Below are 57,671 nucleotides of genomic sequence, written 5' to 3' on the forward strand. Positions count from 1 at the left end.
TGAGGCTGACCGCGAGTGCGGTACGCGAGGTAACCCCGTATTTGCGCATCGCGGAGTTCAGTTGCGCGGCGATGGTCTTCGGGGAACGGGAAAGTGCCCGTGCGATGGCCGGGTTGGTCAGACCGGTGAGCATCAGCCGGACCACTTCCAGCTCGCGCGGGGACAGTTGGTCGCCGTAGCCGCGCCGCCCGCCGCGCCACACCTCACGTACCGGCGCCCCGGCCGCATGGCGCGCGCCGTGCACCCGGGCGGCGTCCGTCCGGGCTCCCAGAGCCGTGAACCCGGCCTGCGCGCGGGCGAGTTCGGCCAGTCCGGTGTCCCTGTCCCCCGCTGCCAGCAGGCAGCCGGCCCGGCGTTCGGCCGCGCGCAGTGCCTCGTACGGCCGGGGCAGGCGCCTCCAGGCGGTAGCGGCCCGGCCGAACGCGGCGGCTGCCTCGACGCTGCGGCCCTCTCCCTCTGCCAGGACTCCGCGACACGTCTCCAGGGCCGCGTCCGCCGCCGGCAGGTTCCTGCCACTGAGCCCTTCGGCCAGGTCCGCGACGAACTGCCGTGCCCGGTCCGGCCGTTCGACCGCGAGCAGCGCGCCGGTCCGCACGGGTGCGAACTCGGTGGCCCACAACCAGATGTTCTTGCGGGCCACGACATCGGCCGGTCCGTCCGTCAGCTCCACCGCCTCGGCGGCCGACCCCTCGGCGAGCCGGATCCGCGCCAGGGCCGCCGCGGGCTCCAGCGGCAGATCCACGATGCCCCGCCGCAACCCCGCGTCGAGCACCTGGCGCAGCCGCTCCTCGACGGTCCCGAGCCCACCCTCGTCCACCGCCACCGCCACGGGGCCGGGATCCGCTCCCCCGCCGCCGGTCGCCCGGTCCAGCAGGGCCGTGATCAGCAGGGCGTCCAGCTGGACGACTGGTTCCTCTTCCACCCCTGCCAGGGCGGCGGCTCGCTCGGCCAGTCCGTCCCAGGCGCCGGTGAACCAGTCCAGGTGCACCAGCGTCACCCGGATCATGTCCTGGAGCCGCTGGTACCGGTGTTCTTCGGCCCTGGCCAGCCCGGTCGTCAGCAGCGCCCTGGCCTCGTCGTAGCGGCCCCAACGCAGCGCCGAGTTGCCGATGTTGAGTCCGCCGCGGGCCAGCTGCATCATTCCTTCCGGGGTCGTCGCGGTGTCGGGCAGTTCCGCGGCCACGGCCCAGCCGGTCTCATCTCCCATGTCCAGTAAGGAAGTTGCCCGGTCCCCCACCAGAGCCAGCCGCTGGTCCGCCGTCATCGGCAGCCGGGCCGCGTCGGCCGCCCGGTTCAGCCAACGGCGGTGCTCCTCGGCGGACATCATGGTGCTCGGCGGGCTGCCGAGCGTGTTCATCGCCCAGGCGGCCTGGAACGGATCGCCGGCCAGATCCGGCAGCGCCTTCTCCAACTCCACTGTTGCGGCGGCGTACTCGGCCACCTGCAGCAGCATCCTCCCCAGTTGGATACGGACGGCCGCGCGGTCGTGCGGGGCGAGCGCCTCCCCGTCCAGCACCCTGCGCAGCGCGCGGATCAGGTCGCCGCGGGCGACGAGCCCGGCGAAGGCCAGGACCGGCATCTTCTGTGCCCACCGGGCCACCGAGGCGGCGGGCGGATCGTTCCCGGTGAGCAACTCGTACAGCAGTCCGACGGCGGTGCGATGGTCCCCGGAGGCCAGCGCGAGGTCGGCGGTCAGTTCCGCGTACTCGCGCCACTGCCCGGTGTCCCCGGCCTCCCGGTAGTGGTGGGCGAGCCGGGCCACCGGCTGCGGCGTCATGGCCCGCAGTGAGCTGCCCGCTCCCCGGTGCAGGGCCCGTCGGTCGGGCGCGGGCGTCATGTCGTAGACGGCACGGGCCGCCAGCGCGTGCCGGAAACTGACCCGGCCGGCCCGGTCTTCGCCCAGCAGTCCACTGCGTACGGCGGCGTCCACGGCCCCTCCGGCAACGTTGTCCGGGAGCCCGCTCACCGTCGCGAGGACGGCAGGGCCGACCGGTTCGGCCAGTACGGAGGCGGCCCGCAGCACGCGTTGCGCATCCGGGGTGAGGCGCGAGGCGCGCTCGGCGACGGCGTCCCGGATGGTGGGCGGCACCGCGATGTCGGCCAGCGTCCTGCGTACCCACTCGCCGTCGCGCCGGACCAGATCGGCCCGGTCGCGCAGCAGCCGGACGGACTCCTCGATCGCCAGCGGCACCCCGTCGGTCCGTTCCTGGAGGAACGACGCGAAGGTCTCGGAGACGTGTTCGCCGTCCAGCATCGACGACATCAACTCGGCGGTCTGTGGCACGTCCAGCGCGCCGAGGCAGATCCGTACGTATCCGGTGCCGGCCGGGGGCCGGGAGGTCAGCCGCATCAGCGCGGACTCCGGCGCCACGTCCTCGGGACGGTAGGTCAGCACCAGGCTCATCCGGCGGGTACGACGGGAGGTGAGGAACAGCAGGAAGTCCAGGGTGGCTTCGTCGGCCCAGTGGACGTCCTCCAGGACCAGCACGCCGACGCCCATGGCGTCCAGCAGTTCGGCCAGTGCGCGGAAGAGCCGGTGCCGGGCGGCGCCCGCGTCCGACAGCGCCTCGGGGGCCGGCGGCAGGTCCTGCGCCCACTCCGGGAACAGCGGGCGCAGCACCCCGGCGAGGGGTGTGAGGGCCAACTCGGCCACATCGGGTTGGGCATCGCGGGCTGCGTCGACGACCGGGCTGAGGGTGAGGGCCTCCCGGAACGGGGGGCACATGGCGGCCAGCGGCCGTAGGGCGGCGACACCGGGCTCGTCCAGCGCCTCCTGAACGAGCCGGCTCTTGCCGATTCCGGCCTCGCCCTCGACGAGAACGGTGGCCGGCGGCCGGGCCAGGGCATCCGTCAGCCGGTGCAGTTCGGCCGCCCGTCCGACAAAACGGGGAGCACTGAGACCGGGCAGCACACGCGGGAGGCCGCCCTCCGCAGAGCGCTCCATCCGACCCGCCTTCCCCACCCCGCCCAGGGCCTGTGCGACCCCAACTCCGATCGCCCGTGCGGGCCTCGACATCGCAGCATGCCACGATCGCCGCACCGACCGCTCCCGGGTAGGGCAACTGCTGCCGCTACAAGTGATTCTGAGGGGCATCACTTATTGACGGATCGTCAAACACGTGTCGTCGCCGTTGCAATGCCCCGGTCGCAGTGCCGCACCACCGACGGCGAAGCGGGTGCTTCGCACGGGGCCTGGTGACTCATGGCTGTCGTCGACGCCGGCGTCAGTGCCGGTGCCGGTGCCGGTGCACGGAACTCGCCCACTCTCTACGGGTGTTGCGCACGGCGCCACGTCCGGAGCCGACTCAACCACGGACGAGGTGCCCGATCGCCCGCCCGATACTCTCCCCGCCCGACGCTCCTTCGGAACAGCCCGGTCCACGGATCTCGCGCACTCGGTCGTCAGTCACGTACGGATCCGCCGTGATGTTTCCGGACGGAGGCGCTGGGTTCGGGGTGGGCGCCGGTGAGCTCGGGCTCCAGGCCCTCGCTCAACCCGGCGGGTCCACGACCTACGTCGGTGCGCCAGGCCTCGAAGGCCCAGGTCGTGAGGGCCACGACCGCGAGGCCCAGGAGCCAGCCGCCCACGACATCGCTGAACCAGTGGACGCCGAGTGCGATCCGGGTGAAGCCGACGCCGAGGACGGACACCACCGCGGCGGTCCAGCACAGTGCCCGCAGAGCGCGCGGCACCATGGGCAGCAGCACCAACAGCAGGATGGCGAACGAGGTGGTCGCGGTCATCGCGTGTCCCGAGGGGAAGGAGAATCCCGGCGCGTGCGCGACCGGGTCCTCCAGGGACGGTCGGGCCCGCTCGACCACCGTTTTGACCAGCAGCCCGATCAATCCGCCGGCTGTGGCCGTCACGGCGGACCAGGCAGCGAGTCGCCAGGCCCGGCGGTACAGCAGCCACGCGGTCAGCAGCGCGACGATCGTCCGCAGGGTGACCGGGTCCCATACCCGGTCGGACAGGAAGCGCAGGATGTCCGTCCATGCCGGGTGATCGAGAGCGGTCTCGTTCAACCGCCGTGCCGTGCCCGCGTCGAGACGCCGCAGCGGCTGCCACCGCCCCTCGACCAGAACGAGCAGCAGACCGAACGGAACAGCGGCTACGGCGGCGACAGCGACCGAACCGAGGAGGTGGAGGCCGAATCTCCGGTCGGCCGCCCGACGGCGACGGAGGTCACTCAGTCGCTGGGCCGTGGTGCGCACCACCATTCAGACTCCCGGGTCGGCTGTGATCGGGCCGGGCCTAAGCGCCCGCGCGGCCTCCAGCTGCGCGGCGAAGGACAGGCCCAGAAAGAGGGCTATGGAGGTCAGGTAGGCCCAGAGCAGCAGGGACATGAAGGCGCTGAGCGGGCCGTAGACCGTGTCGAAGGACCCGCTGATGTCCAGGTACAGGCTCAGCAGCCAGGTCAGGGCCGTCCACAGGACGAGATACACGGCGGCGCCGAAGGCCAGCCAGGTGTAGCCGGGCTGACGGCGGCGGGGGGAACGGCGGAAGATCGCGCTGGCCGAGAGGAGGGCGAGCAGCAGGCCGAAGGGCCAGCGCAGGATCTCGCAGGCGGTCCTGGCATCACCGTCGAGGTGGTACACCGTCGCCGCCGCGGCGGCCAGGTCGCCGCCGGCCACCATCATGACGAACCCGAGTCCGAGCGGGATCCCTGCGCTGAGGGACATCACGAGCCCGCGCAGGTACTTCTGGTGGAAGGGGCGGTCGCGTTCGTTGCCGTAGATCCGGTTGGCACCGCGTTCGATCTGGCACATCGCGGTGGTGACGTTGACCAGGGAGAAGAGCAGGCCGAACCAGAGGGCGATCTCGTCACCGTCGCCCGCGCTGTGGCGGCTTCGGTCCAGTGCGTCGTCGACGATGTCGGAGCTGGGTCCCTGCGCGATCCGGTGGATGGTCAGTTCGGCGAGTCTCCCGATGTTCTCCGTGTGCAGCGCGGTGGAGAGCCCGACGAAGGCGATGGCCAGCGGGATCACCGCCAGCACCGTCTGCAGGGCGAGCGCGCGGGAATGGCTGAAGCCGTCGGCGTAGCGGAACCGGACGAAGGAGTCGCGCAGCAGCGGCCAGCGGCCGTAGCGGCGGAGCGAGGCCAGGGCCTCGTCGGCCGAGAGTTCGTCGCCGGTCATGTCGCGGGTCTCGGGGACCTTGGTGGCGGTGCCCATTCACTTCTCCCGGGTGGGCAGCAGCACGGTCAGCGCGCCGGGGCTGACCTCGGCGGTGAGACGCCGGCCGTGGGACACCGGGTCCCCGTCGAGTTCACGCGACTGCGGTACGGCGAAGGTGAGTTCGGCCCGCCGGAACGTGCGGAACTCCACTGGTACTCCCTCCGTGCCGGTGCCTTCGGGGACGAGCGTCTTCACGGTCGTGGGTCGCGTGTTCCGCCCGCGTCCGCGTATCAGGATGCCCAGGGCGCGCATCCAGCCGCCGGGGCCGCGCGGGTCCAGGATCAGCAGATCGAGCAGCCCGTCGTCGGGCCGGGCGGCCGGGAGGAGGGTCAGACCGCCTTGTACGGTGCCGACGTTGGCGAGGAGCACCATGCGGGCCGTGCGGTGCAGGACGGGCGCGTCGTCGAGCCGGACCGTCAGCCGCATCCGAGGTGTGCGCAGGGTGCCGACGGTGGCGAGTACGTAGGCGAGCCAGCCGACGGCGGACTTGGCGCGCTCGTCGGTGTGTTCCAGCATCGCGGCGTCGAGTCCGGCCCCGGACATCGCGGTGAAGTGGGTGGGGGCGAGGCCGTCGCCCTCGATGCGGCCGAGGTCGATGCGGTGCGGGGTGCCGGACAGGGCGGCGTCGAGCGCGGTGGCGGGGGTGAGCGGCAGGCCGAGGTTGCGGGCCAGCAGGTTGCCGGTGCCGCAGGGCACCACGACGAGCGGTACGTCGGTGCCGGCCAGGGCGTCGGCGGCCGCGCGGACGGTTCCGTCGCCGCCGCAGACCACGACCAGTTCCGCTCCGCCACGGACCGCGCCGGCCGCCTGGCCGGTGCCGGGGTCGTCGGCGGTGGTCTCGATGAACTTCGGTGCGCGGTGGCCGTGTTGTTCCAGGATCCGCCGCAGTTTCTCGCGGGCCGCCGCGTCGGTCACCGTGGGGTTGAAGATCACGGCGGTGCTGCCGGGCTCGCGCTCCTCGGCCTGCTCGGTCGTGTCGGCGTGCCCGGTCCGCTGCGCGGGAACGGCGACCACGGAGCCGTCGGTGAACAGGGCGCGGCCGACGATCAGCAGGGACAGGGTGCCGTTGGCCAATCCGCCGATCACGTCCGTGGGGTGGTGCATGCCCCGGTAGAGGCGGGAGACGCCGACAACCAGTGGCACGAGGAACAGCAGCCCGGCCAGCGGCCACCGCCACGGCCTGCGCACCCGGGACAGCACGAGCACCGCGAGTCCGGCGTAGAGCGCGGTGGCCGCGCCGGTGTGTCCGGAAGTGTAACTGGACGTGGGCGGGGAGGCGTCGAGGCGGTCCACGTGCGGGCGGGTCCGGTCCACCGACTCGGTGACGGCCAGGAACACCAGTGCCTGGAGCGAGACGACGACAGCGAGGAAGACCGCCTGACGCCACATCGGCAGCCGGGGTACGAGCACCAGCGCCACACAGGTCAACAGGGTGACCGCGATCACCGTGAGGGTGTTGCCCGCCTCCGAGCCGAGGTACGACAGGGTGGTGAGCGGGCCCGTACGGATCCGCTCGAACCCCTCGTTGGCATGGTCCTCGACCGTCAGCGGCCATACGTTCCGGGCCGGGCCCGTGATCAGGAGCCCGAAGCCGACGATCAAGGCGGCCTGACAGACGGTCAGTACGCCGATGCGCGCTGCGGTCCTGCCGGTACCGCGGGGCAGCACAGGCGACCAGCCCCGCCGGACCGCCTCGGATTCCTCCCCTGTCGCTCCTGCTGCTCTTCCCGGCACGGCGGTCGGCATCGGGGCTCCCACGGGTCGGCGCCTCGCGGCGGTCCACGGCCGGGTGGCGTTCGCACCCGATCCATCGCCGTCTGCCCCCGAAGCGGGGGCGCAGACACCCCCTCACGTGGGAATCCACGAGCCCGTGCCCCGGGGCCAGGTCGGCGAATCATCCACCTGGTGATCACCAGAGGATTTGCCCGAGAGCGTCATCATGGTCGTGGCCATCGTCGACGCGGGCACGGGCGTCCTCGCCGAGACCCCCGACTTCCTGGCCCGCGGCTTCGCCCACGACGCCACTTTCGAGCCGGTCGTCCTTGTCATCGAAAAACGCTGGCCAACGCCGCCCAGGAGGGCGTCGGCGACACCCACCAGCTCGAACAACTCGTCGCACACGCCGTGGCCAAGTGGGCCTTCCGCGCCCACCGGCGCAGGCCCCTGATCATCCCTGTCATCATCGACGCCTGACCGGGCTGTCACCTCAGCAGCGCCCGGCTCCCGCGCCGGGGCAGAGTGTGTTTCGATTCGCAACAGCACCGTGCCTCCACGCACGTCAGAAAGGTGAACGGATGGGCCTGCGCTTCGAAGAGATCGACTGGCAACCGACGCCCATCGGCGAGATCAGTCTGCGTCGGCGCCGCCACCCGGTCTCGGGGGATGACGTGTACGAGGTAAAGCTCGGCGACGAGTTCCTGATGTCCAGCCTCTTCACCACCGGCGAGATCGCGCTCACGGAACTCGCCCTGGCCGAACTGCCGGACATCGAGCTGGACGTGGCCGTCGGCGGACTCGGACTCGGCTACACCGCCCAGGCCGTCCTGGACGATCCGCGGGTGCGGACACTGACGGTGATCGACGCGCTCGCCGAAGTCATCGACTGGCACCAGCGGGGCTTGGTGCCCCTCGGAGCCCGGCTGTCCTCGGACGCCCGCTGCCGCCTGCTGCACGGAGACTTCTTCGCACTGGCCGCCGGTCCGTGCGGTCTCGACCCCAAGGAGCCGGGCCGCCGCTTCCACGCCATCCTGCTGGACGTCGACCACTCGCCGCGCCATGTGCTCCACCCACGCCACGCGGCGCTCTACCAGCCCGCCGGGCTCCGCACGCTCGCCGGTCACCTCCACCCCGGCGGGGTGTTCGCCTTGTGGTCGAACGACCCGCCCGACGCGCAGTTCACCTCCGCGCTCTCCGAGGTCTTCGCACAAACAGCGGCCCATGTCGTCGCCTTCGACAACCCGCTGCAGGGCGGTACCTCGACCAACACCGTCTACCTGGCCGGCAAAGCACCGGACAGGCCCTGAAGATCGGCTGTCCGCGCTGCGGGGCGTCGATCGACACAGAGTGGGGGCCGACCTGCGCGAAGCCCACAGCGACTTCAGTTGTTGACAGCGCACGCGCGCCGGACGGACCTGGACTCCAGGGCCGTCCGGCGGCTGAGGCCGGTGCGGTCAGTGCGCCGCCCGGTGGTGGCCGATGGTGATGCCGCAGGCGAGTGCCGCGGTGGGGCCGGCGTAGACGGTGGTGCCGGTGGACTTCTTCCACACGTTGATGAGGAAGGTGTCCGGGGAGTCGGTGGCGGTGATGCTGACGCCGTAGCCCTTGACGCCGTTGAGGGTGCCTGAGCCCTGGTAGCGGGCGCGGGAACCGGTGACCACCAGCCAGTCGGACGCCGTGGAACGGAACTTGAGACCCACTGCCTTGAAGTCGAAGGCGACTCTGCCGGTGGGGGTGGTGGCGTTCCTGCCGTAGGAGAGGTCGAAGGAGAAGGCTGCCTTTCCGGTCAGCCGGGGGGAGGCGGGGTAGGCGCCGGCCGGTGAGACGAAGGTGCCGGTACCCGCGGCCGGGCCGGCCGCGCGGTCGTAGACGACCAGGTCGGTGAGGGTCCTGGAGGTTGCGGCGCCGTCGTCGTCGGTGACGGTGACGGTCGGGTGGTAGATGCCGGCCTTGGGGTATGTGTGGCCCACGCGGCATGAGGTGGGGGCTGTGCCGTCGGCCCAGTCGACGGAGCAGCTGAGCGTGTCGCTGCGGCCCGGGTCGGTGTAGTGGACGGTGAGGGTGGTCTTCGCGCCCACCGACACCGGCTTGGCGGGCCCGGTGGCGTCGCGGATCACCGGGGGTGCGTTGGTGACGGTGACGGAGACGGTGTCGCTGCTGCGGCCGGCGGTGAGGGTGACCTCGTAGGTGCCGTTGTCGGTGCAGGTGACGGCAGGAGTGAGGGTCTTGGCGTGGGCGATGGCGCACGGGGCGCCGGATTCGGCACGCCACTTCGGGGTGACGTCCGCGCCGGAGAGGGTGCCGGTGAGGGCGATGGCGCTGCCCTCCGGCCCGGAGGCGTCGGGACCGGCGTGCGCGACGGTCACCGGGGCGATGCTGGTGAGGGTGGGGACCACCGGCTTGATCAGGCCGTCGGCGTCGAACTCCAGCTTGTCGATGGTGGTTTCGCGGTGGGTGCCGTCCCCGCCCGGGATGGCGAACCGGTGGTAGGCGATGTACCAGTCGTCGGTGCCGGGGACCCGGACCACCGAGTGGTGGCCGGTGCCCTTGATGCCGAGTGCCACGTCCTTCGACAGGATCACGCCGCGCTTGGTCCAGGGGCCCAGCGGCGAGCTGCCGGTGGCGTACGCGACCTGGTAGTTCTCGTCGCCGGTGTCGTTCTCCGACCACATGAAGTAGTAGACGCCGTGCCGCTTGATCGTGAACGCGCCCTCCCGGAATCCGTCCGGGGTGATCGTGGTGACCTTGGAGGTGTCCAGGGAGATCATGTCGTCGTTCAGCGGGACGACGTACGCGCCGCCGTTGCCGAAGTAGAGGTACGACGTCCCGTCGTCGTCGGTGAAGACCGCCGGGTCGATCATCTGGCCGCTGAACTTGCCTGCCGCGAGGAGGGGTTTGCCGAGCGCGTCCTTGAAGGGGCCGGCCGGGGAGTCCGAGACGGCGACGCCGATGTTGGCGTCCGCGCAGAAGTAGAAGTAGTACGTCCCGTTCTTCTCGGTGATCGTCGGCGCCCAGGCCCGGCTGTCGGCCCAGGAGACGTCCGGGCCCAGGTCGAGGATGACGCCGTGGTCCGTCCAGTGCACCAGGTCGGTGGAGGAGTACGCCTTGAACTGGGTGCCGCTCCACCCGGGGAAGCCGTCGGTGGTCGGATAGATGTAGAAAGTGTCGCCGAAAACCACGATGTCCGGGTCGGCGTTCAGGCCGGGCAGTACGGGACTTCTCATCTGCATCGCCTGTACGGTCCAGACGCGGGTCGCGCCGTCCGAGCCGGTGACGGTGTACTTGACCGGCTTGGTGAAGTTTCGGACCGTGCCGGAGGCGGGGCTGATGGTCGCGCCGTTGGCCAGGGTGAACTCCGGTGCCAGAGCGGTGAGTTCGGTGCCTTCCTTGACCGGCAGCACGATCCGGCTCTGGGTGTCGGTGACGATCGCGTCGGTCTTCAGCTCGGGGAGCGTGGCAGTGGCGATACCGGTGGTGTTGCCGCTCAGCTCCAGCACCTCGGCCGCCGACAGCGCGCGGTCGTAGATCCGGAAGTCGTCCACCTGGCCGGCGAAGTAGGGGTCGGCGGCGTACAGCGACTTGCCGATGTAGCCGCTGTAGCCCTTCGAGGCGTCATAGAGATCCGACGGCTTGATCGTCACCCCGGTGGTCCGGGCCACCTGCACCCCGTTGAGGTAGAGGACCGCGACACCGGTGGCGCCGTTGAGTGTGACAGTGATGTGTTTCCACTCACCGGCGGCGAGCTTCGAGCCCGCCGACAGCTTCGACTCGGCGCCCCAACTCCCGGTGGTGACAGCCGAGTAGAGACTCCCGCCGCCGTTCGACGGGGTCGCGAAGAGGTACTTGTCGCTGTTCGGGCCGAGGCCGAAGAGCCACTGGTTGACCGCCGTCGACGTCGGATCCCACTTGGCGTAGGTGGAGACGGTGACGCTGTCGGAATCCTTCAGCACGCCGTTCGGGATCTTGACGTACGGCGAGGTGGTGGAGGAACTGGATCCGCCGCTCATCACGAACGAGCCGCCGTGCACACCCGTCCCGAAGGCCGGAGTGTTGACATAGGTGCCGTGGTTGCCGTGGCCGCTGGAGTCCCTGACGACATTGCCCGACGTCTCGTCGAAGTCGTACCGCAGGACCAGGCCCGCAGGGATGTCGGTGCCGCCGTCCTTGGACACCGTGACATGGGCCTGGACGCGGAGCGTGGCGCCGTCCGGGAGGGTGCCGTTCACGGTGAACGTCCCGGCCGATTCGTATGCCGACGCCGGGACGTCCTCCCAGGTCACGGAGACCGGTCGGGTGACGCCGTCGGCGTACTGGGCGATGACGGTCGCGGGCAGCACCGGCGCGCTGCCGACGGCGGTGGAGACGGTGACGTCCTCGGCGCTCTCCACCAACTGGTCGGGCTGGTAGGCGCGCAGCAGCCGGTCGTACTCGGCCTCGGTGACCGGCAGCACGGTGCCGTGGCGTGGCGTGGATGGCAGCGAGTAGTCGGCGGACGGGGTCCAGACGCCTGAGTCGAGGTCGGTCGTCTCGAACGGTATGTAGCCGCGGCCCCCGAACTCGTCGAGGAAGAGGTACCACTTCTCCTCGGTGTTGGACTTGAAGACCAGCGGTCCCTCGGCGGCGCTCATCGTGCCCTTGCCGATGCCCTCGGCGACGGAGTCGTAGTCGGCGTCGAGGATCGAGCCGGCCTTCTCCTCGAAGATGAACTTGCTGTTCGGGGAGGAGGAGGTGTTGTTCCGCTCGTCCTTGGAGAAGCGGTAGTACTGGCCGTCGTGCTCGATCATCGTGGAGTCGATCACCGAGTAGCCGCGGTCGATCCACACCTTGGGCTTGCTGAAGGTACGGAAGTCACGGGTGGTGGCGTACATCATGCGGTTGTAGGTGTCGCCGGTGTGCGCGTCGTTGTCGTAGATCTTCGACGCCCAGAAGACGACGTATGAGCCGAGGGATTTGTCGTAATACGCTTCCAGGGCCCAGGTGTTGCCGGCCTCCTTCGGCGAGACGGTCACCAGCCGCTGGTCGGTCCAGTGCACCAGGTCGGTCGACTCCCACACCATGATCGCCCGGCTGCCGGTGCGCTGCGCGGCGTCCCAATCACCGTTGCCGTAGATCCGCAGGTCGGTGGCGATCTGGTAGAACTTGTCGCCTTCGGGAGAGCGGATGATGAACGGGTCGCGCAGCCCCTTCTCGCCCAGCGTCGAGGACAGCACCGGGTTGCCGCTGTTGATCTCCCGCCAGTTCAGCGGGTCGTTGCCCTTGCTCAGACCGAAGCGGACCTGCTCGCCGTCGGAGGTGCCCTCACCGGTGAAGTAACTGAAGAGGTAGCCGGACTTGACTTCCGGCACCGGCAGTTCGGGCACCTTGGCGGTGAACGTGCGGGTCGCGGATGCGTCGTCGCGGGTGACGGTCGCGGTCAGTTCGACGGTGGCCGAACCGTCGCCCGCGGCCGGGCGGTCGACCACCCCGTCGGCGGAGACCACGGACGGGTCGGCGGACGACCAGTCGACCGTGGTGGAGTAGTCGCCGGTGGCGGGCAGCGTCAGGTTGCCGCGTACGTCGTCGATGTTCGGGACGGTCAGCGAGGCTGCGGCCTGGTCCACGGCGTGCTGGTCGTCGAAGTCCGCCAGCACGGTGATGTCGAAGGACTTGGTGTCGCTCACCGCGCCCTTCTTCAGCGTCGCGGTGAGCGTCGCGTGACCGTCGGGCTCACCGCTCGCAGGGCGGGTGACGGCGCCGGTCGCCGACACCACGGACGGCGCGTCGCTGGACCAGCTGATCGAACTGCCGCCCGCCGTACCCGCGGTGGGCAGCGTCAGGTCCGACACGACGGCGTCGGTGCCGTCGCCGAGGCTCAGCGCGGCCTTGTCCCGCGCGACCCCGTCGGTGGCGATCGGCAGCGCCAACTGCTCGACCTCGGAGGCGTCCAGCGCCCGGTCGTATACCCGGAAGTCCTTGATCTTCCCCTTGAAGTACTTGTCGCCGGAGTAGAGCGACCGGCCGATGTAGTTGGCAGTGGTGGTGCCGCCGCCGATCGAACCCGGCGTGATGCTGACGGCGGTGTTGCGGGCGACCTCCACACCATCGTCGTAGAGCACGCCGGTGCCGCTTGCCGTCTGCGTGTAGGAGAGGTGCTTCCACACGGTGCGCGGCAGGTTGTACGAGGCGGCGGGCGCGGTGGTCTGCTCGGTCGACCAGTTGCCGGAGGCGATGGAGGTGCGGAAGGTGTTGCCGGTGGTGAAGAGATAGCCGTTGCCGTTGGAGCCGCTGGAGTTGCCGAATCCGTAGATGAAGTACGGACTGGCCTGCGCGGAGTCGATCTGCACGTCCAGCGACACGGTGATCGCGCTCATGCCGCTCAAGATGTTGTCCGGCACTTTGACGTAGGTGTCGGACCCGTTGAGGGTGAGGCCGTCGCCGGCGTTCCAGCCGGCGGTGCCGTTCACGGTGCCGTCCCGGCCGTGGCCCGAGGAGTCGGCGGCCAGTTGACCGGAGGCCGCGTCGAATTTGTACCAGAGGGCGAGGCCGTCGGTGATCTCCGAGGAGCCCGCGGTGGCTGCCGCGTTCGTGGCGTGTGCGGTGGTCGGCAGCAGCGTCACGGACATCGCGGCGAGGGCAACCACTGCGAGCCTGCGGCGCCGGGACCGGCTCCGGGGCGCGTTCCAGTTTGCTCTAGACATGACAAATCGATGCAGCATCGGCGGGTTTTCCTCCACGGTCGATCGGGGGCAGAGAAAGGCCGACGGTGCGGCATTTCGGCAATGTGATGTTGTGGTTTCGAGAGTGTCAAACGGTGCGTGGTGCAGCGTCAAGAGGCGAGAGCGCATGTGCGGCCGGTCGGACGATCCAACGTGACGTGGAAGAGATTCCGGGGAGCGGTAAGTGGACCTTCTGGCATGTCGTATCCGGCCCGTCCCCCCTGGAAATCCGCAGTTCAAGAGTGAGCGTGCGGAGCTGATTCGGCGGGTGGGATGACCGGATCAGCGGCCTGCCGACCGGGCCCGGATCATCCTGGCGTCCGCCGACGGTGGGTCGAGCGGGGGCGTCGCGCGGCCCGTTGGCGTGGTGGTGAAGACGGTGAGGAGGTGGCGTGGGATTCCTCGCTACGGGGCGGCGTACGGCCGTCTTGGGGCACCGGCCACATCGGTGGGCCGAAGGCCCACCCGGTCCCGAGAGGGCGGTATGTGACGTTATGTAACATCTGTCGCCACTGGAACGAATGGCATCGCGGCATCTCCGCTGCTCGGGAGGCTCGGGAGGCTCGGGAGCGCTGGCGTGTCACCGTGAGCGACCGCCAGTCCTACAAGAGCGACTTACCCGACGAGCGCTGGGCCCTGATCGAGCCCGTGGTGACCTCGTGGAAGGCCCGGCACCCCTCAGTCAGCGGCCACCAGGGCAACTACGCCATGCCGGAGATCATCAACGTCATGCTCTACCAGTCCCCCACCGGTTGCCAGTGGGACTACCTCCCTCACGACCTGCTGCGCTGGCAGGTCCGGGAGAAGAGGGGCCGATCAGCCGACCCCAGCCTGGTGGTGCTCGACACCCAGAGCCTGCACGCCGCTGCGGGAGTCCCGGCTCCGAGCCCGATCGCGCACGACCGCACGTCGGCTGCCGCATCAATAACATCGACCATGGCGCACGAACGAACCTGACGCTCGATCAGTCGCACGTCAGCGTGGGTGTCCCCCAGTCACCGTGGTCGTTGCCATTGCCGTCACCCGCGTCATCGACCTTGAGGTCGATCACCTGGGCACCGCTGACGTCGACGTCGATCGGCACCGCGGCCTGATTGCCGCGGATCGTCGGCGTGGTGACCAGGGTCTTGCCGTCGGCGATCACGGAGAACGTCACCGTGCCCGCACCACCCGTCTCGTCGTCGACGCCGACGTCCGCCGTCAACCGCGAGCACCGTCCGGTGAGGTAGAGCTCGACGTCGCTCACGGAGTTGGTGCCCAGACCCTTGGCGTAACCGACCCCGGCGATGGTGATCGGACGACCGTCACCGGCCGCCTGCTCACCGACGCTGGTGTCCCGTTCCACCGGGCCCCACCCGTTGGTGGACGAGAGGAACGGCAGGTCGCTCACCTCGCTCTTCCCGGTCGGCGGAGCCGGCGGGATCCCGCGGACAATGCGTTCGTCTCCGCCGACCGCCTGCCGTCCGTTCTGCCGGTAGTGCACCGTGGCGGTGAGTGCCGAGGCGGACGGCAGCGTTCCGGTCGGCGGCTGGACCTGCCAGGTGAACGTGGCCGATGTGCCGGGTGGCAGGCCCTTGACCGACGTGGGGCTGGTGGCACTCACGCTCCAGCCGTCGGGCGCGGAGAGCGACGCCGTCAGTCCGGAAGCGGACGGTCGGTCCTTCGGCACCCGTACCGTCGCCCGCGCGGTGAAGGGCTGTCCCGGCTGGGCGGTGTCCGGCACGCCCAGGGTGACGTCCACTCCCGGGCGCTTCGGCATGGCGTAACTACGGGGGTCGTAGGACGGGCTGTTGTTCTGCGCGACGCGCAGGGAGGAGGCGTAGCTCCCGTAGTTGGTCAGTGAGACCTTGCCGAGGCCGCCGGTGCTGCCGTCGAGGTTCCAGACGGCGATGGCGATGCTGTTGTGGCCGTTCGGGTTCAGGATGCCGTTGGGGACCGGGAAGGTGTGCTGGGGACCGAGGTAGTTGACGTAGTTGCCGACCTGCCAGCCGTTCACGAAGATCGCGGCCCGGTACTTGCGTGACGGGTCGTCGGTGAACGTCAGCCCGAGCGAGGTGTCCTGGCCGTGCGGCAGGTCCAGGTTGGCGTCGGTGCGGTACCAGGAGACCCCGGGAGTGGTGTCGGTCGTCGGGAGGGACACACGGCTCCAGTCGCCGTCCGGGTAGCCCGGCAGGGACCAGCCGGCCCGCTCGCCGTAGAGGCCGCCCGTCGACAGCGGGCCGCGGACCGTGTCCTGGAGGTCCTCGCCGCCCCGTACGCCCTGGAGGCGCCAGGTGACGGAGGTCAGTGGCGCGCCGACGAGGGAGGCGCTGGTCAGACCGCGCGCGGTCTTGTTGCCGTTGGTGGAGTTGTAGTCCTCCTCGTGCCCCATGTTGACGGTGAGTACGGAGAGGACGTTGTCACCCGTGGACTTCACGGAACCCGCCGGGAAGGTGAAGTCACCGCTGCCGGTGGTGGAGCTGCCCAGGAAGGTGCCGTTCAGCCAGGCGGAGAACGCCTGGGCGTTTCCGCCGGAGTCCGAGACCAGGTGGATGCCGGTCTCCTTGCCGGTGGCGTGGAAGCGGCCTCGATACCACGTGTTGCCGGTGTGGAAGCCGTAGTCGTCCGCGTAGAGCACCGGCAGCGAGTTGATGCCGGAGACGCTGTTGGTGGTCGCCTTGTCGGCCACCTGCCAGCTCGTGTCGTCGAAACCGGGGGCCGCTTCGGGGGATTCCTCGGCGTGCTTCCAGTTGGTCAGCGTCGGCAGGTGGATCGGGGCGGCCACCGGGATCTTCCCGGTGAGGCTTCCCGCGTCGGTGGCGTGGGCGTTCAATGCCCTGCCGTTCCAGGTGACTTGGGAGGCGGCAGTGAACACCTCGATGTTCTTGTCGTCGGCGTTGTCGCCGGTGAGCGCCACGGTCCGGCCGCCGTGCAGACTGGTAGCCGTCCGCAGCAGGTGGGTGCCGCGCACGAGCACCGGGCCACTCGACGTGTCCTGCCGCCAGAAGGTCTTCGCCGTGGCCTTGTCGCCGACGAGCAGGAGCAGCGGGCGCTTTCCGCCGCCGCTGATGCTGATACGGATCAGGCCCTGGTGCGTGTAGTTCAGGCGGAGGTCGCCGGTGGCCGGGTCCCAGGTGGTCGTGACGGTGCCGCCGGTGGCGGTCACGGTGGGCTCGGAGGGGTAGCGCAGGACGGTTTCGCCGTCGCTGGCCCCGTCGCCGTAGAGGACGGCGACGTCCCGGTCCCCGATGGTCGCGCTGGTCATGATCTCGGAGGTCGAGTACTGCAACTGGGCTTCGCCGAGGCGGTAGTTGGCCACGATCACATGGGAGTCGCGTCCGTCGAGCGTGATCGCGGTGCCGGACTGCTGCGGCACGACCGGGTAGGTCGGCTCCGCGGTGGCGGCCGTCGGCACGTCGATGGCGTCGATGGCCACGTAGTTGTCCGTGGATCCCGAGCTGTGGTTCCCGGCGACGACGATCTTCAGGGTGTGCGTGCCGGGTGTCAGGCCGGTCTTCTGGAAGAGCACCGCCTGGCTCTCGCTGCCGGAGTCGTCGACCGTCGCCGTCTTGATGCCGTCGAGGTAGACGTCGGCGTTGCCGTGGTTGTTGGTCTTCGAGCCGATCCAGCGGATCGCGCTGCCGTCGAAGGGGACGGTGAGCGAGTCACCGGCAGTCTTCGAGAACGACTCCGTGTGCTGGTAATCGCCGCCGGTGTAGCTCGTGTTGGCCACGTGCGACCACGAACCGGTGTACTGCAGCGCGGAGTCGGGGTCGTCCCAGGTGTAGGTGGTGTCCGCGGTCGGCTGAGCGTTGAAGTCCAGTGAGATGTGGGTCCTGTCGACGGCCGTGGACGTGGAGTTGCCGTGCCGCAGGACGTGGAACTGCGTCTTGGTGTCCGGGTTCATCCGGGCGGTGTCGACGACCGCTGAGTCGTCCGGCGGTGTGGCCCTGATCGCCTCGGTCTTGGTCAACGGGGCGACGGACTGGGTGAAGTACCCGATGAGCTTGTCCTCGTCGTACTTCGGATCGAACTGGCGGGTCTCGCGGATCGCTGCCCCGTAGTCGTACGACGTGTAGTTCTCGGGCATGCCCAGCCAGCCCCAGTTGGTGCCTCCGTAGGTCATGTAGAAGCTCTGCGCCGTCGCGCCGACGGCGATGTTCTGCTTGTAGAAGACGTTGGCGAACTGGTCGTTGATGAGCTGGGCGCACTTGTCGTAGCCCGGTCCGCCCCAGGGGTCGAAAGCGCCGCCCTGGAACTCCGGTGAGTACAGCGGCTTGCCGGCCGGGTGGTCGTAGCTGATGTCCGGGACGCCGTTCCACTTCGAGGGGTTGGAGCAGTCGAAGCCCTGCGGGTAGGAGTCCGGACCGTCGACGTCCAGGGCTCCGGTACCGGAGTTGAAGGTGCCGTTGTTGTTGCCGGTCAGCGGGACCGTGATGCCGTCCGCGCGGGCCTTGTCCTCCAGGTGCTGCATGTAGGAACGGCCTGCGGCCGAGCCGTTGTAGTACTCGTTCTCGACTTGGTAGGCGATGACCGACCCGGTGCCGTTGGTCAGTTGGTGGCGGGCGATGATCCGGTCGATCTGTGTCAGCCACTCGTCCGCGTACTTGAGGAACTGCGGGTCGTCGCTGCGGTTGTTCCCTGCCTTGGCGGTCAGCCAGCCGGGCAGGCCGCCGCTGTCGACCTCCGCGTTGATGTACGGCGCCGGTCGGGCGATGACGTAGAGGCCGGCCTCCTGGGCCATGTCGAGCAGCTTGTCGACGTCCCGCACGCCGGTGAAGTCGTACACGCCCGGCTTCGGTGAGTGGTAGCCCCAATCGAAGTACAGGGAGGTCGAGTTGAAGCCGGCGGCCTTCATCTTCTGGAAGATGTCGCGCCACAGGTCCTGGCTCGGGAGCCGGAAGTAGTGGAACTCGCCGGACCACAGGTAGACGCGCTTGCCGTCCACGAAGAACGAATAGCCGTCGAGACTCACCGTGTGCGCCTGCGGACTGACGGCCGGTGCGGCGGCCGGTACCTGCCCTCCACCACCGTACGCCGCGGCGGGCGCGGTCATGCTCACCGCCAGGGCGATGGTCGCGGTCGTCGCGAGGACCGCCCTCCACCACCGAAGGCGACCGGGTCTCGCACCCTCTGAACCGATCCGACTACCCCGCACTGCGGCCTCCAGACCGACTCGACGAACAGCATCAAACAGACTCAGGCAAAGTCGAACAGTAGGGGTGTGCACGGCAGACCACAACGGGGCGGGAGAACATGGTTCAGACGCCGACGGCGGTGTAACCAGGGTCTGTCGTCAAAGGTCATCTGGCGGTGGATCACCGTGAGGTGATACACCGTCATGAACTCACCGGCCCGGAGTGGGAGTCAGACGGTTTCGTTTGGATCACTGATTCCTGATGGTGTCTGTCAAGCTGCGAGAGTGGCGGGTGGCAGGGTCTGGTAGGTCCGTCCGTCGCTGAGGAGCATGGACCTCGACGCCGTACTGGCGCGTCACCCGAAGGTCACGTTGGCCGACGTACTCGCGCACGCCAACATCCCGGCTGCCCCGACGAGAAACGCTGGCAGGACATCGAGGAGCTGCTCAACGCGGGCATCGACGTCATCTCCACCGTCAACATCCAGCATCTGGAGTTGCTGAACGACGTCGTGGAACAGATCACCGGCATCAGGCAGCGGGAGACCGTACCCGACGAGGTCGTCAGCCGCGCCGACCGGATCGAGCTGGTGGACAGGTCCGCGGAGGCGCTGCTCCGGCGCATGGTCCACGGCAACATCTACCCGGCCGAGAAGATCAACGCAGCCCTGGCGGACTTCTCTCCCTGGGCAACCTCACCGCTCTGCGGGAGATCGCCCTGCTGTGGGCGGCGGACCGCGTCGAGGAGGCCCTCCTGCGTACCGCGACGAGCAGGGCATCCAGGAGCCCTGGGCCACCAGGGAACGCGTGCTGGTGGCCTTGCCCGGTGGGCCGGAGGGCGAGACTCTCATCCGGCGCGGCGAGCGGATCGCCTCCCGGGGAGCGGGCGGCGAACTGCTCGCTGTTCACGTCATGAGCGGCGACGGGCTGGTCACAGCTTCCCCGCACCTGCTGGACCGTCAGCGCGCCCTGGTGGAAAGCTTCGGCGGCAGCTACCACACCGTCGTCGGCGACGATCCCGCCCATGCCGTCCTGGACTTCGCCCGCCAGGCCAACGCCGGCGAGATCCTCATCGGCGCCACCCGGCGCAGCCGCCTGAGAGCGCTGTTCAGCCGCGGAGTGGGCACCGCCATCGTCGAAGGCTCCGGTGACGACATCGACGTCTACATCGTCACCCACTCCGCAGCCGCACACGGCCGACTCCTGCGCCCCCGCGCAGGTGGAGGCCGGGCTCCGGAGTCCGGTCAGTGAACCGCGACGCCGCTCGCACCACATCGAGTGATCGCGAGTCGAACTCTCGTGGCAGGGCGACGACTTCGCCGCTCACTCGGGCGACACGGAGTGAACGGGTACCGAGGAGATACTCGCCAGGGGGCCGCCGCCCTGATGCTTCGTGCCCCTCCCCTCCACCAGGTTCCCTTCGCTTCTCACGTTGACGGAAGCGTCCAACGCTGGCCGACCGCGCCCGTGCAGGTGGCGATGGTCAGCTGGGTCTTGTTCGTTGCGCCGTTGCTGGAGTCGGTGAGGCAGAGGCCGGAGACAGGGTTAACGATCTCGCCGGACGCGTTCGCCTTCCACTGCTCGGCCTGGGTGCCGTTGCAGGTGTGCAGTTGGACCTTCGTGCCAGAGATCGTCGCGCCGTCGGTGACGTCCATGCAGTCGTTGAGCACCTGCAGGGTGTTGTCGGGGACGACCTTCCAGGTCTGCGCGGTGGTGCCGTTGCAGGTGTAGATCTGGATGGCAGTGCCGTTCGAGGTGCCCGAGCCGGCGTCGTCGACGCACTTGCCGGCGGCGGTCTCGGCAAGCGTGCCGCTGGGCTGGGCCACTCCGGTGCCCGGGGTGCCGTCGTAGGACGGCGGTGCGGCCGAAGTGGCCGCGGCCCAGGCGGTGTTGGCGGACGAGGAGAGGGTGAAATCCAGCTCCGCGGAGCTGCCGAGGTACGAGGCCGGGACGTACGCCTTGTTCCAGGAGCCGCCGTTGAGGCTGAGCGACTGGACGTACGGTGACCCGTCCGCCGCCGCGGGGGCGTTGACCGTGAGCGCGTGTCCGCTGCCCTCGGTGACGACCGCCGAGGTGAACATCGGGCTGCCGATGGCCAGATCGGCGGTGCCCGGGATCTCCGGGTAGAGGCCGAGGGCCGACCACACGTACCAGGCGCTCATCTCGCCGAGGTCGTCGTTGCCGGCCAGGCCGCCGGCGGTGTTGGTCCACAGCTGGTCCTGGACGGCGCGCACGGTGGACTGCGTCTTGTACGGCTCCCCCACCCAGTCGTACTCCCAAGGCAGCCCGAAACTCGGCTCGTTGCCCATGTTGGACTGGGTTCCGATGACGCTGCCCAGGCCCTGGAAGCCGCCGAGCACGCTGTCGAGGTACGACGCCAGTGACGAGGGGCCGCCCTCCAGGGACGCCAGCTCGGCGAGGTTGAACGGAATCATCGGCGTGTAGGTGAAGGCGTCGCCCTCAGCGAAGTCGTTACTCGACGTGCCGGTGATCAGCTTGGCGTTGAAGCCGTCCATCCAGCGGCCGTTGGAGTGCCGGGGCTGGATGTAGCCGGAGGACGAGTTGTAGACGTTCTCCCAGTCCTGCGCCCGGTCCTGGAACTTCTTCTGCGTCGCGGTGTCACCGAGCGCGCCCGCGAACACCGACAGGGCGAAGTCGTCGGTGTCGTACTCGAGTTGGGTGGAGGTGGTGGCGTACTCGTGGCAACAGCCGTAGAGCGAGTTGGTGGGCAGATAGCCGAAGGAGTCCAGGTATGTCACGCCGGGGGTGACGTCAGTGTCGGTCGTCTGCTCTTTCACCATGGCGGACAGGGCTGTCGACGTGTCGAAGTTCCGTGCGCCGAACGCGTAGAAGTCGGCGAGCAGCGGCACGGCGGAGTCGCCCACCATGATGTGGGTCTCGGCGGTCTCCATGCCCCACTTGGTCAGCGTGCCGCCCTGCTGGTAGTCGTCGACGATCGACTGCGCCATGTCGGACGCCACCGACGGGTCGAGCAGCGCGGTGAGTTGGGCCTGCGAGCGGTAGGTGTCCCAGGTGGAGAAGTCGGCGTACTTCGCCGAATGGCCGCTGCCCACCGTGTGCACCGCGCCGTCGAAGCCGCGGTAGGAGCCGTCGGCGTCGCTGATGACGGAGGGGAAGAGCGAGGCGTGGTAGAGCGCGGTGTAGAAGACGTGCTGCTGGTCGGACGTGCCGCCGGTGACAGCGATTTCCGACAGCTCGGAGCTCCACGCGGACGACGCCGCCGACTTGACGGCCGCGAAGGTCTTCCCGGTCACCTCGGCGTCCCGGTTGGCCGCGGCCTCCGGCACCGAGGTGTAGGAGATACCGACCCGGGCCTCCACGGTCCTGCTGCTCGTGGTGTCGAAGGTCAGGTACTCGCCGCCGGTGAAGGTGCCGGTGGCGGTGTAGGGGTGGTCGAAGGTGATCGCGTAGTAGAGCGTGATCGGGGTGGTGTCCTCGCAGAAGCCGGTACTGGTGATCGACCCTGTCACCGTGTTGCCGCCGCTGAGGTCGAGCGTCGAGGAGGTGTACGGCGTCTGGGTGTCCTGCACCTTGAGGAGCAGGCTCGCCTGGGTGGAGGACGGGAAGGTGAACTGCCCGATCCCTGCGTGCGTGGTGGTGGTCAGCGCGACGCCGGTGCTGTTGCCGAGGCTGACGGAGTAGGAGCCGGGCGAGGCGCTCTCGTCGGAGTGCGAGAAGGTCTCGGTCGTGGAAGCGGGGTCCGAGCCGAGGGAGCCCACCACCGGCAGAATCGGCAGGTCCCCGGCCGCGTCGCAGCCCACACCGGACACGTGAGTGAGGCTGAAGCCGGAGACGGCCGAGTCGGAGTAGTTGTAGCCGCCGCCCTTGGGACGTGAGGTGGTGTCGGGGGACCACTGGAGCATGCCGTGCGGCATGTCGGCGCCGGGGAAGGTGTTCCCGGCGCTGAAGTCGCCATTGCCGCCGGTGCCGATGTAGGGATTGACCAGCGACACGGGATCGGTCACAGCCGCCACCGCCCGTGTCGTACCGGCCAGTTGACCGGACACGGCGAGCGCGAGCGCCGCGGCAGCCGTCACCAGAAGGCGGAGCACGGCACGGGGGCACGGGGAGTCAGCCACGGGGCAGCACCTCATCGAGAACGGCGTCGGCATGGGCGGTGATACGGCCGGTGGCGACGTAGGACGCGCCGTCGGCGGCGAGTTCGGCGACCCTGGCCTGAGCTTCGGCCAGGGACGGGGCGCTCGAACTGAGCGCTGGCGGGACGGCGTAGGCGTCGGTGACGACCGTCAGGTAGTGGTCGGTGCCGTACCAGTGGGTATCGCCGTCATCGACCCGGGCGCCCGCGTCCGCGCCGGACCCCACGAACCAGGGATACAGGGTGGTGTCCGCGTACCCGGTACGGGGGTCGACGGCCTGCCCGCCGAGAACGTCGGCGTGCGCGGCGGGCGTCGCCGTGGCGGCGAGCAGCCGGGCCGAGACAGACACGAGCGTGGCCCGAAATCTTCGGAAGACCATGAGCATGCCAGACCCCTTCGCAGCGCTCGGCGATCGCGCAGAGCCTAGGGGGCACAGATGTCCAGCCGCTACGCCCGGGTAACAAGTCGCCGTCGAAGAGCCCGACCGCGGGGATACACCATTCCCCCGGCGCCCAGGCCCCAGGATTCTCACCGGCCGCAAGCCGCTCCAGAAGGGCGCTCCATCGTTCGTTCAAGGCGGACCATCGATGCACGTCCCTCACATCGTGGGGCACAAGCCGACACCGCCGCGCACGCGCCGGCCCTGCTGCCCAGGGCGGCGCGCGGGGGAATCGCAGTCGGATCCGTGGCTGAATCGAGGCGCGTTCAGGCTGCGTGGCTCTCGGGGCGTTCGGCGAGGTGGCGGCGCTCGAAGCGGGCTCCGGCGCGGACGAGGGCCGCGAGGCGGGGTGCGTTCACGGCTCGCCAGCGGGCCTGGGCGGACTCGGGCCGTTGACGAGTGGCGAACCAGGTGACAAGTAATCCGCAGTAACTTTCGGATCGAAGGTCGCCCGGTAAGTGGCCGGCCGAGATAAGACCGCGAGGGGGACAGCCAAGGCTCTCCGGTATGGACGTCCAGGTCAGTCCGCTGCGCTGGCTGCCGCTTCGAGAGCCTTCCGGAGTTGCGCGACGTCGGGTGCCCCGGCCAGGCCGCCGGGGGTTCGGTAGATCCGGCAGGAGAGCGACGGGGTGGTGCCGGGCTCGGCGAACGGGTCGCGGCCGTCGATGACGATCGTCGGGGAGCCGGTGAAACCGGACTGCTCGGCCTCGGCCTGGTCGGCGACGACGCGGGTGGTGAAGGTCGCCTCCTTCAGCCCGGCGTCGTCCAGTGCCTGCCGCAGCCGCTTCTCTGTGAGTTGCTGGTTGGGGCAGTCGGGCACGACCAGGATCTCGATCTCCATGTCCCCACAATCGCGCGTTCCGACGCCGTACGCGGGAGGGTGAGGCTGTCGGCTTCGCCGTACGGGAGATTCGCGGTGTCGCTCGCCTGCGGGGTCGAGTGAGCAGATGGGGCGGGGCTGGGCTCCGGCCACGGTGGCGCAGGTCGTCGCCGCGACGATGGCCGCGCTGGGAGTGTACGAGAGGGAGAGCACTCCAGGGGAGCACGCGGAGGAGGATGCCCGCTCCCCCGTGCCACTGGGACGGCTTTCGCATGTCCGGGCTCAGACCGTGCCGTCGGCCGCGTCGTCCTCGGCCCGTAGGTCAGGCGGCGGCATGGTGGTGGAGGGCATGGTGGGGGTCGTAGCCGTGGGCAAGGTGGTCGGTGTGGACGGTCGCGGCCATCAGCCGCGGGACGGCGTGGATGAGGGCGTGTTCGGCGGCGACGGCCGGTGCTCCGCCTCCGCATCGAACACTCCGAAAGCGTGCTGGTCTGGGCGGGCGAGGCGTCGACCGCGGTAACCCGGGTCGGCTGGTGCTGAATCGCCAGGTCCGCCTGCTGAGCTCGTGCGTCGCCCGGCTCTGCCGTACGGCCCCGCCCGTGATCGCCGGGTCGGCCGGGGAAGGCAGGCATCAGCGCATCGTCCGCGGTCAAAGGCTCTTGTCCCTTCAAGCCAACACAGCGTCAACTCGCCCTGGGTCCGGGCTGGTTGAGGTGGAAGCGACTCCAGCACCTCCTCCGTCACAGGATCCACGACGGCAGATCCGACCGCCGGGGCCTTCTTGGAGTGGCGGGGTCCGTGGCAGTGGTGTCCGGGGACGGCGTCGCCTGCGGCAGTGTCGCCAACTGGGTTTCGCCCGGTACCTGCCCGGAGTTGAGCGCGCGGCCGCGGCCGAGGAGGGAAAGTCCTCGGCGCCGAGGACTTTCCTGAGCATGAAGATGGAGGCGATCGAGGTGGCGGGGATTCCGCAGAGCACCACGCAGGAGACGCCGTGGTCGCGCAGGACCATCTGGTAGCCGACCCAGAGATGCGCCAGGAGCAGAGTTCCCCAGACCACCGACCCGGCCCGATGGCCACCGTCGCCGACCACCACACTTCCGGGACCAGCGCAGGTGCGATCGTTGGCACCGGGGCGCCGCTCGATCACAGCCCCTATGGCTGGGCGGGGCCGACAGACGGGACGCGTTGTCGGCGCAGGAGCAGGTCTGCGGGCCGCCACAGGGCGAAGGCCACGCCGAGGCCGAGGGGGATCTGCAGGAACTGCAGGATTATTGGAGGCCCGGGCTTGTCCCCCCGCCTGAGTGGGGCACGGCCCTGCGGATCGACGGTCACCGTGTAAGTGCCGCCTACCACCCACTTCCAGCCCATGAGGCCGTTCTCCTCGAACGGAGCCAGCGGCGGGCCGTCGAGGACGGTGACGGTGTAGAGGCGGGCGCTGTCACCCATGCCGTCGCCGGCGGACCACTGAATCTGTCGGACCCTGACGTGTTCGGTACGCCCGTGCCGGTGCAGTGCCTGCTGATCCAGCTCCTTGTTCTGCAGGAACAGCACCCCGAGGAGGCACACCGCACACAGCAGCCACCGGATGTCCAAGTACCAGCACGTGCCCAGGCACACGCAGGCGAGGAGGATCACCAGCGCGCACAGCACGTCGATCCACTGGGCGTGCGCAAAGACGGCTGTGCGCACGATCGCCCACAGCGCCAACGCCGCACCGGTGCTCGCGGCGCCCACCAGCACCCGCCGCCCCACACCTGTCCACCCTTGGCCTGCTTCCTCCGCGCTCACCCTCACCCCTGCTCTCGACGAAACCGCCGGCCTGGTGGTGCACGCGTTCCAATGTATGGATTGTTGAACGATCCTTCAATAGGATGGTTCGACATTGAGTCGTCTGCTTCGCGGACGCGGAACGGCAACCCACCGGAGGGCCGAAGGAAATGAGCCGGCATCAGTTCGAACAGGTCGACGACCTCGGGCGGATCCTGTTCTGCGACGACCCCGCGCTGCAGCTCGAGTGCGTGCTGGGGGGCCTGGAGACCGCGGAAGGCACAGTCACCCTCGATCCCGCACAGACACCCCGCCTGCCCACCGCCCTCTTCGAGTTCAGGCATGCCCGGGGCGTGGGCTACTTCGGGTACGTCGCGCCGAAGGGAGCCTCCCCCGACGAGATACCCGAGGAACCGCAGCTCGAAGGCGCCATCCTGTTCGGCATGAGGCGCCTACCGCCCGACGTCTACTGCGACCTGCCCTCGATCCCCGGATGGGAGCTGCACGAGATACCCGATGAACAGCCAAAACTGGACCCGCACTACGGCTACACCTACTCCCGGCTGGAACTACGGACACCCGACGGGGAGATCTACTCCCGGACCTGGGTCCCGCACGACCCCGACTGGGAGGCCGCCGCCCTGCGTCACGGCCACGTCGTGTGCCTGTGCGGCGTGGAACTGGGGATCCGCGGGGTGTACGCGATGACCGACGCCCAGCACACCCCGGGCATGCGCCACGAATCCTTCCGCCGCGGATGCGCATTGGGTCTGACCATCGGCGGACTCGTCACCTACGTCGACCACCGCTGACGCGCAACACCAAGGCGGCAACCGTCAAGTACGAACTGGGGCCGCCTCCACCCGCCGGAGATCACATCGATGCTCCGACCACACCAAGGACGGTGGGGCCAAAGCTCCCCACATCACCTTGGCGTCAACACCGGTGGGTCCAGCCCTGATTGCCAAACCTGACAGGCACAACCAGGCAGCAGGACATCAACCGTTCGCCCGCTCCACCGCGCTGCGTTCCACACAGAATTCGTTGCCCTCGGGGTCATACAGCGTCACCCACCCCGTTCCGTCGGGCCTTCGATGGTCCCCCTGAAGCGTGGCACCGAGCGAGAGCAGACGCTCGACCTCCTCGTCCCGGGTGCGGTCCTGGGGCTGGAGATCCAGATGCACGCGGTTCTTCACCGCCTTGCGGTCATCGACCCTGACGAACAGCAAGGTGGCAGCAGCAGTCGTGACCACGGCTTCCGGATCCCCAGGAAAGTCGTCATCAGCCAGCGAGCCGTCCAGGGCCTGGGCCCAAAAGCCCGCGAGAACGAACGGGTCGGCGGCGTCGAAGGTGAGATGACGTATCAAAGAACTCATGCCCCAAGCCGATCATGAATGCCTCCCACCGTCCAGAGGCAGCCAGCCTCGACGCCGACCGCCTCACCAGACTCCAGGCACGATCGAAGAGACACCGCCTAGCACCCAGTTCGACTGACCACACCCATCGACCGGTATGCGGAAGCCTTCTCAGAGACAGGAGCGGCAGCGGGGTGGGTGTCCACCGCGGTGGACACCCACCCCGCCACGGGACTGGCACTACCGCCCAATGGTCACCAGTCCACCGATACTCCAGGGCGGGGTCCCGAAGGCCCCTTGTGGGAGTCGAATCGCCCCAAGCGCATCTGTGTCGGTAGCCGCCTTGGCCAGACCCTGCGGTCGGTTCGCCGACCCGCTACGGCAACATCCCAAGCCGGCTCAAGCAGTTCATCAACTCGACGGGTGACCTGAGGCAAGCAGGGGCGAAGCTCGCCAAGTAGTGAACCGGTCAGGTCGCCTGAGCGGGTCGCTTGAGTAGGTCACCATCTGTCCTACATAGCTTCTAGCCTGCGGTTTATGCAGAACCACGAGGACGGCGTCGAGATCCTTGTCCCCGCGAGCCCGGCCGAGCTGGAGACGTGGCTCGAAGAGCATCACGGGGAGAAGGCCGCGCTCTGGGTGAAGATCGCCAAGAAGCATACCGGCATCTCGTCACTCACCTGGGAAGAGATGGTCGACACGGTGCTCTGCTTTGGCTGGATCGACGGTCAGCGGCGAGGCTTCGACGACTCGTACTTTCTGCAGCGCACGACACCCCGCCGCCCCCGCTCCGCCTGGTCGCAGGTGAACGTCGACAAGGCCGAGGCCCTGATCGCGGCAGGCCGGATGCGCCCCCGCGGCCTGGCCGAGGTCGAGGCGGCGCGGGCCGACGGCCGCTGGGAGACGGCATACGCCTCGCAGAAGAACGCCACCGCACCACCGGATCTCATCGAAGCCCTCGACGCGAACCCTTCAGCGCGGATGTTCTACGACACGCTCGGCAAGTCCGACCAGTTCGCCCTGTACCTCGGTCTGGTCACCGCCCGTACCGAGAAAACGCGGCTGGCCCGCTTGGAGCGGATGGTGGCGTCGATGGCAAGGTCCGAGCGGCCATCATGATCGACCGCTCGGTCAACGCGCAGATCAAGGGCATCAAGGCCCGCGGAGGCTCATAAGGAGCCCCAAGAAGGCACTGTCACGAAGCGCAACCGTCGTCGCGCGCCTTGGCGATCTCAGGGTCAGACTTTCATTCCGCACAGGGCGCCCCGCGCAAAGAGTTCGTGATTCAACTGCCCGAACTCTTCGGGAACTTCACCTAAGCCCAATCACCCCGAAAGGCAATAAGGAAACACGATGACCAATTCTAGCGATTTCCCCAAGCCCACCATTGTTCCGGTCAACGGCGTGGAACTCGAAGTCTTCGAAGCAGGACGAGAAAACAAGGGAAAGCCCATCGTGCTCTGCCACGGCTGGCCTGAGCACGCGTACTCCTGGCGTCATCTGATGCCCGTCCTCGCCGAAGCCGGCTACCACGTCATCGCACCGAACCAGCGGGGTTACGGCAACTCATCCCGCCCGGCCGAAGTGACCGACTACGACATCGAGCACCTGTCGGGCGACCTCGTCGCGCTCCTCGACCACTACGGATACGAAGACGCCACCTTCGTCGGCCATGACTGGGGTGCCTTCGTCGTCTGGGGACTGACCCTGCTGCACCCCGACCGTGTGAACAAGGTGATCAACCTGTCCTTGCCTTACCAGGTGCGCGGTGAAACGCCGTGGATCGAGGTCATGGAACAGTTCCTCGGCGGCGACTTCTACTTCGTCCACTTCAATCGACAGCCCGGCGTTGCGGACGCCGTATTCGATGCGAACACAAGCCAGTTTCTCCGCAACCTCTACCGGAAGAACGTTCCCCCGGCGCCCCCTGAGCCGGGCATGGCGTTTATCAACCTCGCCCTGGCGGAAGCACCGCTCGGTGAGCCTGTCATGAGCGACAGCGACCTGGCCGTCTACATCTCCGGGTTCGAGACGTCGGGATTCACGGGCGGCATCAACTGGTACCGGAACCTCGACCGCAACTGGCACCAGCTGGCGGACGCGGACCCGATCATCCAGCAGCCCACCCTCATGATCTACGGCGACCGGGACCCCTTCGGCCCGAGGTCCGAAACCCTGACAGAGTTCGTGCCCAACGTGGAAGTTGTCGGCCTGGACTGCGGGCACTGGATCCAGGAGGAAATGCCTGAGGAATCAAACCAGCTGATTACCAAATGGCTGGAACAGCAGGATGCCACCGTCTGAGAAGGCTTCCGCATACCGGTCGATGTGTGTGCTCAGTCGAACTGGGTGCTGGATCGGGTGATCGCTGCGGCGTCGGCGCATGAAGACGGGGCACCCTCGGTAGCTCGGGGTTGCGAAGCCACTCGAACACCCAGGAGACCCTGTTGTCGCAGTCTTGCGTGACCACGTCTGTCGCGTCCAACTCCCCCGTGTCGCCGTGCGATTGTCTCGCGCACCGGTTCGGAAACGCCGCGGACCGGACGGACCGGACCTCGTGCTACGGCTCCGATATGAGCGAGTCGGAGTGGCAAGTCATCCGGCCGTTGCTCTGCGTGCTTCTCCACACGAATCTCGGTACGGGCGAAGGGCGGTCGCCGCAGGGCGGTTGCAAGTTCCGGGATCGCGTAGATCGTCCGCGTCCAGCGGGAGTTGACGCAGCAACAGCACAGGCACGAGACCGGTGATCATCAGGGTGTCTACGCCAGCTGATCACATTGAGGTCCCGTGCCTGCCGCTCCATCCTCCCTGGTCCCTGCCGCCCTGGCGAAACTGGGCCCCCTTCACCAGCACGACACCGGTCGCCTGCGCGCCCACCTCCAGCGCGTACCCGACCCGCGTTCGCGTCGCGGGCGGTGGTATCCCCTGGTCGGCCTGCTGCTGATCTGCGCCTGCGCAGTCGTCTCCGGCGCCCGGACCACCACCGAGATCACCGAGTGGGGACAGCGCGCCACCACCGCGGTGCTGGAACACCTCGGCATCCGGCGCCATCTGCCCGGACGCCGGCGCGCCCCGTCCCCATGCCACCTTCACCCGGCTCCTGGCCGCTCTCGACGGCGATGCCCTGGACGCCGCGATCGGCGCCTACCTGGCCGGACACAACTACACCGGCGTCGACGCCACCGGCTCGGTGCCGCGGCCGGCGATCGCGGTGGACGGCAAGGCATTGTCAGGCTCCGCACACCGGCAGCAGCGCCACCGGCACCTGCTGTCCGCCGTCACCCACGCCCCTACCGTGACCCTGGCCCAGCGTGAGGTGGGGGCCAAGACCAACGAGACGACCGCATTCCGTCCGCTGCTGGAACCACTCGATCTGACCGGCACCGTGGTCACCTTCGACGCCCCGCACAGCGTCAAGGACCAGGTGCGCCGGCTGGTACAGGAGAAAAAAGCCCACTACATCGCGGTGATCAAGGGAAACCAGCCGACCGCGTCGGCCCAGCTCAAGGCCCTGCCGTGGGACCAGGTGCCTGTGGCGCACACCGTCTCCGGCACCGGGCACGGCCGGCGGGAGTCCCGCTCGGTCAAGACCATGGCCATCGCGGCGAACCTGGGCGGGATCGCCTTCCCGCGAGCCCGGCTGGCCTTGCGCATCCACCGGCGCCGCCAGGAGAACGGCAAGCGGCTGACCCGGGAGACGGTCTACGCCGTCACCAGCCTCGACACCCACCAGGCCACCCCTGCCGACCTGGGCGGATATGTGCGCGGGCACTGGGGAATCGAAAATTCCAGCCACCATGTCAGAGATGTGGTGTTCGCCGAGGACGCCTCCACCGTCCACACCGGCAGCGCGCCGCGGGCGATGGCCGCTCTGCGGAACCTGGCCATCGGCAGACTGCGGCTGCTGGGAGCGGACAACATCGCCAAGACCACCCGAGCGATCCGGGACGCACCCGAACACGCCATCTGGATCTGGGGCATCACCGACAGCCCGCTTCTACCGGGAACTTGAAGCCGCCCTGACCGGGGTCAGGGCGGTGGCGTGGTGTTCGCCTTTGCCGGCGTCCAGGCCGAGGAAGACGCCGATTTCGCTGATGTCGATCACGTGCACTCTCCGGTCGTACCCGTCCCGGCCTCACCTGCGGCACCAGCTGCCGGCATCCACATTACGAAGAGCCTCCCAAGTCCCAGAAGAACCGGTGGTCATGCCCCTAGTCAGCGGTCTGCCAGTGCCCGGCACCGGTGACACCACCCCCAGATCATGATCAACAGGGGGGGAGCAGTCATGCCGGGCCCGGAGGCCGGGAACCCCATTGCGGGGCCGAGTAAGACGGCAATGGGGGGCGGTAATACCTCCGCAGGGGTCTTTCATGCCGTGCGTGTGTCGACTGTCTCGCAGTGTCGGGCAGGAGGTTGTCCACACCAATCGGCAGGGGATAGCTGGACAATTGCTCGGATGTGAGGATTTGCCGTAAGCCGCCGAACACGGCGGAGTGGCAAGTGAAAGAGAATCCGATCAGCATGAAGAAACTCGTTGTCAAGAGCAGGCGTGCGTTCGCCGTGGGCTTCGTCGCCTCCACGCTCGCCCTGGGAATAGGTGTCGCCGCCCCCGGTGTCGCCTCCGCGCAGCCGGCGCCGGTCTCGGGTAGTGCCCAGCACACCCAGAATCCGCCGAGCAACATGGATTTGGGCATCGACTTCTGGGAGAATATGGGATGGCCGAACTGGCGCAACCTCGGTGACCGGGAGTGGATCGAGGCGGCCCACTGGACTGACAGCAACGGGGTTACCCACTCCGACTTCGTCTTCACCGGCGGCCGGTTCTACGACCGCGACCAGGGCCTCATCAACTTCATGAACAGCCCGGCGGCCCCCAGCTCCAGCCACGGGTACACGGGGACCTTCCAGGAGTACAACACGACCATCTACGACCGTCAGCGGGACGACGTGGTTCCCCGGCGTGACGCCAACCGGATCGTCAGGGCGATCGGTACCGGCGACCTGTTCTGGACCGACGACCACTACTCGACGTTCCACTACGCGGGACGGAGCTAGCACATCCGAAGGGGGTGTGACCGCCGCACGGCGGTCACACCCCCTTCTGCCGCGTCCACGCGTTGTGGTCACGCGGCGGGGCGGTGTCCCTGAGCGTGGCGGGAAGCGGTGAGGAACTCGCGTTCCAGACCGGTCAGCTCGTCGGGTTCCTGACAGCTGAGGAAAAGGCTTTCCGCGATGGCGAGGCGCTTGCCGCGATAGAGGTCGCACTCGTCGTGGCCGAGCTCCTGCCAGGCTCCCGCCGCCTCGGTCAGATACCGGTGGTGCAGCAGGCGCTCGCGGTCCTCCTCCAGCCACCGACGCAGCCTGGGAGACTCACTGATCACGGCGTCGTGGGTGAGCTCCGCGGAGTCCTCGCCGAGTGTGACGAGCCGGGCGCCGACCAGCGCTTTCAGCACCGGCCACGTCTCCCGGTCCTCGAACGCGCGCAGCTCGGACCGCCGCACCGGCCGGCGCACGTAGGAGCGGTTCTCGTCGGGGGCGACAAAACGGCGCAGCACCCTGCGCGCGGTGAGCCGCTGCCGGGCGCACAGCCGGTCGAACACTTCCTCCGCGGTGGTGGCGAGGGAGCCTTGCACCCCGCCCGTCTCCTCGTAGTCGGTCAGGGTGAGCACCCGGCCGCGCCGGCGGCACCAGACGCGCAGCAACGCGTCCGAGAGCATGGGCAGCAAGGTGGGCTGCCCGAGGAAGTCGTCGACCAGCCGGGCCGTGAGATCACGTTCCACGGCGAGCCCGGCAGCCGCCGCCGGGCGGACGATCGCCTCGCGCAGCTCCGCCGACGTCATCCCCGGCATCCGCACGGTGCAGTCGGTCAGTGCGTCGAGCCAGGGTGTCCGACGCGGGCACCACCACAGGAAGTCCGGCCTGAGGTCGAGGACCACCCTCAGCCGCGATTCCGGTCGCCGCGCGGCCACCAGCAGCTCGACGAACCGCAGCCGCTCGTCCAGGTCCGGCACCGGCGTGCCCAGCTCGTGGGACTCGTCGACGACGATCCAGCGTTCCGGGTCGTCGGCGCCGGGCGACAGCAGCCGCTCGTACGTGGTCGCCGGCCGCGGTCCCGGCGTGATCAGGTGGACGGTGACCGGGTGTCCGGCGCACCGCGCGGCATCTCGCAGGACCGGCAGCAGGCCGGCGCGCAGCAGCGAGGACTTCCCGCTGCCCGACGGTCCGGACAGCGCGGCGAACCGCTTCGTGCGTATGAGGTCGAGCAGGCTGTCCACCACACGGTCGCGCCCGAAGAACAGGTGCCGCTGCTCACTCTCGAACCGCTCCAGCCCCCGGTAGGGCGACAGGGCGACGTCGTCGTCCCGGAACGCGGCCGACTCCTCGGCGGCCCGCGACCACCGTTGCTGCCATTCGTCCGGATTCCCGCCACAGGCCCGGGCGAAGGCCACGACCACGGCCAGGGACGGCAGCCGGTCGCCCGCGGCGGCCTGGGCCAGCGCGGTGGGGGAGTAGTGGGCACGGCACGCCATCGAACGGTAGGTGGGGCTGCCGGCGTCGCTCCGCAGCGCACGCAGTTCGCTCGCGAAGCGCTGAACGGGACCTTCGCCGGGATCCAACGGTTTCTCGGGACGACCCATCTTTCCTTCCCTGCCTGGGCACGCGCCCTGCACGGGGATGCGCCTCGGCCGGGACGCACGTTGCCCGGGGGCGCATGTCCGACGCTGCCGGTACCGGCCGGACGGAACAATGGGGGCCGCTTAGAGTGGGTATGTACGGCCGCCAGGATGGGTAGCGGCGCACGGCAGCAGTGTCCGCGGAGGACGGTGACGGGATGGCCGGGACGGCTGACCAGTGTGGTGCTGCGGGCTTCGGACGGGGCTTCGCGTTCGTCGGACGCCGCCACGAACTCGACCGGCTGCTCAACGCCGTTCGGCGGCCACCAGCTGTGGTGATGGTGGAGGGCGACGCCGGCATGGGGAAGTCCCGGCTGGTGAAGGAGGCCACCGCGATCCTGCGGTCGGAGGGCTGGCGGGTGGTCACCGGTTTCTGCCACCCGCTGCGCGAGCCCCTGCCCTACGGGCCGGTGGTGGACGCGCTCGGCAAGGTCGGTCCGTGGCTGCCGGACACCGGTCTTCCGCCCACGGCCGGCGCGCTGGCTCCGCTGCTGCCGGACCTGGCCGACCGCCTGCCACCGGCACCGCCCGAACCGGGCGACCCGCGTGCGGCACGCCACCAGTTGATCCGGGCCGTGCGCACGGTGCTCGCCTCGATCGGGCGGGTGGTGATGGTGGTCGAAGACCTCCACTGGGTCGACGACACGACCCGCGAGCTGCTTCTGCTGCTCGCCCGGGACCTGCCCGAGCACTTCGCGCTGGTGGTGACCTACCGGGCCGAGGACCTGCCGCCCGGGACCCCCGTCCTGGGCGCGGCCTACCGGCCTCCGCCCGGTGCGGACGGCACCGTGATCCGGCTGTCGCCGCTCACCGGGACGGACATCGCCGACCTGGCCGGAATCGCGCTCGGCGCACAGGCCACGCCCGAGCTGTGCGCGGTGCTCCACCGCCGCAGCGAGGGCCTGCCGCTGGTCGCCGAGGAAGACCTACTCACGCTCCGGGACCAGGCCCGCCGCGACGTCGGGGAGCTGGAGCGGGCCGAGGTGCCCAGCGGTCTGCGGGAAGCGGTCACCGAGCGTCTGACATCGCTGTCCCAGGCCGGAGCGGCGGTGGTGGACGCGGCGGCCGTACTGGCGGTGCCCGCCACCGAGGCGCTGCTCGCCGAGGTCGCGGGACTGGACGGCGACACGGCCGCCGAAGCGCTGACCGAGGCGCTGCGGGCGGCGGTGCTGCGCGAGACCGGCACCGGTCGGTACGCCTTCCGCCACGTGCTGGCCCAGCAGGTCGCCTACCGGCAGATCCTCGGGCCGCGCCGGGTCCGCCTGCACCGGCGTGCCATCGACGAACTCCAGACGCACGACCCGCTGCCGCTGGTGCAGATCGCGCACCACACGCTCGCCGTCGGCGACCGGCAGGGCTGGCTCGATCGCACCGAGCAGGCCGCCGAGCAGGCCGTCGCGCTGGGCGACACCGGCACCGCGGGCACGCTCCTGCAACAGATCCTGGCCCAGTCCGGGGCGGACACCGAGCGACGTTCCCGGGCCGCGCTCGCGCTCGCCCGGATCGTCAACTTCGGCATCGACTACGCGGCGACCGTCCGCGAGCTGCGCGCCGTACTGGCCGATCCGCGGCTGCCTGCGGCCACCCGGGGTGAGATCCGCCTGGAACTCGGTCTGACCATGCTCAACATCGACCGCGACCCTGCCGGCTTCCGCGAGCTCGAACACGCCATCGACGAGCTGGCCACCCTCCCGCGCAAGGCGGTGAAGGCGATGATCGCGCTGGCCCTGCACGACCTCGACGGCGCCGCCACGCAGGGGTGGACATGGCTCGGCCGGGCCGAGCAGGCCGTGGCGGACGGTACCGACGAGGCCAGCCGGGCGGCGGTCAGGAACGTCCGACTGCTGTTGATGGCCAGGGACGGTGATCCCGCCGTCTGGCCCTTGGTGGACCGGCTGCCGCGGCGCGGCGCTGACGGCGTGGTGCTGAGACAGGCCATTTTCGCCCTGTACAACCTCACCACCGCGGCCATCCAGCTCGGCCACGACCGGCGGGCCCGCGCCCTGCTGTTCGAGGTGAGGGACCTGGCCGACGGCGTGGGCGGTCGGCCGTTCGAGTGCCTCGTCCGCTCCCAGGAGCTGCGCGTCGACCATTTGGTCTGCCGCTGGGCCGGCCTGGACGGCGAGTACGCCGCCCTGGAACGCGCTCACCCCGATATGAGACAGGTCGAGGTCGACCGACTGCTGTGCCAGGGACACCGTGCCCTCGCCCAGGGCCGGCACTCCCGGGCCCTCGAACACTTCGTCGCCGCCGCGGAGCACGGAGGCACCTCGGCGGACGTCACCATGGGGATCGCCGCCGCCCTCACGGCTGTCCGGCTCGCCCAGCACGACCCGCGGGCGGCCTGGGCGGCCGCCGAACCGGCGTTGTCGACGTTGCGTGGACTCGGTTCCTGGACACGGACCTTCGGCCTGCTTCCCGTCGCGGTCGAGGCCGCGTTGGGCTGCGGGCATCGCACGGCGGCCGAACAACTCGTGACGGAGGCCGAGTCCGGTGTCCGCGACCGGGACGCGCCGGCTTCCCTGGCAGAACTGGCACTGGCCCGGGGGCTGCTGCTGCTCCGCGCCACCGGACCGACGGCGACCACCGAGCGGGTGAAAGCCGCCGAGCACTTCGCCGAGTCGCAGCGGAGGTGGCAGGAGATCGGCCGCCCCTACGAGGTGGCCAAGGCCGCCGAACACCGTGGCGACGCCCTGACGTACGCCGAACCGGAGGACGCGGCCGGACACCTGGCCGAGGCCCTGCGGGGCTACACCGACCTGGGTGCGACCGGTGACGCCGCGCGCTGCCAGCACCGCCTGCGTGAACTCGGCGTGGCGGCGGTGGGGCGCCGTGGCCGGCGCGGCTACGGGAGCGAGCTGTCGCCCCGGGAAGTGGAGGTCGCCGAGTTGCTGTCCGGCGGCGCCACCAACCAGGACATCGCCGAGACCCTGTTCCTGTCCCCACGCACCGTCGAGAAACACGTGGCCCGGGTGCTGACCAAGCTCGGCAGGTCAAGGAAGGACGTCCACACCGCCCTGCCGGACTCCCACGCCTGACGCTTGGAGGGGGGCTTGTTGGTGTGCAGACGTGCGTGCGGTGTGCGTGTCCGAGATGCTTGGCGCATCAGTGACGTACTGCCCGGAGTGATGCCGACCCGAGGCTGACGGTCGACCTCATACGGATGCCGACGACGACGGCCGGGGTGGGCCGCCCGTCAGCCCTGACCTTGCCGGAAACCTCATCCGGCCTGGTCACGCAGCAGGCTGGTACTCGTGAAGGAGGCCGCCGAGTCGGTCGTTTATGTAGGTCGAGGCGGGCGACTATGTCGCGGTGCCAACGCAGCACGGTGTCGGGCCGCACCAGAAGCCGCATCCGACGCAGCACCTCGGGCGGCAGACCCTGGAGCAGCGCCGCCAGGTCCCCGACCGGTGTCGTGCTGGTGAAGGGGGCCCAGTTTCGCCAGGGCGGCAGGGACCAGGGAGGATGGAGCGGCAGGCACGGGACCTCAATGTGATCAGCTGGCGTAGACACCCTGATGATCACCGGTCTCGTGCCTGTGCTGTTGCCACGTCAACTCCCGCTCAACGCGGACGATCCACCCAATCCCGGAACTTGCAACCGCCCTGCGGTCGCCGCCGTTCTTCATTCCAAATCGGCCAGTTCGGCGCCATGGGCGAGCATCCGCGAGCGGTCCGGTTCTCGTCCGGTGAAGAGCCGGAAAGCATCGGCGGCCTGAGAGACGACCATGCCAACACCGTTGAGTGCCGTGCAACCACGGGCCCGTGCGATGCGTAGCAGCTCGGTCTCCAGCGGCCGGTAGACCACATCGACCACCCACAGGTCGGGGTGCAGCAGGTCAGCTGGCAGCGGAAGTCCGGGATGCGTGGACATTCCGGTGGGCGTGGTGTGGACGAGACCGTCGGCTCGGTCCATCAGGCCTGGGAGATCGTCTGAAGCGGAGGCGGTCGCCCGATCGTCGCCGAACTGGCGGTTCAGGGAAAAAGCGAGTGCCACTGCGCGGTCTGTCAACGGGTCGACGATTGCAAGGTGCCTGATGCCACGGGTGAGCAGGGCGTGAGCGACGGCCGCCCCCGCTCCCCCGGCGCCGAGTTGCACGACGCGCTCCCGCGGGGCCTCCCCCAGTTCCCGTTCGAAGGAGGCGGCGAAGCCGGTGACGTCGGTGTTGTGTCCTACGGCCCGGGCGCTTCTGCCCTCGCCTTCGAAGACCACGGTGTTGACCGCGCCGACCGCCTCGGCCCGCGGGGTGAGTTCGTCAAGACACTCGATGACGAGTTGCTTGCAGGGGTGGGTGATGTTGAGGCCGCGGTAGCCCATGCCCTTGGCCGCACCCACCAGTTCACCGACCTTGTCGGGCTCGGCGCCGATGCGGTCGAGATCGATCAGTCGGTAGAGGTAGCGCAGGCCGTGCAGGTCGGCCTCCCGTTCGTGGAGCATGGGGCTGAACGAGGTGCCTATGCCGGAGCCGATCAGGCCGATGAGATACGAGTCCTGGGTCATCGCCGCACGCCCGTTCACAGTCCCAGGTAGATCTGACGGACTCGGGTGTCCCGGCTGAGTTCCTCGGAGGTTCCCGTCATGGCGACGGTCCCGTTCTCCATGACGAGGCAGTGACTGGTCGCACCGAAGGTCAGTTTGGCGTTCTGCTCGACCAGGAGCAGGCTCAGTCCTTCTTCCCGCAGCCGCCGCAGGGTGTCGAGGATGAAGCCGACGAGTTTGGGTGACAGGCCCATCGACGGCTCGTCGAGGAGGAGAAGGCGCGGTCGCGCCATCAGGGCGCGGCCGATCGCGAGCATCTGCTGCTGTCCTCCGGAGAGGGCTCCGGCCAGTCGCCCGCTCATCTCCCGCAGTACCGGGAAGAGTTCGTGCACCTCGTCCAATGTGGCTCGGGTCTCGTCGTCCCAGCGCCGGGCGTAGGCGCCGAGCAGGAGGTTCTTCTCCACGGTCAGACCGGGGAAGACGTGCCGGCCCTCCGGTACGTAGCCGATGCCGTGCCGCACCATGTCCCGGGCTCTGACCCGCGTCAGGTCGTGTTCGCCGAGCGTGACGCGTCCGCCGCTGCGCGGGACCAGGCCCATCAGCGCCTTGAGAGTGGAGGTCTTGCCCGCCCCGTTGGCGCCGATGATGCCGACCGATGCACCCGGCTCCACGCTGAAGCCGATCGAGCGGACCGCGCACACGCCGCCGTAGTGCACGGACAGGTCGTCGACGGTGAGTGTGGCGGCGGTTTCGGTATGGGAAGCGGGGATCGTCCTCACCGGGTTGCCTCCTTGGAAGCGGGGGCCGACGTCGGGGCAGAGGCTGAATCCGGGCCGGAGTCCTGAGGAGCGTCCGGGTCCGGGTCCGGAAGTGGAACGTCCGCCATCACGGAGTCACCCAGGTACGCCTCGATCACCTCGGGTGCCGCGACCACTTCGGCTGGTGTGCCCTCCGCGATGACTCCGCCGCTGGAGAGCACGGTGACGCGCTCGCACAGCGACATGACCAGGCCCATGTTGTGCTCGATCAGGACGACCGTGGTACCGCTGTCGCGGATGGACCGCACGATGGCGGCGAGTTGCTGCACCTCTTCTCCGTTCAGCCCGGCCGCCGGTTCGTCGAGCAGCAGCAGCCGGGGCCGGGTGGCCATCGCGCGGGCGATCTCGATGCGGCGCTGGATGCCGTACGGGAGTGAGCCGGGCGCGGCTTCCGCGAAGTCGGTGAGTCCGAAGCGTTCCAGGAGTTCCTGGGCCTGGCGGCGCAGTTGTCGCTCGCGGCGTATCACGCCGGGCTGCCACAGCGCGTACTGCCAGACCGTGTAGGTGCGGGAGCGGTCCAGAGCGACGAGGATGTTCTCACGGGCCGTCAACTGCCGGAACAGGCGCAGGTTCTGGAACGTGCGGGCCAGGCCCAGGAGGGAGAGGGCGTACGGGCGGGTTGTCGTCGTGTCCTGGCCGGCGAACCGCACCTTCCCCGAACTCGCCCTGTAGAAGCCGCTGATGACGTTGAACAGGGTGGTCTTGCCCGAGCCGTTCGGGCCGACGATGCCGCGGATCTCGCCCGTGGTGACCGTGAGGGAGACGTCGTCCAGGGCTCGCAGGCCACGGAAGTCCTTGGTGACGGACCGGATTTCGAGCAGTGGCTCACCTGAAGCGGCGGGCATGACGACCGCCTCGTACGGCTGGAAGGCACGCAACTCCGCTCGTTCAGCGGCGTGACCGTACCTGCGACGTACGAACTCCCTTGCCCGGGACGGGATTCCGGCGAGTCCGGTGGGCGCGAACACGACCATCAGGACGACCACCACGCCGTAGCCCAGCTGTGCGTACGTCGAGAAGTCGGACAGCCACTCGCGGATGAGGGTCAGCCCGACCGCGCCGACCACGCAGCCGACCAGGGAGCGCCGGCCGCCGATGATGACCATGGCGAGCAGGATGAACATGTTGGCGATGGAGAAGGTCTCGGGAGCGACGTAGCGGATGAGGCCCGCGTACAGGACGCCGGCCAGACCGCCGTAGAGGCCGGCGAGGACGAAGGCGGTCATGCGCAGGAGCGGGATCTCGGCGCCTGTCGCGCCGGCCGCCAGGGAGTCGTCGCGCATCGCGCGCAGGCGTCGGCCCAGGGACGTACGGACGACGAACAGGCCGAAGCCGAGGCCGAGGGCGCAGACCATCAACTCCAGGTAGTAGTAGAGGTATTCGCTGGAGAGGTCGATGCCCGGGATGGTCGGCAGGGGGATGCCGGAGATGCCGTCGGCGCCTCCGGAGATCTTGGCGTTGGTGATCCAGTTGATGAAGCCGAGTGCCAGGCCGAGGGTGACGATGCCCAGGTAGTGGGACTGCATACGCAGGGCGGGGATGCCGACGAGCAGGCCGGTCATCACCGTCGCGAGCAGGGCGAGTACGGCCGCCGCCCAGAATCCGTATCCGGAGTGCGTGGTGAGGATCGCGAGGGTGTACGCGCCGACGCCGAAGAAGGCGACCTGGGCGAGGTTGATCTGCCCGGAGACACCCATCGCGAGACCCATGCCGATCGCCAACAGGGCATAGATGATCGCGATGTTGACGACATGGATGGAGTAACTGCCCAGGCCGTACGGCAGCAGCCAGAAGGCCACGGCCAGGGCACCGAGCGAACCGATACGGAACTTCACGCGCGGCTCACCGTCCTCTCCCCGAAGACGCCCGTCGGGCGGATCATGATGGCGACGGTGAAGACCAGGAAGGTCACGAGCACCGAGTAGCCCTGGAAGTGACCCGCCGCGTAGGAGTCGAGGACGCCGATCGCGAGGCCGCCGACGACGGCTCCGGGGATGGAGCCGAAGCCGCCCAGCATCGCTGCGGCGAAGCCCTTGATGCCCAGGGCGCCGCCGAGTGAGGCGTCGACGTACAGCATCGGGCCGACGAGGCCGCCGGCGAGGGCGGCGAGGCCCGCGCCGATGGAGAAGGCGAGGGCGTTGCTTCGGCCGACGTCGATGCCGACGGCGGTGGCCGCCTCGTGGTCCATGGCGACGGCCTGCATGGCCGCTCCGCGCTTGGTACGGGCCAGGAACCAGGCGAGGCCGATCACCGCGAGTGCGGCGACGCCCATCACGAGGAGGTCGTACGTGCGTACCCGGATCCCGAACAGGTCGAGCGGGGCGGCCTGGACGGGCGAGGGGACCGCCCGTCCGGTGGTGCCCCAGATGAGGATGGCGACGGCCTGGAGGACGATGCCGAAGCCGATGGTGCCGATGAGCATCAGGTCGAAGTCCTTGTTCTCCAGCGGGCGCAGGACCCGCTCGATGACCAGACCGATGGCGCCGGTGACGACGATCGCCACGACCATGGCGACGGCGAACGGCAGTTTGGACGTCAGATAGAAGGTGGAGGCCGCGTAGGCGCCGATCATGGCGATGTCGGCGTGCGCGAAGTTGACCAGGCCCATGGTGCGGTAGACGAGGGAGAACCCCATGGCGACCAGGGCGTAGACCGCGCCCAGGCTCAAGCCCCCGACGAGTGTCTGCAGTGTCTCTTGCACGGCGTGCTCCCGTTGCCCGTTGCCGGATGCCCGTTGACTACTGCTGCGCGACGAGCTTGCCGTCGCTGATGACACCGATGGTGGTCTTGGTGATGCCGACCCCGGTGGTGTCGTAGGCGAAGTCGCCGAGCAGGCCCTTGTACGCGGTGGCGCGGATGGCGTCCGCGAGTGCCTGACCGGTGGCGGCCTTGCTGGTCTTGAGGGCGGTCAGCAGGATGTTCGCCCCGTCGTAGGCCTTGGCTCCGTGCAGTTCGGCGTCCTTGCCGTACGCGGCCTTGTAGGCGGCGGCGAACTTCTTAGAGGCGTCGCTCGTGTCGTTGCTCAGATAGGGCGAGCTGACGATGGTGCCCTCGACGGCGGCCTTGCCCGCGGTGTCGATGAAGACGGGGGTGCCCTGGGGTGCGGCGCCCGCGAAGGGAGCGGTGATGCCGAGGTCCCGGGCCTGTTTGACGATCAGTCCGGCCTCGACCTCCTCCGAGCCGATGAAGACGACCTGGGGCTTCTTGGAGCGGATCTTCGTGAGCGCGGCGCTGAAGTCCTTCTGGTCGGTGGTGACGACCTGATCGGTCGACGGCGAGACGCCGAGGTCCCTGGCGGCCTTGAGGAAGGCGTCGTGCTCGCCCGTCCCGAAGGAGCCGTTGTTGGTGATCATCGCGATCTTCTTGTAGCCCTTGTCCTTGATCAGGTACTGGGCGAGCGTCGAGTCGTAGGTGGTGCTGGTGGGCCCGTTGAGGAAGAGGTAGGGGCTCTTCAGCGCGACCAGTTTGTCGGACTGACCGGAGGTGATGTTGGGGATCTTCGCCTGCTGGAGCACCGGCGCCATGGCGATGGTCACCGCGCTCTCCGCCGTACCGATCATGGCGACGTACTTCTCACTGGCCAGTTTTCGGGCGATGTTGGTGCCGGCGGTCGGGTCGCCCTGGTCGTCGAAGAGCTTCAGCTGGATCTTGCGGCCGTCGATGCCGCCCTTCTTGTTCCACTCGTCGACGGCGAGCTTGGCCCCCTTGTACTCCCAGTCGCCGAGCGAACTGAGCTGCCCGCTCTGCGCGTCGACGACGGCGATCTTGATGGGACCCGAGGAGGCCTTGGAGTCGTTGCTGGAGTCGCCGGGCGCGCTGCACGCGGCAAGGGCCGCGGTCAGTACGACCGCGGTGCAGACGGTGGCGCGGGTCGTGGTGAGTGGTCGTGGGATACGGCTCATGAAGGTCACCTCGTCCTGGGAGAAGGGCAGTTCAGTCGGTGAAGGACCCGCGGTAGATGTCCTTGATGTTCCAGTGACCCGGCGTCGGCACGGGTTCGTTGACCATCGGTACGTCGATGACGGCGGGCCGGCGCCGCGCGATCGCGTCGGCGAGTGCCTTGGCGAGATCGGCGGGGGCGGCGACGGTGTATCCGTCGGCGCCGCAGGACCGGCCGAGCGCCGCGAAGTCCGGGCTGTACGGCTGCCCTTCGGCGTCCGTGAACTCACAGCCGTAGGACCGTCCGTACGACGCGGACTGGAGGTCGGCGATGGTGCCGTGGGCCCGGTTGTTCATCACCACGAAGACGACCGGCATCCCCTGTTCGACGGCCATCGGCAACGCGGGCAGTTGCGCGCTCATGCCGCCGTCGCCGATCAGGGCGACCACCACGCGGTCCGGCTGGGCGATCTGCACCCCGACCGCGGCGGCCGGTCCGAAGCCCATGGTCGAGGCTCCGCCCGGGGTGATGAACCGCCCGCCTTCTGGGAGTTCGTAGCACTGGGCGACGCCGTTCTTGTTCCAGCCGACGTCGGTGACGAGTACCGCGTCGTCGGGCAGCGCGTCGCGCAGGTCGGCGAGGATTCGCTGCGGACGCAGTGGGAAGTCGTCGCTGCGTCCGTCCTCGCGAGCGGTGTCGAAGACGGTCCGGCGGGCGGTGGCGATGGTCGCCCGCAGGCCCTCCCGCCGCAGGGGCTCGGGCCTGGCGGCCTGTACGGCGGCCCCGATGGCCCGTACCGCGTCACCCACGTCGGCCACAGCACCGATCTCGACGGGGTAGTTGCGGCCGATCTCGGCGGGGTCGATGTCGATCTGGAGCAGTCGGCTCGGCGGGAAGTTCCATGTGTACGCCGGATCCCAGGAGCTGGCGTCGGTCTCCGCGAACCGGGTCGCCAGGGCGAGGACCACATCGGCGCCCTTGGTGTATTCGTGAGTGGTCTCCAGGCCCCAGAATCCGGGCATTCCGAGCAGCAGCGGATGGCTGTCGGGCAGGACGCCCTTGCCCATCAGGGAGTGGGCGAGCGGGATGTCGAGGTGCTCGGCGAGGTCCAACAGGCCCTGACGGGACGCCGGTTCACGTAGTCCGCCGCCGAAGTAGATCAGGGGGCGTTCGGCGCTCAGCAGTGCCTCGGCGATGCGTTCGGCGGTGGCCCGGTCGAGAGCGGGGAGCGCGGAACTTCCGGGCAGCGGGTACTCCCCCGCGTACTCCTCGACCTGCCGGCTCCACAGGTCCATGGGTACGTTGACGAGTACGGCCCCTGGTCGCCCGGAGGTCGCGGTCCAGAACGCCCGTTCCGTGGTGCGGGCCAGGTCGTGGACGCGGTGGACGTGCCAGGCGCGCTTGGTGAACGGGCGGTAGATCGCGGTCTGGTCGGCGTCCGCGTGGAGGTTGACCTCCTGGTGGGGGTGGCGGCCGTAGTAGTAGGAAGGGATGTCGCCGGAGATGACGACCAGCGGGATCGAGTCGAGGGCCGCGGTGGCGACGCCGGTGACCGCGTTCATCATGCCGGGGCCGACATGGGTGAGCAGGACGCCGGGTTTCCCGGAGGCGCGGGCATAGCCGTCGGCGGCGTGGGCGGCGGCCTGTTCGTGGCGGGCGATCACGAACTCGATCGAGCTGGGGCCCAGCGCGTCCAGCAGGGCGATGTTGGTGTGGCCACAGGTGCCGAAGACGAACTCGACTCCGTACGACTCCAGTTGGGCGACCAGGGCTTCGGCGGCGGGGACGGTCATGCGCCGGTCCCTTCGTCCACGGTGCTCGCGTCGCCCCAGACGGACAGGCCGCGGAGCATGAGGGTCTTGACGACCGTGTAGTCGTCGATCATCGAGCGGGGGGTCTCCCGTCCGAAGCCGGAGTCCTTGACCCCGCCGAAGGGGACATGGTCGAGGCGGTAGTTGGAACTGCCGCCCGCGATCAGCGCGCCGGTCTGGAGCTCGCGCCAGGCGGTGATGATGCGGCCCATGTCTCGGGTGAACAGGCCCGCCTGGAGGCCGTACCGGCTGGCGTTGCAGGCGTCGATGACCGCGTCGAAGTCGTCGTACGGGAGCACCGCGACCAGCGCCCCGAAGACCTCGTGCACGACGACCGAGGCGGACTCGGGGGGTCCGGCGACGATGGTGGGCGCTGCGGTGGCGCCGTCGCGGGTGCCGCCGCGCAGCACGCGGGCGCCGGAGGCGGCGGCCTCGGCGGACCAGCTCACCACGCGTTCGGCGGCGTCGTCGTCGACCATCGAGCCCACGTCGGTGGCCGGGTCGAGCGGGTCGCCGACCTTCAGGGTGTCCACGGCGGCGGCGAACGCGTCGAGGAAGGCCTCGTAGCGGGAGCTGTGCACGTAGACCCGCTGGACGGAGATGCAGCTCTGGCCGGAGTTGCTGTATCCGGTGCGGGCGCACTCCTTGGCGGCCTGCGCGATGTCGGCGTCCTCGCAGACGATGGTGGCGGCGTTCCCGCCGAGTTCGAGGACCAGTCGCTTGGCCCCGGCGGCGCGGGCCACGGCCCGGCCGGTCTCCGCGCTGCCGGTGAAGCTGATGACGGCGACCTCGTCGGCCGCGCACAGCGGCCCGCCGACCTCGGCGCCGCCGTGCAGCAACTGCACTGCCTGCGGGGGCAGTCCGGACTCCAGGAGCAGCGCCACGATCGCGGCGGTGGCGGCCGGGGCCTGGGGCGGGGCCTTGACGATGGTGGTGTTGCCCGCGGCGAAGGAGGCGCCGAGTTTGTGGGCGAGCAGGTTGGCGGGGGCGTTGAACGGCGTGATGGCGAGGGCCACTCCGGCCGGCGCGCGGTAGGTGAGGGCGGTGTTGCCGATCCCCCGTGCCCAGCCCGCGACGGGCAGGTTCTCGCCACCGATGTGCCGGGCCTCGGACGCGCACACCGCGAAGGTGTCCGCCACCCGGTCGATCTCCCCGCGCCCGTCCTTGACCGGCTTTCCCAGCTCCAGGGCGAGCAGCCGGGCCAGCTCCTCGCGGTGGGCCGAGGCGGCGCGGGAGGCACGGTCCAGGATGTCGGCGCGCGCGGCGGGGGCGAGCCGGGCCACGGCACGGGCCGAGGAGCGGGCGTAGGCGAGGGCGCGGGACACCTCCTCCCTGGTCGCGAGGGTCGTGCGGCTGACAACTCGGCGCAGGTACGGGCCCGTTCGGGTGGCGGTGGGGCCGTCACCGCCCCACTGGCCCGCGATGTACGGGGGCGCCTCGACCACCGTCGCGTCCGCGCCGGCCTTGAGGAGTGAATCCAGCATGAGACCTCCGAGAAAACCGCTCAGTGGTACCGGTGGACTGCTCTGTGGGTCGGCGTGTAACGTACGGGCGCCAACTCGCGGTGGCAAGAGGACAGTTCGAGGAAGTTTCCGAGGGCGGTCCGTGGGGGCGGCCCGGCACGGAGGGAGAAGTCGCGTGGACGGGACCGAGCAGGAGCAGGCGGCCGAGGCGACCGGGGTGCGCAGTGTGCGCAGGGCCCTGGACATCCTGGGACTGCTGACCGAGGATCGGCCGACGGTCACGCTGCGGGAGATCGTCGAGGCCACCGGTCTGGCGAAGACCACGGCGGTCCGCCTGGTGCAGACCCTGGAGCAGTGCGGACTGCTCTGGGACACACCGGCCGGCTACACCGCGGGCCCGGGCCTGTGGCGCTGGGCGCATCTGGCCCACACCAGCTGGGAACTCCCCCGCGAGACCCGCAAGTTGATGCGCGAGCTGGCCGAGGAACAGCAGGAGACGGTCAACCTCTTCATGCTGCGCGGCCTCGCCCGGGTCTGTGTCGCGCAGCAGGAGAGCCCGCAGCCGCTGCGTCATGTGGTGCGGGTCGGCGACGAACTCCCACTGTGGGCGGGCGCCTCGTCGAAGATCCTGCTGCGTACGGCGCCGGACAGCCTGCTGCGGCGGATCGCACTGGACTCACCGCACGGCGAGGGGCACGCCCGGCAGTTGCGGGTGTGGGCGGACATGGCGGCGGAGCGCGGCTTCGCGGTCAGCCGGGGTGAGCGCGACGAGGGGCTGACGGCCGTGGCCGTGCCGGTCGTCGGGCGCACCGGGGCCGTGGTCGCCGCGCTGTCGCTCAGTGGGCCCAGCCACCGTTTCCCCGAGGCAGTCGTGCAGCAGTTCACCGAAGCGCTCGCCGCCGTCTCCCGGCAGATGTCGGAGCAGGGGTTCGACCATCCGCTCAGTCCGACGAAATAGCCCCCCATGTGAATCCATCGCAGAAACCTCGGAAGGAGCCGGTGCATGGCCGAACGACCGCTCTCAGGAATCCGCGTACTCGATCTCACCAACGTGCTCGCAGGACCGTACTGCAGCTACCACCTCATGCTGCTCGGCGCCGAGGTCGTCAAGGTCGAACAGCCGGGCAGAGGCGATCTCGCCCGCAGCCTCGGCCCCGACCCGGAACTCAACCGGACCGGTATCGGCGCCTCCTTCCTCGCCCAGAACGCCGGCAAGAAGTCCCTCGCCCTCGACCTCAAGGACCCTGCCGACCGGGCCGACTTCGAGGAACTGGTGCGCGGCACCGACGTCCTGCTGGACAACTTCCGGGCCGGGGTGCTGGCCCGGATGGGATACGGCGCCGCCCGGCTCGGTGAACTCAACCCGCGCCTGGTGAGCTGCGCGATCACCGGCTTCGGGCAGTCCGGACCGATGAGCACCGCCCCTGCCTACGACCAGATCATCCAGGGCCTGTCCGGGATGATGAGCATCACCGGCACCACGGACACAGCGCCCCTCCGGGTGGGCTTCCCGGTCTGCGACTCGCTCGGCGGACTCGGCGCGGCCCTCGCGATCAGCGCGGCCCTGCTCGGTCGGGAGAGGACCGGGCAAGGCGCACGCCTGGATGTGTCCATGCTGGAGGTCTCCCTCTCCGCGATGGGCTGGGCCGTCTCCAACTACCTTGTCAGTGGGGTCGATCCGGAGCCGATGGGCGACCAGAACGCCACCGCCGCGCCGTCGGGAACCTTCGAGACCGCGGACGGCGGCCTGAACATCGCGGCCAACCGGCAGGAGCAGTTCGTCACGCTCTGCCGACTCGCCGGGCTGCCGGCGCTGGTCGACGATCCTCGGTTCGCCGAGCGCGAGGCACGCAAGCTGCACCGCGCCGAGCTCAACACCGAACTCAACGCGGCACTGCGCCGGAAGACCGCCCTGGAGTGGGAGGAGATCCTGTCCTCGGCCGGGGTCCCGGCGGCCCGGGTCCTGACGGTTCCCGAGGCCGTGGAGCTCGAACAGCTCGCACACCGGGGCTTCTTCACCGACCTGCCCTACCCGGACGGCTCGGACCGCACCCTGCGGGTCAGCGGCAACGGCGTCCTCGTGGACGGCGAGCCCCTCCCCCCGACCTCCCCACCGCCGCTGCTCGACCAGCACGGCGAGGAACGCACCACGCTCATCGCCCGCTGGCGGGCACACGGCCGTACGGCCGCCGAAGCGCCGGCCTCATGACCACCGGGCCGCAGGACGGCCTGGTCGCCCAGTGGTGGGCCACCGCCGTCAGCCGGATCGAACCCGGCATCATCGAACTCCGCGAGCACCCCGTCCAGGACCTGATCGGCCACGCGACCTTCGTCGAGACGATCTGGCTGCTGCTACGCGGCGAACTCCCCCGCCCCGAACAGGCGAAGCTGCTGGAATCGGCCCTGGTGGCGGGCGTCGACCACGGCCCGCAGGCACCCTCGATCGCCGCCGCCCGGATGGCCGCGACCTGCGGGATCGGCCTCAACAGCGCGGTGGCCACCGGCGTGAACATGCTGGGCGACGTGCACGGCGGGGCCGGGCAGCAGTGCGTGGAACTGCTCGACGAGATCGCCCAACAGCACGACCAGGACGGCGAGTTCGAACGCACCGTGGCCAAAGTGATCGGCGAGTGGCAGGCCAGGTCACGCTATCTGCCCGGTTTCGGTCACCGCTTCCACCCCCGCGACCCGCGCCGCGATCCCCTGCTCGCTCTGGTGGACCGCGCCGTGGCGGACGGGCTCGTCGAGGGCGCGCATCTGCGGGCGGCCCGGGCCGTCGAGACGTATCTCAATCGCGGGCGGGCGGGAAAGAAGCCCGTGCCCATGAACATCGACGGCGCCACCGCCGTCATCTACGCCGAGCTGGGCTTCGCCGCGCCACTGGCCCGCGGCCTCTTCGTGCTCAGCCGCAGCGTCGGCATCCTCGCGCACGCCTGGGAGGAGACCGGACAGGGCCGGCGCAACAAGAGCCCCATGCCGCCCTCCATGGTCCCGGTCCACCTGGTGGTACCAACTCCGCGCGTCTAGCCCCTGGTTGGCTCTCGCTCCACTAAAACCTTCTGTCGCATGTCTTGTCACGCGCGTACGGCTTCCCTAACGTGACGCTCCATCACGAGAACCCATTCTGCGGGTTCTGCGAACCATCTGGTGGACCTTGATCGAATCGAGGGAACTCAACGATGGAAAGACGCTCCTTTCTCCTGACGGCCGCGGCGGGCAGCGCGGCCACGGTCTCCGCCCTGACCTCCACGGCCGAGGCCTCCTCCGACTCCCCCGGACTGGCGCTCCCCGTGCCACCGCAGTCCGCCGCACTCGGCACCACAGGCGCCAACTGGCCCAAGGTGGGCGGCAATTACGGCAACCAGAACCATTCCACGCTCCGCGGCATCACTCCGAAGAACGTCAGGAAGCTCGGCGGTGCCTGGCACGTCAACCTGGAGGGCGGTTCCACCTCCGCCTACCAGCAGTGCACGATCGTCGTCCAGGACGGCGTGCTGTACGTCGAGACCACCCAGCAGAACGTCTTCGCCGTCAACGGCCGTACAGGCGAGGTCATTTGGAAGACGAACCTCGGCACCGAGACCACCAACATGCGCGGCGTCGCCGTCGCCGAGGGCAAGGTCTTCACCATCTCGGGCGCCAACATCGTCCACGCCGTCGACCAGAAGACCGGCGCGATCGTCTGGCAGAAGCCGCTCATCGTGGAGGACAACGGCGGCGACGACGGCTGCAGCAACGACAGCGGCCAGTGCGGCGGCAACAGCGGCGGACTCGCGGGCGCGGTCGTCCACTTCGACGGTCTGATCTACGTCGGCACCGAGGGCTCGACGGCCGGCGCACGCGGCCGGGGCTACGCGCTCGACGCGCAGACCGGTGACGTCGTATGGACCTTCTGGGGCCCGCCGGGCCCCGGCGAGTTCGGCCACGAGACCTGGGAGGGCGACTCCTGGAAAACCGGCGGCGCCGTCCCGTGGATCCACCCGGCCGTGGACCCCGAACTCGGCCTGGTCTACTGGACGTTCGGCAACCCGTACCCCCGCACGGACGGCTCCTCGCGCGGCGGCGACAACCTCTTCGCCAACTCGATCGTCGCCATCGACGCCAAGACCGGCAAGCGGCGCTGGCACTTCCAGTCCGTCCACCACGACATCTGGGACGCCGACAACGTCATGGCTCCGGTCCTCGCCGATCTGCTGATCGACGGCAAGCGGCGCAAGGTCGTCGTGTACGGCTCCAAGACCTGCTGGTTCTACATCCTCGACCGGCGCACCGGCGAGGCCGTCCACGGCATGGAGGAGCGCGCGGTCCCCCAGCAGGCCGACCACAAGACCTCACCCACCCAGCCGTTCCCCGGCGGCGAGCCGTTCACGGACCCGTTCCCCCGCCTCGACAAGACGACCCGCCCGGTGCCGTTCTATCCGGTCGGCGGCCTCTATTCGGTCTTCTGGGACCGGGCCACGATCATCTTCCCGGGCGCGGGCGGCGGCGGGGACTGGGGGTTCCCGTCCTTCAGCCCGAAGACCGGATATGCCTACATCGGCTACGGCCTGGTCAACTCCTCCTACTCGAACACGCACGGCGGCCGGGTCAACACCGCCCGCCCGCTCGGGGAGTTGTTCGGTGGCGGCCTGGTCGCCATGGACCCGAGGACCAACACGGTCGCCTGGCGCAAGGAGGGCGACTGGTCCCTCGCCCACGGCAACGGCATCCTCACCACCGCGGGCCGCCTCCTCTTCCAGGGGCGTCCGGACGGCGTCCTCGAAGCCATGGACGACAGCAGCGGCGCGACCCTGTGGACCTGGCAGTGCGGCGCCGGCGTGAACACCATCCCCGTCTCGTACGAGATCGACGGCGAGCAGTACGTGGCCGTGCTCGCCGGGGGCAACGGGCTGCCCTTCCCCGACATCCCCAAGGGCGACCATCTATGGGCGTTCAAGCTCGGCGGCAAGGTCGCGCAGGCCGCCGCGCCCACCCCGCCCTCCCGCCGCAACCAGATCCGCGTCGCCGCCGTGACCGGCGCGACCGCACGCAACACCGTCACGCTCGGCCGCGTCTGGAGCACCGGCACCGGCTCCCCCGGTACCACCGAGAACACGGTCGCGCAGAACGCCATGGCGCCCCAGTACCTCACCGTCCCCGTCGGCACCGAGGTCACCTTCACCAACCCCGCCGACAACAAGCAGGCACACGGAGCGGCGGCGTTCTTCGACGCCGAGTTCGACACCGGACTGCTGATGCCGGGCCAGTCGTACGCGCACACCTTCGCCAAGGCCGGCGAGTACTTCTACAACGACCCGGCCTTCCCGCAGTCCACCGGCAAGATCGTCGTCCAGTGAGAGGGCAGAGTGTCATGACGGCAAGAACCCGCACCCCGCTGTCCATCGCCCTGGCGATCGTCCTCGTCGCCCTGGCCGCCTTCTTCGGCGGCCGGTTCCAGGCCTCCGCCGAGTCGCGGGCCGCCGGCGCGCAGGAACTCGGCGACCCCGACTACGGCGTCTGCCGCGGCACCAGCCCCAAGTGCTACCACGACTGGGGCAACTTCACCCCGGCGACCGATGGCTACAAGGTGCTGCTCTACACCCGTACCGCCGGCCCCCGGCACGCCGACCTGGGCCCCGCGCTCGGCACCGGTCTGGACCCGGCGCTCACCGCCGCCAACGTCGTACAGAACGCCGTCGTCAAGCTCGGCCAGGACAACGGCTTCACCGTCGACTGGACCGAGGACGTCACCCAACTCGCGAGCGCGGCACAGCTGTTCAGGTACAACGCGGTCATCTTCTACTCCACCAGCCGTGACACCCTCGACGACTCCGCGCAGACCTCCCTGCGCCAGTACATCCGAGGCGGCGGCGGCTTCGTCGGTATCCACAACGCGTTCGGTACGGAGTACAACTGGCCTTGGTACGAAGGTCTGTTGGGCGGCGCCAACTACTACGACCACGGCCCCGAACAAGCCGGTACCGTCGTCACCCAGGACCGCCACGACTCCTCCACCGAGGGTCTCCCGGCCCGCTGGAACTTCACCGACGAGTGGTACAACCTCGTCCCCGCCCCGTCCAGGGTCCGCCTCCTCGCCACCGTCGACGAGTCCACCCTGCCCAAGGGCGTCACCGGCAGCATGGGCCACCCCGGACACGGCAAGGTCCACCCGGTGGCCTGGTGCCAGTACTACGACGGCGGCCGCGCCTGGCTCACCACCCTCGGCCACGACGCCAAGGACTTCGCCACCGACGGCTCATTCCCCGGCGCCGAGCAGTACCAGAAACTCATCCTCGGCGGCATCGAGTCGGCGATGGGCAGGACGCCCTTCTGCCGGGCGCGTTGAACGGAGAGCGACTCCGCCGGAGCGCCCGGCCTCCTCCCGGACCGGCAGCGCATCCATGGCGGCGTGGCGCTCGCGCGGGGACAGGGAAGACCCCGGCGGGACAGAAGGAAGTGTCCCGCCGGGGTCCTGCTCGGCACCGTGTCGTCAGAACTTGTGCCAGAGGGCCACGGCCAGCTGGGCGTCGATGGCCGCCAGCGTGGTGAGGTCGCCGTTGCCGATGTGGAAACGCGGGGCGGTGTGGTTGTGGGTCGAGCTCTGGGCGGCCTGGGAGGGACCTCCCCAGTTGTTCTCGAACTGCAGGCCCGTCACAGTGATCAGGTCGTTGCCCCTGTTCGATCCGGATCCGGTGCTGCTGATCGTCGACGGCGTTCCCGGATAGTAGATTTCGGCGCCCCTGATCACCTGGCCGATGCGGTAGGAGATGTAGTCGAAGCGGGCGCCCTCGGCGAAGGCCTGGGTGAGGATCAGCAGGGCCCGCGCCTGGTTCCGGCCGGCAGTCGTGTAGCGCAGGTTGCCCAGATCGCTGACCGAGCCCTGGATGCTGTCCATCGAGATGCCGAGGCTGCCTCGGTCGACGTTGGCAGCGCTCTCCATGGCGTTGTAGTTGATCCAGTGCAGATTCACCGCCGTCGCCCCCGCGTAGCTGGAGGGCCCTTCGTTCAGCCGGCAGTACCGGTTCGTGCCGTCGTTGCGCCAGCCGACGACGTACAGGTTCCTCGCGTTGAGCACGAGCGTGATCTGGCTGCGGCCCATGGCCAGGGTGACGGGAAAGTAGTCGTCCGCGTTGCGGGTGAGGGTGATGCCGCCGTAGAGGGGCGCGCCACGGACGCGTCCGCGGATGTCCCTGACGATCGCGTCGTACCTGCGGCCGACCTCGCTCCGGTTCGTGCTCGTCATGTCGTAGCTCATGCCGTCGGTCGGCGTGTCCTTGTCGACCAGCTGGACGGCTCGGCCCAGTGACGAGTGAGGCGTCTCGGTGAGCCCGTTCACGCCGGTGACGGCGAGGGCACCGACGAGTACGGCCGGGACGACGACCGAGGGACAGAGCCTACGGAGGATCTGAAGTCGGGACATTGCGCTGTTCTCCCCGTGCCGGATATGCCGGATACCGGCCTTGCCGTCACCGACATTCGCAACCGGCAAGTTGATTGACATGCCCCTTTGCCACAGCGATCAACTCCGGACAACCGGGCTCCGTACGGCCCGTGGTGGCTCTGTCGCCCGGTGACTCCAGACTCGGATTCAGCGCCGTCGCGACATCATCGACGCCTCACGCCGGACCCTCGTCGCGGGCGGCCCTACAGCCTCACCATCCGCGCCGTGGCCAAGGAACCGGGCGGCTCCATCACACTCGTCACCCACTTCTTTCCGACCCGCCCCGAGACGAGTGGGGTGCGGAGAAGGGGCGCGTCGTCCTCACGGCCCGGCGTGACGAGGAGCCGGGTATCGGGGAGTTCTTCACGACCATGGACGCGCGCATACGGGAACTGTTGCGCCGCCACCGTCGACCTGCGGGTGCCGGCCTACGGCCTGGTCCTGACGGCGGTGGAGCACCATCCGACGTGCCCGGTCCGCAGGAGTCCCCCGGGCCGCTTCACCGACTCGCTCCGCGTACCTCGTCGGGGCCCCGCAGGCACACGTGCTTGCCGGCTGAGCGACACCCGGACGGCCCACAGGACCTCGGGCTCAAGAACGGCCAAGCAACCCGCAGAACAGGCGTCCCGCTGCCAGACTGGACGTGAGGAAAGGTACGTCATGGGATTCGGCTTCCGAGGGAGTGTTCCCGAGGACAGTGCGGCCGGCTCGCCCCCTGGAGCGCGAACCCGTATCGCCGCACGTGCGGTGGGACGGGTGTGGGTGGTCATGGCGCCGGAACCTACGTCGAGCAAGCGCGGTGCCGCGGGATACCGAAGGGCGAAGCAGCCACCCCGCCCCGCTCTGATCGGTCTGGAGCGAGGATTTGAGGCCCATGAACGGTAGGGGCGTCACACGCGGAGACTCTGTGCAGGGACGCGTGCCGGAGGACTTCGCCGTCGTCATCGACGCCGGTGGGACGGTCACGGCGTGGAGCGCCGGGGCTGAGCAGTTGCTCGGCTACGAACCCGCCGAGATCGTGGGCCGACCGGCCGCCGACCTCCTCGCCGCCCGCCTGCCCGAGTCCGCGCGCCGACACGTGGCCGTCGGCCGGCGGGTGGCCAGTGAGGTGGCGCTACGGCACCGGGGCGGAGACCGTGTCGTGGTACGGCTCCAGGGCACGCCGTTGGCGGACGCGGGGCCCGGTCGTCTCTGGCTCGTGACGGGAGCCGCACCGGCCGGCATGGCGGAGCAGCCCGAGCCGGGGTCGGAGGCCCTCTGGAACCTCACGCTCGCGCAGCTCCCCGTGCCGGTGGCGGTCTACGACCGCGAGGCCCGGCTGGTGGCCGCCAACACGGTCATGGCCCAGGTGATGGGCATGACCGTCGCGGAGATGAGGGGCAAGACCCTGTGGGAGATCGAACCCAATCCGCCGTTCGACGTGTACGACCGCCTCCAGCAGCAGGTCCTGCGCACCGGGGAGACCGTGTTCCACGAGGACCACGGCAAGGCCCCCGGTGAGACCCGGGACCACGCCTGGTCCATGTTCATCTCACCGCTGAAGGACGAGAGCGGCACGGTCCAGGGGCTGTCCGCGGCCGTCTTCGACACCACGGAGCAGTACTGGGCCCGCCGGCGTCTGGTGGTCCTCAACGACGCCGGGCTGCGCATCGGCAGCACCCTGGACGTGTCGCGGACGGCCGAGGAACTGGCCGACGTGGCGGTGACCGGGTTCGCCGACTTCGTCACGGTGGACCTGCTGGAGTCCGTCGCGCGGGACGACGAGCCGGAACCGGTACCGCCCGACAGACCCGTCACCGTACGCCGCACCGCCCAGCGGTCGGTGCTGGTCGGCTGTCCGGAATCGGTGGTCACCACGGGCGATCTGCTCGTCTACCCGGTGGGGACACCGCCGACGCGGACGCTCATCGGCGGCCGTGCCACCCGGCACACGGCGGGAGAGCCGGGGATTCAGGCGTGGATCGCGTCCTCCGAGGCCCGCGCCGAGACCGTCACCAAATACACCATCCACTCGCTGATGCTGGTACCGCTGCGCGCCCGGGGCGTGACCCTGGGCCTGGTGCACTTCTTGCGCCACCGGACGGCTGAGCCCTTCACCGAGGACGACCTGCTGCTCGCCGAGGAGATCGTCGCCCGAGCCGCGGTGAGCGTGGACAACGCCCGCCGCTACACCCGCGAACGCCGGACAGCACTGGCGCTCCAGCGCAGCCTCCTGCCCGACCAGCCCCGGGATCTGGCGGCCATGGAGGTCGCCTACCGCTATCTGCCGGCCGGTTCCGGCGCGGACGTGGGCGGCGACTGGTTCGACGTGATCCCCCTGTCCGGCGCCCGGGTCGCCCTGGTCGTGGGCGACGTGGTCGGCCACGGCATTCATGCCTCGGCCACGATGGGCCGGCTACGAACCGCCGTACGCACACTCGCGGACGTCGACCTCGCCCCCGACGAGCTGCTCACCCAGTTGGACGATCTCGTCATCAGGCTCGACCGGGAGGAGGGCCCCGAAGCACGCGGTCGGGTGCAGGACGCGTCGGGAGAGGTCGGGGCCACCTGCGTCTACGCCGTGTACGACCCCGTGTCCCGGCGCTGCACCATGGCCCGCGCCGGACATCCGCCGCCCGCCCTGGTGACCCCCGACGGCGACGTGCAGTTCGTCGATCTGCCGGCCGGACCACCGCTCGGCCTCGGCGGTCTGCCGTTCGAATCCGTCGAGATGGAGATGCCGGAGGGCAGTCTGCTCGCTCTCTACACCGACGGTCTGGTCGAGGCTGCCGACCACGACATCGACGTCGGACTCACCCTGCTGCGCGAGGCGTTGAGCGGACCGGCCGCACCGCTGGAGGAGACCTGCGACGAGGTGCTGCGCACCGTGCTGAGCGAACGCCCCGGCGACGACATCGTGCTGATGCTGGCCCGCACGGCCGCGCTCGACGCCGGCCAGGTACGCACCTGGCAGCTGCCGCGGGATCCCGCGGCCGTGGCCGGGGCCCGCAAGGCCGCGGGCGAGCAACTGGCCGCCTGGGGGCTGACGGAGGCTGCCTTCGCCACCGAGCTGATCGTCAGCGAGCTGGTCACGAACGCCATCCGCTACGGCGCCGAGCCCATCGTGCTGCGGCTCATCCGCGACTCCACGCTCATCTGCGAGGTCTCCGACGGCAGCGGCACCGCGCCGCACCTGCGGCGTGCACGTGTCTTCGACGAGGGCGGACGTGGTCTGCTGCTCGTCGCCCAGATCGCCGAGCGCTGGGGCACCCGGCAGACCTCCACCGGCAAGACCATCTGGGCGGAGCAGGGACTGCCCACCGGTCCACCGGAACCGTGATGCGCCGCCGCCCCGTGATCCTGACGACGACGGCGCATCACGCCCTCGGGCGCTTTCCGTTGCCGATGGTCAGCAGCGTCGTACATCCTTCGTCAGGACGCCCTGTTCCGTGGCGAGTGTGTGGTCGTAGCACACCCCCGCTCCGCGGAGCCGGTACCGCTCGCTCGTCGTCGCCACGGCGTGCCGGTCCTCTCGGGCCACGCCCAGTGTGAACGTCGCGTCTCCGGCGTACTTGTCGTCGCTGACGATGCCGTCCGTGCGGGCGTGGTCGTCGATGGACATGATCACGCGGAGCCGGTTGTCCGTGTCGATCGTCGAGCGGCCGTCCAGGGTGTACGTGCGGTCGGTGCGCGAGGCGTGGCCGTTCACGGTGACCTTCTGGGCGTCGGTCCAGCGGCCGGTCTGGTTGTCGGTGTTCTCGTCCGGGGTCCAGTGGTGGGTGATCGCCGTGGTCAGGGACCGGTCGACCGTGGTGGTGACCCGGCCGTGGGAGGTGTCGAGGTAGCCGGAGACCTTCAGGCTGTGCGCGCCCTCCGTCACCAGGCTGCGCAGGGAGCCGTCCTCGTAGGTGTTCGTCACCTTCGGCGCGGACGACGTCCTGTACGA

Annotated in this window: 35 protein-coding genes and 5 pseudogenes (2 of these 40 running past the window's edge); 18 read left to right on the forward strand and 22 right to left on the reverse strand. The window is 69.5% G+C overall.

Annotation, left to right across the window (positions count from 1 at the left end; all coding sequences use genetic code 11):
- The 4 genes from OG714_RS01655 to OG714_RS01670 all read right to left on the reverse strand — a co-directional run.
- Positions 1-2,944, reverse strand: the 5' portion of a protein-coding gene (locus OG714_RS01655) for a helix-turn-helix transcriptional regulator (protein WP_406117987.1). 68 nt of this gene lie to the left of the window's left edge; 2,944 of the gene's 3,012 nt are visible here — the first part of the coding sequence; its start codon is at positions 2,942-2,944; the stop codon falls past the left edge of the window.
- Between the two features lie 458 nt (positions 2,945-3,402).
- Positions 3,403-4,218, reverse strand: coding sequence for a phosphatase PAP2 family protein (locus OG714_RS01660; protein ID WP_406117989.1), 816 nt, complete (start codon positions 4,216-4,218; stop codon positions 3,403-3,405).
- Entirely contained in the window at positions 4,219-5,172 is a 954-nt protein-coding gene (locus OG714_RS01665) for a YihY/virulence factor BrkB family protein (protein ID WP_406117991.1), read from the reverse strand. It abuts the gene before it with no gap.
- Entirely contained in the window at positions 5,173-6,921 is a 1,749-nt protein-coding gene (locus OG714_RS01670; protein ID WP_406117993.1) for a diacylglycerol kinase family protein, read from the reverse strand. It lies immediately after the preceding gene.
- 181 nt (positions 6,922-7,102) lie between these two features.
- Here OG714_RS01670 and OG714_RS01675 point away from each other — a divergent pair.
- Both OG714_RS01675 and OG714_RS01680 read left to right on the forward strand, forming a co-directional pair.
- Positions 7,103-7,368: pseudogene (locus OG714_RS01675) on the forward strand (RNase J family beta-CASP ribonuclease); the annotation flags it as partial.
- A gap of 101 nt (positions 7,369-7,469) precedes the next feature.
- Positions 7,470-8,198, forward strand: a complete 729-nt coding sequence (locus OG714_RS01680; protein WP_406117994.1) for a spermidine synthase — start codon at positions 7,470-7,472, stop codon at positions 8,196-8,198.
- A 147-nt stretch (positions 8,199-8,345) separates the two neighbouring features.
- Here the strand turns inward: OG714_RS01680 and OG714_RS01685 are convergent, their stop codons facing one another.
- A complete protein-coding gene (locus OG714_RS01685; RefSeq protein ID WP_406117996.1) occupies positions 8,346-13,493 on the reverse strand; it encodes a family 43 glycosylhydrolase in 5,148 nt (1,715 codons plus the stop codon).
- A 678-nt stretch (positions 13,494-14,171) separates the two neighbouring features.
- Here OG714_RS01685 and OG714_RS01690 point away from each other — a divergent pair.
- Positions 14,172-14,489 (forward strand): annotated as a pseudogene (locus tag OG714_RS01690) (transposase); the annotation flags it as partial.
- 61 nt (positions 14,490-14,550) lie between these two features.
- Here OG714_RS01690 and OG714_RS01695 read toward each other — a convergent pair.
- The gene (locus tag OG714_RS01695; protein WP_406117997.1) at positions 14,551-18,621 is read right to left on the reverse strand and encodes a beta-galactosidase; all 4,071 of its coding nucleotides are present in this window, start codon (positions 18,619-18,621) and stop codon (positions 14,551-14,553) included.
- A gap of 411 nt (positions 18,622-19,032) precedes the next feature.
- On the opposite strand from OG714_RS01695, the pseudogene OG714_RS01700 reads away from it, so the two are divergent.
- Positions 19,033-19,932 (forward strand): annotated as a pseudogene (locus OG714_RS01700) (universal stress protein); the annotation flags it as partial.
- Positions 19,933-20,129: 197 nt separating this feature from the next.
- Here the strand turns inward: OG714_RS01700 and OG714_RS01705 are convergent.
- The 5 genes and pseudogenes from OG714_RS01705 to OG714_RS01725 form a co-directional block, all read right to left on the reverse strand.
- Entirely contained in the window at positions 20,130-22,802 is a 2,673-nt protein-coding gene (locus OG714_RS01705) for a lectin (protein WP_406117999.1), read from the reverse strand.
- Complete coding sequence (locus OG714_RS01710; RefSeq protein WP_406118001.1) at positions 22,795-23,205, reverse strand: hypothetical protein; 411 nt, start codon at positions 23,203-23,205, stop codon at positions 22,795-22,797. Before OG714_RS01710 ends, OG714_RS01705 begins: the two co-directional genes overlap by 8 nt.
- Positions 23,206-23,779: 574 nt before the next feature.
- Positions 23,780-24,100 (reverse strand): DsbA family protein, encoded by a 321-nt coding sequence (locus OG714_RS01715; RefSeq protein WP_406118003.1) that lies wholly within the window; start codon positions 24,098-24,100, stop codon positions 23,780-23,782.
- A 301-nt stretch (positions 24,101-24,401) separates the two neighbouring features.
- A pseudogene (locus OG714_RS01720) lies at positions 24,402-24,527 on the reverse strand (cation diffusion facilitator family transporter); the annotation flags it as partial.
- A gap of 704 nt (positions 24,528-25,231) precedes the next feature.
- Positions 25,232-25,831 carry a hypothetical protein gene (locus tag OG714_RS01725; RefSeq protein ID WP_406118004.1) on the reverse strand — a complete coding sequence of 200 codons (600 nt, stop codon included), beginning with the start codon at positions 25,829-25,831 and terminating at the stop codon, positions 25,232-25,234.
- A 185-nt stretch (positions 25,832-26,016) separates the two neighbouring features.
- On the opposite strand from OG714_RS01725, the gene OG714_RS01730 reads away from it, so the two are divergent.
- The gene (locus OG714_RS01730; protein ID WP_406118005.1) at positions 26,017-26,658 is read left to right on the forward strand and encodes a hypothetical protein; all 642 of its coding nucleotides are present in this window, start codon (positions 26,017-26,019) and stop codon (positions 26,656-26,658) included.
- A gap of 186 nt (positions 26,659-26,844) precedes the next feature.
- On the opposite strand, the gene OG714_RS01735 is transcribed toward OG714_RS01730, so the two are convergent.
- A complete protein-coding gene (locus OG714_RS01735; RefSeq protein ID WP_329438308.1) occupies positions 26,845-27,222 on the reverse strand; it encodes a VOC family protein in 378 nt (125 codons plus the stop codon).
- A gap of 516 nt (positions 27,223-27,738) precedes the next feature.
- Here OG714_RS01735 and OG714_RS01740 point away from each other — a divergent pair.
- From OG714_RS01740 to OG714_RS01760, 5 genes and pseudogenes are all read left to right on the forward strand, one after another.
- Positions 27,739-28,320, forward strand: coding sequence for a YdeI family protein (locus OG714_RS01740; RefSeq protein WP_406118006.1), 582 nt, complete (start codon positions 27,739-27,741; stop codon positions 28,318-28,320).
- A gap of 234 nt (positions 28,321-28,554) precedes the next feature.
- Positions 28,555-29,505: an alpha/beta fold hydrolase gene (locus OG714_RS01745; RefSeq protein WP_406118007.1), complete on the forward strand. Its 951-nt coding sequence runs from the start codon at positions 28,555-28,557 to the stop codon at positions 29,503-29,505.
- 483 nt (positions 29,506-29,988) lie between these two features.
- Positions 29,989-30,201, forward strand: a pseudogene (locus tag OG714_RS01750) (transposase family protein); the annotation flags it as partial.
- Positions 30,202-30,325: 124 nt separating this feature from the next.
- Positions 30,326-31,213: an ISAs1 family transposase gene (locus OG714_RS01755; protein ID WP_406131689.1), complete on the forward strand. Its 888-nt coding sequence runs from the start codon at positions 30,326-30,328 to the stop codon at positions 31,211-31,213.
- A 509-nt stretch (positions 31,214-31,722) separates the two neighbouring features.
- Positions 31,723-32,256, forward strand: coding sequence for a hypothetical protein (locus tag OG714_RS01760; RefSeq protein WP_406118008.1), 534 nt, complete (start codon positions 31,723-31,725; stop codon positions 32,254-32,256).
- A 68-nt stretch (positions 32,257-32,324) separates the two neighbouring features.
- On the opposite strand, the gene OG714_RS01765 is transcribed toward OG714_RS01760, so the two are convergent.
- A complete protein-coding gene (locus OG714_RS01765) occupies positions 32,325-33,839 on the reverse strand; it encodes a helix-turn-helix domain-containing protein (RefSeq protein ID WP_406118010.1) in 1,515 nt (504 codons plus the stop codon).
- Between the two features lie 194 nt (positions 33,840-34,033).
- Between OG714_RS01765 and OG714_RS01770 the strand changes: the two genes are divergently transcribed.
- Complete coding sequence (locus OG714_RS01770; RefSeq protein ID WP_406118011.1) at positions 34,034-36,913, forward strand: ATP-binding protein; 2,880 nt, start codon at positions 34,034-34,036, stop codon at positions 36,911-36,913.
- A 586-nt stretch (positions 36,914-37,499) separates the two neighbouring features.
- On the opposite strand, the gene OG714_RS01775 is transcribed toward OG714_RS01770, so the two are convergent.
- The 7 genes from OG714_RS01775 to OG714_RS01805 are packed head-to-tail and all read right to left on the reverse strand — an operon-like array spanning position 37,500 to position 46,347.
- Entirely contained in the window at positions 37,500-38,375 is an 876-nt protein-coding gene (locus OG714_RS01775; RefSeq protein WP_406118012.1) for a shikimate dehydrogenase, read from the reverse strand.
- Between the two features lie 14 nt (positions 38,376-38,389).
- Positions 38,390-39,133 carry an ABC transporter ATP-binding protein gene (locus OG714_RS01780; protein ID WP_406118014.1) on the reverse strand — a complete coding sequence of 248 codons (744 nt, stop codon included), beginning with the start codon at positions 39,131-39,133 and terminating at the stop codon, positions 38,390-38,392.
- Positions 39,130-41,007, reverse strand: coding sequence for an ABC transporter permease subunit (locus OG714_RS01785; RefSeq protein WP_406118015.1), 1,878 nt, complete (start codon positions 41,005-41,007; stop codon positions 39,130-39,132). The genes OG714_RS01780 and OG714_RS01785 overlap by 4 nt, the downstream gene beginning before the upstream one ends.
- Positions 41,004-41,873 (reverse strand): branched-chain amino acid ABC transporter permease, encoded by an 870-nt coding sequence (locus OG714_RS01790; RefSeq protein WP_406118017.1) that lies wholly within the window; start codon positions 41,871-41,873, stop codon positions 41,004-41,006. Before OG714_RS01790 ends, OG714_RS01785 begins: the two co-directional genes overlap by 4 nt.
- Before the next feature lie 37 nt (positions 41,874-41,910).
- The gene (locus OG714_RS01795; protein WP_406118019.1) at positions 41,911-43,074 is read right to left on the reverse strand and encodes an ABC transporter substrate-binding protein; all 1,164 of its coding nucleotides are present in this window, start codon (positions 43,072-43,074) and stop codon (positions 41,911-41,913) included.
- A gap of 31 nt (positions 43,075-43,105) precedes the next feature.
- Positions 43,106-44,845: a thiamine pyrophosphate-binding protein gene (locus OG714_RS01800; RefSeq protein WP_406118021.1), complete on the reverse strand. Its 1,740-nt coding sequence runs from the start codon at positions 44,843-44,845 to the stop codon at positions 43,106-43,108.
- On the reverse strand, positions 44,842-46,347 hold the full coding sequence (locus OG714_RS01805; protein ID WP_406118023.1) for an aldehyde dehydrogenase family protein: 1,506 nt from the start codon (positions 46,345-46,347) through the stop codon (positions 44,842-44,844). Before OG714_RS01805 ends, OG714_RS01800 begins: the two co-directional genes overlap by 4 nt.
- A gap of 154 nt (positions 46,348-46,501) precedes the next feature.
- On the opposite strand from OG714_RS01805, the gene OG714_RS01810 reads away from it, so the two are divergent.
- The 6 genes from OG714_RS01810 (at position 46,502) to OG714_RS01835 (ending at position 52,651) form a co-directional block, all read left to right on the forward strand.
- Complete coding sequence (locus OG714_RS01810) at positions 46,502-47,284, forward strand: IclR family transcriptional regulator (protein ID WP_406118024.1); 783 nt, start codon at positions 46,502-46,504, stop codon at positions 47,282-47,284.
- Positions 47,285-47,329: 45 nt separating this feature from the next.
- The gene (locus tag OG714_RS01815) at positions 47,330-48,535 is read left to right on the forward strand and encodes a CaiB/BaiF CoA transferase family protein (protein ID WP_406118026.1); all 1,206 of its coding nucleotides are present in this window, start codon (positions 47,330-47,332) and stop codon (positions 48,533-48,535) included.
- A complete protein-coding gene (locus tag OG714_RS01820; RefSeq protein WP_406118027.1) occupies positions 48,532-49,353 on the forward strand; it encodes a citryl-CoA lyase in 822 nt (273 codons plus the stop codon). Before OG714_RS01815 ends, OG714_RS01820 begins: the two co-directional genes overlap by 4 nt.
- Positions 49,354-49,356: 3 nt before the next feature.
- Positions 49,357-49,428, forward strand: coding sequence for an Ada metal-binding domain-containing protein (locus OG714_RS01825; RefSeq protein WP_406131690.1), 72 nt, complete (start codon positions 49,357-49,359; stop codon positions 49,426-49,428).
- 77 nt (positions 49,429-49,505) lie between these two features.
- On the forward strand, positions 49,506-51,662 hold the full coding sequence (locus OG714_RS01830) for a PQQ-binding-like beta-propeller repeat protein (protein WP_406118028.1): 2,157 nt from the start codon (positions 49,506-49,508) through the stop codon (positions 51,660-51,662).
- A gap of 14 nt (positions 51,663-51,676) precedes the next feature.
- Positions 51,677-52,651 (forward strand): ThuA domain-containing protein, encoded by a 975-nt coding sequence (locus OG714_RS01835; RefSeq protein ID WP_406118029.1) that lies wholly within the window; start codon positions 51,677-51,679, stop codon positions 52,649-52,651.
- Positions 52,652-52,795: 144 nt separating this feature from the next.
- On the opposite strand, the gene OG714_RS01840 is transcribed toward OG714_RS01835, so the two are convergent.
- Positions 52,796-53,725, reverse strand: coding sequence for a ribosome-inactivating family protein (locus OG714_RS01840; protein WP_406118031.1), 930 nt, complete (start codon positions 53,723-53,725; stop codon positions 52,796-52,798).
- Between the two features lie 895 nt (positions 53,726-54,620).
- Here OG714_RS01840 and OG714_RS01845 point away from each other — a divergent pair.
- Positions 54,621-57,065: a SpoIIE family protein phosphatase gene (locus OG714_RS01845; RefSeq protein ID WP_406118032.1), complete on the forward strand. Its 2,445-nt coding sequence runs from the start codon at positions 54,621-54,623 to the stop codon at positions 57,063-57,065.
- A gap of 69 nt (positions 57,066-57,134) precedes the next feature.
- On the opposite strand, the gene OG714_RS01850 is transcribed toward OG714_RS01845, so the two are convergent.
- A protein-coding gene (locus OG714_RS01850) for a peptide-N4-asparagine amidase (RefSeq protein ID WP_406118034.1) crosses the window boundary here: on the reverse strand, positions 57,135-57,671 show its end. It continues 1,086 nt past the right edge of the window; 537 of the gene's 1,623 nt are visible here — the last part of the coding sequence; its start codon lies beyond the right edge, outside the window; its stop codon occupies positions 57,135-57,137.

The organism is Streptomyces sp. NBC_00989, assembly GCF_045162655.1.
Classification (GTDB): domain Bacteria; phylum Actinomycetota; class Actinomycetes; order Streptomycetales; family Streptomycetaceae; genus Streptomyces.

What these genes read in the sequence shown, in the direction of transcription:
- OG714_RS01815 (WP_406118026.1), top strand. Translation starts at nt 47,330, where the DNA reads ATGGCCGAACGACCGCTCTCAGGAATCCGCGTACTCGATCTCACCAAC.
- OG714_RS01695 (WP_406117997.1), bottom strand. Translation starts at nt 18,621, where the DNA reads ATGACCGCGCCCGCCGCGGCGTACGGTGGTGGAGGGCAGGTACCGGCC.
- OG714_RS01765 (WP_406118010.1), bottom strand. Translation starts at nt 33,839, where the DNA reads ATGGGTCGTCCCGAGAAACCGTTGGATCCCGGCGAAGGTCCCGTTCAG.
- OG714_RS01660 (WP_406117989.1), bottom strand. Translation starts at nt 4,218, where the DNA reads ATGGTGGTGCGCACCACGGCCCAGCGACTGAGTGACCTCCGTCGCCGT.
- OG714_RS01800 (WP_406118021.1), bottom strand. Translation starts at nt 44,845, where the DNA reads ATGACCGTCCCCGCCGCCGAAGCCCTGGTCGCCCAACTGGAGTCGTAC.
- OG714_RS01665 (WP_406117991.1), bottom strand. Translation starts at nt 5,172, where the DNA reads ATGGGCACCGCCACCAAGGTCCCCGAGACCCGCGACATGACCGGCGAC.
- OG714_RS01835 (WP_406118029.1), top strand. Translation starts at nt 51,677, where the DNA reads ATGACGGCAAGAACCCGCACCCCGCTGTCCATCGCCCTGGCGATCGTC.
- OG714_RS01760 (WP_406118008.1), top strand. Translation starts at nt 31,723, where the DNA reads ATGAAGAAACTCGTTGTCAAGAGCAGGCGTGCGTTCGCCGTGGGCTTC.
- OG714_RS01685 (WP_406117996.1), bottom strand. Translation starts at nt 13,493, where the DNA reads ATGTCCGTGACGCTGCTGCCGACCACCGCACACGCCACGAACGCGGCA.
- OG714_RS01770 (WP_406118011.1), top strand. Translation starts at nt 34,034, where the DNA reads ATGGCCGGGACGGCTGACCAGTGTGGTGCTGCGGGCTTCGGACGGGGC.
- OG714_RS01680 (WP_406117994.1), top strand. Translation starts at nt 7,470, where the DNA reads ATGGGCCTGCGCTTCGAAGAGATCGACTGGCAACCGACGCCCATCGGC.
- OG714_RS01745 (WP_406118007.1), top strand. Translation starts at nt 28,555, where the DNA reads ATGACCAATTCTAGCGATTTCCCCAAGCCCACCATTGTTCCGGTCAAC.
- OG714_RS01730 (WP_406118005.1), top strand. Translation starts at nt 26,017, where the DNA reads ATGAGCCGGCATCAGTTCGAACAGGTCGACGACCTCGGGCGGATCCTG.
- OG714_RS01805 (WP_406118023.1), bottom strand. Translation starts at nt 46,347, where the DNA reads ATGCTGGATTCACTCCTCAAGGCCGGCGCGGACGCGACGGTGGTCGAG.
- OG714_RS01775 (WP_406118012.1), bottom strand. Translation starts at nt 38,375, where the DNA reads ATGACCCAGGACTCGTATCTCATCGGCCTGATCGGCTCCGGCATAGGC.
- OG714_RS01715 (WP_406118003.1), bottom strand. Translation starts at nt 24,100, where the DNA reads ATGGAGATCGAGATCCTGGTCGTGCCCGACTGCCCCAACCAGCAACTC.
- OG714_RS01840 (WP_406118031.1), bottom strand. Translation starts at nt 53,725, where the DNA reads ATGTCCCGACTTCAGATCCTCCGTAGGCTCTGTCCCTCGGTCGTCGTC.
- OG714_RS01845 (WP_406118032.1), top strand. Translation starts at nt 54,621, where the DNA reads ATGAACGGTAGGGGCGTCACACGCGGAGACTCTGTGCAGGGACGCGTG.
- OG714_RS01670 (WP_406117993.1), bottom strand. Translation starts at nt 6,921, where the DNA reads ATGCCGACCGCCGTGCCGGGAAGAGCAGCAGGAGCGACAGGGGAGGAA.
- OG714_RS01740 (WP_406118006.1), top strand. Translation starts at nt 27,739, where the DNA reads ATGCAGAACCACGAGGACGGCGTCGAGATCCTTGTCCCCGCGAGCCCG.
- OG714_RS01710 (WP_406118001.1), bottom strand. Translation starts at nt 23,205, where the DNA reads ATGCTCATGGTCTTCCGAAGATTTCGGGCCACGCTCGTGTCTGTCTCG.
- OG714_RS01830 (WP_406118028.1), top strand. Translation starts at nt 49,506, where the DNA reads ATGGAAAGACGCTCCTTTCTCCTGACGGCCGCGGCGGGCAGCGCGGCC.
- OG714_RS01735 (WP_329438308.1), bottom strand. Translation starts at nt 27,222, where the DNA reads ATGAGTTCTTTGATACGTCATCTCACCTTCGACGCCGCCGACCCGTTC.
- OG714_RS01795 (WP_406118019.1), bottom strand. Translation starts at nt 43,074, where the DNA reads ATGAGCCGTATCCCACGACCACTCACCACGACCCGCGCCACCGTCTGC.
- OG714_RS01820 (WP_406118027.1), top strand. Translation starts at nt 48,532, where the DNA reads ATGACCACCGGGCCGCAGGACGGCCTGGTCGCCCAGTGGTGGGCCACC.